Here is a 56,552-nt window from a genome sequence, read left to right as displayed (position 1 = left end):
AGCCGTCTTTCCTGGCCGCCGCGCTGGCGCAGCAGCTTGCATCGGGCCCGCTGCGCTGGCGCCTGGTGCTGACGCTCGCGGCGCCGGGCGACCCGACCGACGACGCCACGCAAGCCTGGCCTGCCGACCGCCGCCAGATCGACGCGGGCACGCTGGTGATCGAACGCGCCAGCGCGCAGGACGACGGCGACTGCCGCGACATCAACTTCGATCCCACGATTCTGCCCGCGGGCCTTGCGCCGTCCGGCGATCCGCTGCTGGCGGCGCGGTCGGCCGCGTACGCGTTGTCGTACCAGCGCCGCACGCGCGAGGTCGCGCTCGATGCGCATCGCCAGCAGGCCCCGCAATGACAGGAGATCCCGGCATGAAGACTTCGCAGACGTCCCGCGCGCATACATCGCATCTGCCGCCCGCGCACGGCAGCTTCAGCGCGCTGCAAAAGCTGCTCCATTGGTCGATGGCGGCGATGATCCTGGCGATGCTGTTTGTTGGCGTCGGCATGGTGGCCACCGTATCGCGCGCGCATGACGTGTTGATCGACCTGCATCGGCCGCTCGGTGCCGCCTTGCTGCTGCTGGTGATCGTGCGTCTCGTGGTGCGTCTGCGGCGCGGCGCCCCGGCGTTGCCGGCCAGCATGCCGCCGCCGCAGCGCGCCATCGCCGCGCTGTCGCATTTGGTGTTGTATGCGCTGATGCTGGCCATGCCGCTGATCGGATGGGCGATGTTGTCAGCGGGCGGCTATCCGGTGACGATGATCGGCGCATTTCATCTGCCGCCGATCCTGCCCGTCGATGTGCGCCTGTTCGCGTTGCTGCGCGCGCTGCACACTTGGCTGGCGTTCGCCTTGTTCGCGGTGGTGCTGATGCACCTGGCCGCAGCGCTGTTGCATGCGCTGATTCTGCGCGATGGCGTGTTCGCCGCGATGGCGCCGCGCGTGCGCCATCGCAACTGATCGGAGCGGCGCTTCGCCGCTCAGGCCGGTACGGGCTCGCTGCCGAATGCGGCGAGTTCGGCGGCCAGGCTGCGCGCGGCCAGTTCCACCAGTGCACGGCCTTTTTCCGGTGTTGCCTGGCCCGGATCGGAACCCATCCGGCCGTCGGGATAGCGCGCGCGGAAATCGAGCGCTTCGCGGATCGGGCCCGACGGCGCAATGCGCGGCGCGTAGTCGGCATACTTGATCGCGTCGGAAAACGCCCATTGCGTGATGGCAATTTCCGATGGCGTGGCATGTGCGCCGTGTCCGGTCGGGAACTGCTCGCGCGCCAGTTCGCCCACGCCTTCGAGGTCCCACCAGTTGCACAGCTTCATCGCAAAGCCGGCGCGTCGGCCGGCAAAGCTCGCTTCGGCGTAGATCTCCGAAAACGCGGCTTCGATCGACGCGATATTGCCGCCGTGGCCGTTCAGGAACAGGATTTTTTCAAAGCCGTGCCGCGCCAGCGAGCGCGTCCAGTCGACGATTGCCGCGATAAACGTGGAAGGGCGCAGCGAAATCGTGCCGGCAAAGCCCAGGTGATGCTGCGCCATGCCGATGTTGAAGGTTGGCGCGACCAGGATATCGGCCTGCTTTTCTGCTTCGCGGCAGATGATTTCCGGGCACAGCCAGTCCGTGCCGAGCAGTCCCGTCGGTCCATGCTGTTCGTTGGAGCCGATCGGGATGACGATGGTCTGGTTGCGCTTCAGAAACTGTTCGACTTCGGACCAGGTGGAGAGATGCAGCAGCATGAAAGGCTCCTTTTTGCGGGGGAGTGAATCGTTATTGCCGGTCGGCGCGCGGCCTTGAACGGGCGCGCTTCAGCGCCGCGTCGGCATCTTGTTTGCCAGCAGGATCAGCGCGGCCACCAGCGGCATGACCGCCATGATCAGTACGCCGGGATGGAGGCTGCCGGTGGCGGTCTTGGCCCAGCCGATGATGGCCGGCCCCCAGAATCCGCCCGACAGGCCGATGGTGTTGATCAGCGCAATGCCGCCAGCCGCGGCGGGGCCCTTGAGGTATTCGGAAGGCATGGCCCAGAACACGGTGTAGGTCATCCACAGTGACGCGGTGCCCAGTGTCAGCAGCGCGAGCGTGACGGCGAGATGGCCGTCGGCCAGCGTGGAGCCGGCCAGCAGCGCGGCCGCGGCCAGCGCGGGGATCGCGGCGTGATAGCGGCGTTCGCGCTTGCGGTCGGAGCGGCGTCCCATGTAGACCATGCCGATGGCGCCGCCGACATAGGGCAGGGCGGTGTACCAGCCAAGCTGCACGGTGTCGGCCACGCCCTGCGCCTTGATCAGCGTCGGCAGCCAGAAGCTCAGCGCGTAGATGGCCGCGATCACGCAGAAATAGGCGAACGCCAGCACGTAGATGCGCGGGTCGCGCGCCACGGCGCCGAACGAATGCTTGTGCGCGACGGGCACGGCCAGATCCTGTTCGAGTCGGCGCTTTTCGTCGGCGCTCAGCCAGTCGGCGTCGGCGGGCCGGTCCGGCACCAGCTTGAGCGCCAGCACGCCCAGCAGCAGGCAGGGCAGCCCTTCGATCAGGAACATCCATTGCCAGCCGGCCAGGCCGCCGTGACCGGCCAGCGAAGTCATCAGCCACGCGGATGCCGGGCCGCCGACGATGCCCCCGATCGGCCCCGCCAGGAACACGATCGCAATCGCCCGCGCCATGCGCTGCGGTCCGTACCAGCACGACAGGTAATAGATCATGCCGGGCGCGAAACCGGCCTCGAACACGCCCAGCAGGAAGCGCATCGCGTAGAACGTCGGCACGTCGCGCACGAACAGCATGCTGGCCGATGTGATGCCCCACAGCACGAGAATGCGGCTGAATGTCTTGCGCGCCCCGACGCGCGGCAGCATCAGATTGCTCGGAATTTCGAACAACACGTAGCCGATGAAGAAGATGCCCGCGCCCACGCCGTAGGCGGCATCGGAGAACCCGAGATCGCCCTGCATCTGCAGTTTCGCGAAGCCGATATTGACGCGGTCCAGATACGCAAACAGGTAACAGACCAGCAGGAACGGCAGCAGCCGCAGGTTGATCTTCCGATACAGCGCGGCCGTATCGTCGATCGCGACGGGGTTCGACATCACTAACATTTGCCAGTCTCCAGAGCGTTTTGTAATCGATGGGGATGAGCTTGATAGTGGCAGCGCGAACCATTTACACCAACAGCAACAAAGTCCACACTTCGTTCTTTCCAGGGCAACGCAGGCGCGGGTTTTCAGTGGAAAAGTGACTTTTGGTCGATAAAAAGGCGTTTCGATGCGAGAAATCAATCAGCAACGGCTGCGGTATTTCCGGGAAGTGCTGGCGCACGGCACGATCCGCGGCGCGGCGGAAAGCCTCAACACGTCGCCGTCGGTGATCACCCGGCAGATTCGTCTGCTAGAGGACGAACTCGGCACCACACTGTTCGAGCGGCAGGCGCGCGGTGTGCGCCCCACCGAGGCCGCCGTGCATCTGCTGGAGTTCTGGCGTGGCTACCGCTCGCACCAGGAAAAGCTCGAAGACCAGCTCCACGCGTTGAAGGGCCTGCAGCAGGGGCTCGTGCAGATCGCGCTCAGCGAAGGCTATGTCGACGCGCTGATCAACGAAGTCATCGCGCCGTTCTGCGCGCAATATCCGATGGTCGATATCCGCATGGAAACGCTGCCGGTTGACGATGTGCTTAACGAAGTGGCCGAAAGCCGCGCGCACATCGGGCTGGCGTACAACCCGCCACTGCATCCGCGCATCGAATATCGCGCCAGCGCGGCGCAGCCAATCGTGCTGCTGACGCGCCACGATCATCCGTTGGCGCTGCGCGGCACCGCAGTCAGCGTTCACGACCTGATGACCTATCCGCTGGCGCTGATGCCGGAGTCCTACGGCATCGGACACGCCGCCAAAATGCTGGAATTTGCCGAAAACGTCCGCATCCGGCCCACGCTCGTCACCAATTCGCTTGCGGCGCTCAAACAGTTTGTGGCGTACGACAATTTCGTCACCCTGATCGGGCAATTCGCGGCCTATCGAGAGGTGGCCGCCGGCACGCTCGCGACGGTGCCGATCGACCATCCACTGTTTCGCGGCACGCAGGCGCGGCTGCTGGTCAAGGCCGGCCGCCCGCTGCCGGCCGCGGCGCTGGAAGTGCTGGCCTTTATCCGGCAGCGGATGGCGATGTTTGCCCAGGCCGCCTGAATCACGTAGCCGCCGTCGATGGTGCGGCGGTACTTCCTACGTGAGCGGCTCGAACGATCTCGCTGCCCGGGGTCACGCCGCGCCATTCGCGCTGTCCGTGCCTGCCGTTGCGGCGTCGGCTGACCGCGTTGCGGACCATCGCGCAATCCAGGCGTAGAGCAGCGGGATGACCAGCGTGCCGAGGACGGTAGCGCCGAGCATGCCGCCCAGCACGCCGGTGCCGACCGCGCGTTGTGCACCCGCGCCCGGGCCGGTGCTGATGGCCAGTGGCACCACGCCGAGAATGAAAGCCAGCGATGTCATCACCACGGGGCGCAGACGTTGCCTGGCGGCCTGCGTGGCCGCTTGCACGCGGTCGAGGCCATCGCGGCGCAGCTGCTCGGCATATTCGACGACGAGGATCGCGTTCTTGGCGGCGAGTCCCATGATGACCACCACGCCGACCTTGAAGTACACGTCGTTGGGCAGGCCGCGCAGCCACACTGCCGCAGCGGCGCCGATCAATCCCGCCGGCACGATGGCCAGCACGGCCAGCGGCAGCGTCCAGCTTTCATAGAGCGCAACCAGGCACAGGAAGATGAACAGCAGCGACAGCGCGAACAGCCACGGCGCCTGCGATCCGCTCTGTTGCTGCTCGAAGGCCCGGCCGTTCCAGCGCACTTCGTAATCGGGCCCGAGCTCGCGCACCAGCGCCTCGAGCCGCGCCATGGCCGTGCCGGTGCTGACGCCCGGCGCGGTGTCGGCGTTGATGCGAACCGATGTCAGGCCGTTGTAGCGTTCCAGCGTCGACTCGCCGTTGCCCCATTCCAGCGTGGCGAAGGCGCCCAGCGACACCATCTTGCCCTGGGCGTTGCGCACGTGAACGCGCGACAGATGCTCGGGCTGCATGCGGAAGCGCGCATCGGCTTGCAGGATCACGCGGCGTACGCGGCCTTCGCGCGCGAGTTCGTCGATATAGCGCGATCCGATCGTGGCCGACAGCGCATGGTGGATCGCTTCCGCATCGACGCCGAAGCTCTCGGCCTTGCGATAGTCGATCGCCAGATCCAGTGCCGGCGTTGGCAGGCCGGCGGGCGCGCGGACCTCGGCGAACAACGGATCGGCCTTGGCACGCTCGATCAGCTTGTCGCGCGCGGCGTAGAGCGCCTGGCGCCCGCCTTCCTGCCGCGTGACCAGTCGCATGTCCAGCCCGCTGGTGCTGCCCAGTTCCGGTAACGCCGTGCCGTTGTAGGGATAGAGCTGCGCATCGCCGCGGCCCGGCCAGTGTTCGAGACCCTTGGTCAGCCGCGCCAGCACGATGTCCGCCGAGGCGGCGCGCCCGCGCTGCTGCCAGTCTGTCAGCGAAAGAAATACGCTGGCGCGTTGCTCGCCCGAACCGCCGTTGTTCCAGCCAAGCAGCGAAAACGTCGTCCTGATCGGAAACTTCTCGTGCTGCAGCCACTGTTCGAGGCGCGCGATGGTGTCGCGCGTCTGCGCTTGCGTGCTGCCCGGGGGCAACTCGACGTCGATCACCAGCTCGCCGGTGTCCTCCTCGGGCAGAAAGCCGCCCGGCAATTGCCACAGCATCAGCGCGCACGCCGCCGTGATCGCCAGATAGACGGCCAGCCAGCGCAGGCGTCGGCGCTGCAGGCGCTGGATCCAGCCCGCGTAGCGCGCGGTGAACGCGGCGAAACGCGCCTCGAACCAGGCCAGCGGCCCGCGCGCCGGGGCTGCGCCATGGCGCAACAGGCTCGCGCACATGGCCGGCGCCAGCGACAGCGCGAAGAACAGCGAAAAGGCAATCGAGATGGCGAGCGTCATCGCGAAATGGCGATAGATCACGCCCACCGCGCTGTCCATGAATGTCATCGGCACGAACACGGCGCACAGCACCAGCGTGACGGCCAGCAGCGCGCCGGACACCTCGCGCATCGAGCGCGCCGCGGCGGTGAAGGCGTCGACGTGTTCCTCGCGCATGATCCGCTCGACGTTTTCCACCACCACGATGGCGTCGTCGACGAGGATGCCGATGGCCAGGACCACGCCGAACAACGTGATGACGTTCATCGACAGCCCGAACGCATACAGGCACGCCACGGTGCCCAGCAGCGAAACCGGCACCACGATGCACGGGATCAGCGTCGCCCGCAGGTTGCCCAGGAACAGGTACAGGATCAGGAACACCAGCACCGTGGCTTCGCCGAGCGTAAGCAGCACGCGTGTGATCGAGTTCTGCACGAAGTGGGCCGAGTCATAGGAAATCTCGTAGGCCACGCCGGCGGGAAAGCCGCGCGCGGCCTCGTCCAGCGCCGCGCGCACCGTGCGCGAGGTGGCCAGCACGTTGGCGCCATCGGCCAGCTTCAGCCCCATCGACGCCGCCTCGCGGCCATCGACCGTGGAGCTGTAGCGGAAGTCGGCCGCAGCCATTTCGACACGGGCCACGTCGCGCAGCAGCACGGCCGAGCCATCGGCCCCCGCGCGCAGCACGATGCGTTCGAACGCGTCGGCGTTGGCCAGCGGGGCCGGTGGACGCACGATGGCCTGAAACGATTGCCCGGTCCGGGCGGGCGCGCCGCCGAGCTGGCCCGGCGTGACGCTGCCGTTGCGGGCGCGGATGGCGGCCTCGACGTCGGCCGTGGTCAGGCCGTAGGCGTGGAGCTGATCCGGATCGAACCAGACGCGCAGCGCGTATTCGGCGCTGTAGGGTTCCACCTTGCCGATGCCGGGCAGGCGCCGCAGCATCGGCAGCACGCTGCCGGCCGAGTAGTCGGCCAGGGCGGTCTCGGACATCGATCCATCCGACACCAGCGACACATACATGAACGGGCTGGCGCTGGCCTGATCGACATAGACGCCACTGCGGCGCACCACTTCGGGCAGCAGCGGCTCGGCCTGCGCCACGCGGTTGCGCACATTGACCTGCGCCAGTTGCGGATCGGTGCCCTGGCGAAAACCGATGGTGACCGTGGCCGTGCCGGCTTCGCTATTCGAATCGATATAAAGCAGGCCCGGAATGCCGTGCATCTGCTGCTCCAGCACCGCGGTCACGCGGTCTTCCACGGTGCCGGCGGTCGCGCCCGGGTAGTCCGCGTAAAGGATCACCATCGGCGGTGCCACCGCCGGGTATTGCGCCACAGGAATCCGTTGTAGCGCGACCAGGCCGGCGACCATGGTCAGGATGGCCAGCACCCACGCAAAGGCGGGGCGGCGGAGGAAAAATTGCGCCATGTGTTGACGATTGACGATTGACTGCTGGCGCCGGCGGGTCGCGCCGCATGCGGCGGCGCACCGAGGCTCGGCGCGGATGGATAGGCGGTTCTATTAACTGCCGCCGTGGGAGGGCGGCGGGCCGGTGTGGCCCTGTGCGACGCTAGGGGCGCGGTCGGCGGGCCCGATGGCTCGTCGGGCGGGCGCTGCGCGCGCTTGTGGGTATGTCGCCCCGGCCGCGCTGGATGGGCGGTGGGCGAGTGTGGCGGATTATAAACATTGCACGTCATTGGTGCAAAGCCGATGCATGTGTGAGCGGCCGGCATCGACATCGCTGCGCCGCCCGATGCGTGCATGACGTTTTCGGTTTGCGCAATCGCGCACTGGCGAACTATCGTTGTTGAGGTGCAGACCTCGGCGCAGGACATCGATCAGGCCGCCCCCAAGGAGACGTCATGAGCAAGAAGTCAAATATCACGACCTGGATCCTGATAGCCATGATCCTCGGTGCGGGGGTGGGTTACGCCTGCAACACCGCTTTTCCCGATCCGAAGGTGGCCAAGGAAATCGCCGGCTATATCTCGATCATCACCGACGTGTTCCTGCGGCTGATCAAGATGATCATTGCGCCACTGGTGTTCTCGACGCTGGTGATGGGCATCGCGCACATGGGCGATGCCAGCACGGTCGGGCGCGTGGGGGTCAAGGCGCTGGGGTGGTTCATCACGGCGTCGCTGGTGTCGCTGACGCTGGGCCTGATCATGGCCACGCTGCTGCATCCGGGCGTGAATATCGGCTTGCCGCTGCCCGACGTCGGCGCCGCCACCAATCTGAAAACCAACGCCTTCACGCTCAAGGATTTTGTCGCGCACCTGGTGCCCAAATCGGTGGCCGAGGCGATGGCCAACAACGAGATCCTGCAGATCGTGGTGTTCTCGATCTTCTTTGGCACGGCGCTTTCCACGCTGGGAGAACGCGGCGCGCGCATGGCCGGCGTCATCGAGGATCTGGCGCAGATCATGCTGAAAATCACCGGCGCAGTGATGTGGATGGCGCCAGTGGCCGTATTTGCGGCGATCGCCTCGACGGTGACCACGCAGGGACTTGGCATCCTGATCACGTTTGCCAAATTCATGGGCAGTTTCTATCTCGCGCTGTTCGTGCTGTGGGGCTTGCTGACGCTGGCCGGCTTCGTCTTCCTGGGCCGGCGTGTATTCGATCTGGTCCGGCTGATCCGCGAACCGTTCCTGCTGTCGTTCTCGACCGCCAGCTCCGAGGCGGCGTATCCGAAGATGCTCGATTCGCTGGACCGCTTCGGCGTGAATCGCAAGATTTCGAGCTTCGTGCTGCCGCTCGGCTATTCGTTCAATCTGGACGGGTCGATGATGTACTGCACGTTTGCCGTGCTGTTTATCGCGCAGGCGTATGACATCCATCTGCCGCTGGCCACGCAGATCACCATGCTCCTGCTGCTGATGCTGACCTCGAAGGGCATGGCGGGCGTGCCGCGCGCATCGCTGGTGGTCATCGCCGCCACGCTGAACCAGTTCGGCATCCCCGAGGCGGGGCTGCTGCTGATCATGGGGGTGGATCAGTTCCTGGACATGGGGCGCTCGGCTACCAACGCGGTGGGCAATTCGATTGCGGCGGCCGTGGTGGCCAAGTGGGAAGGGCAGTTGACCACCGGGCCCGTACCGGAAACCGAGCCCGATATCCCCGGGCCCGGACCTGACGCCGCCAAGGCGTGAAGCCATGCGCGCCGCCATTTCGAAAATCCTCGCGGCATGGTTGATCGCCGCGGTGTGGGCGCCGCTGGCCATGGCGCAGGATGCCGGCGCGCTTCACGGCACGTTGCGCAAAGCCAAGGATTCGGGCGTGCTGATCATCGGCTATCGGGAATCGTCGTTGCCGTTTTCCTACCTGAACCAGGCCCAGCGTCCGATCGGCTATTCGATCGATATCTGCAAGGCCATCGTCGAGACCGCGGGCGCGGAAATCGGGCGTGACCTGACTATTCAGTGGGTGCCCGTGACCTCGGAGAATCGTTTCGATGCGATGACGTCGGGAAAGATCGATCTGGAGTGCGGATCCACCACGCGCAATGCCGATCGCATGCGCACCGTGGCGTTTTCGCCGGTGATCTTTATCGCCGGCACCAAGCTGATGGTGCCGCATGGATCGCGCATCAAGACATTCCGCGACCTGAAAGGCAAGACCGTTGTGGCAACCGCCGGCACGACCAACGCCGACGCCATCGAAAAGCTCTCGACCCGCTTCAGCCTCGACATCAAGCTGATCCGCGCGCGCGATCACGCCGATGCATTCGAGATCCTGCGTCGCGGCGGCGCCGATGCCTATGCGGGCGACGATGTGCTGCTGTACGGATTTCTGGCGCGCTACGCCGCCGCCAAAAGCTTCGACATCACCCGCGATTTCCTGTCCTATGACCCGTACGGCGTGATGCTGCGCAAGGATGATCCGCAGTTTGCCGCCGTGGTGGACCAGGCGGTGCGCGGCCTGATGACTTCGGGCGAAATAGAGCGGCTGTACAAGCAGTGGTTTCTGGACAGGCTGCCGACCGGCGAGCGCATCGGCATCCCGATGAGTCCGCAGCTGGAAGACATCATCAATGCCACCCCCGAGCAGCCCGATTGAGGCGCCGCCAGGGGCCGGCGCGCGCAGGTGTGTCATGCGCCACACGCATCAATTCATCGAATATCGCCTAAAAATGAAAGTACAGTTTCAAGATTGTGCACTGCGATAGTGCAAACTGTACTCTTCTTCGTCTTGCCGTTCTGTACGCCCACAACATCACTTGGGCGACCTAGTCTGCAACCATCGCATCGAGTGGCCGGACACCACAAAAACGGGCCGGACGCTCGGGCTCCCGTTCAGAAAGTCGCCCCCGATGAGTACTCCGACGCCCGAAAAGGGCCATGTTGCCCCCTATACGCACGCCGCCGCCGGTTGGGGTGCGCTCAAGCAGGTCGCCATCAATCTGGTCAAGGAAAAGGTTGCCGGCGGCAAGTACAAGACGCTGTTCAAGCAGAACCAGCCGGACGGTTTTGACTGTCCGGGGTGCGCGTGGCCCGATCGCCAGCACGCGTCGACCTTCGAATTCTGCGAAAACGGCGTCAAGGCGGTGGCCGCCGAGGCGACCAGCAAGCGCGTGACCAACGCGTTTTTCGCGCAATACACGGTCGCCGAGCTGATGCGGCAATCGGACTACGAACTGGAACAGCACGGCCGGCTTACGCATCCGATGAAGTACGACGCCGCCACCGACAAGTACGTGCCGGTGGACTGGGACGAAGCGTTCCGCCTGATCGCCGATCACCTGCGTCGTCTGGACGATCCCAACGCCGCCACGTTCTATACCTCGGGCCGCGCCAGCAACGAAGCCGCGTTCCTGTTCCAGTTGTTTGTGCGGATGTATGGCACCAACAATTTCCCCGACTGCTCCAACATGTGCCACGAGGCCACCAGCCGTGGCCTGCCGGTGACGGTCGGCGTGGGCAAGGCGACAGTGCTGCTCGACGATTTCCAGCTGGCCGACACGATCATGGTGTGGGGCCAGAACCCCGCTACCAACCATCCGCGCATGCTCAACGAATTGCGCGACGCGTCGCGGCGAGGTGCGACCATCGTATCGATCAATCCGCTCAAGGAGCGGGGACTGGAGCGTTTCGTCAGCCCGCAGCACGTCACCGAGATGCTCGGCGGCGGCGGCACCCGGATCGCGTCGATGTTCGTGCGTCCGAAGCTGGCGGGCGACTTCGCGCTGCTCAAGGGCATCGGCAAGCGCGTGATCGAACTGGACGACGCGGCCGTCGCCAGCGGCGGCAAGCGCGTGATCGACGTCGATTTCATCGCGGCCCACACTGCGGATTTCGACGCTTTCGCCGCTGACCTGCGCGCCGAAAGCTGGCCCGACATCGTGGCCGAATCAGGCGTGTCGCGCGACGAGATCGATGCGCTGGCGAACGTCTATGTCAATAGCGAGCGCACCATCATGTGCTGGGGCATGGGTCTGACGCAGCATAAGGAGTCCGTGCGCACCATCCAGCTGTTGTCCAACGTGATGATGATGCGCGGCAATATCGGCCGGCCCGGCGCCGGGCTGATGCCGGTGCGCGGCCATTCGAACGTGCAGGGCGACCGCACGATGGGCATCGAGGAGCAGCCGGACGAGGCATTTCTCAAGCGGCTGGGCGAGGTGTTCGATTTCGAGCCGCCGCGCGAGCACGGCCAGGATGTGGTGGGCGCGATCAATGCGATGCTGGCCGGCAAGGTCAAGGTGTTTGTCGGGCTGGGCGGCAATTTCTCGATCGCCACGCCCGACACCCCGCGCACGTGGCAGGCGCTGCGCCAGTGCGATCTGACCGTCAATATCGCCACCAAGCTCAATCGCAGTCATCTGGTGATCGGCAAGGATGCGCTGCTGCTGCCCACGCTGGGCCGCACCGAGATCGACGAGCAGGACGGCGTGGCGCAAGGCGTGACGGTCGAGGACTCGGTGTGCATGGTGCATATTTCGTACGGCATGAACAAGCCGGCCTCGCCGCACCTGTTGTCCGAAACGATGATCGTGGCGCGCATGGCCGAGGCCACGCTGGGCACGGCGAAGGTGGACTGGCGCTGGTACGCGCAGGACTATTCGCGCATTCGCGATGCCATCGGCAAGGTGATCCCTGGCTTCGAGGGCTATAACGAGCGCGTGGCCGTGCCGGGCGGATTCCACCTGACGCCGGCGTCGCGCAATCGCGTCTGGCGTACGGCCAGCGGCAAGGCGCAGTTCCTGGTGCTGCCGATCGACAAGGACACGCCGATCAAGCGCGCCCGCGACAAGTATGGCGACGACTTGCTGGTCATGATGACCACACGTTCGCACGACCAATACAACACCACGATCTACGGTCTCGACGATCGCTATCGTGGCGTGTTCGGGTTGCGTCGCGTGGTCTTTATCAACCGCGCCGATCGCGAACGGCTTGGGTTTGCCGACGGCGAGCGCGTTGACATCACCAGCGTCTGGGAGGATGGTGTGACGCGCCGCGTGCAGGACTTCCTGCTGGTCGACTACGACATCCCCGCCGGTTGCCTCGGGGCGTACTATCCGGAAACCAATCCGCTGGTGCCGCTGGAAAGCATCGGCGACCGCTCCGGAACGCCGACGTCGAAGTCGATCCCGGTGCTGCTGCAGCGCGCCGCCTGAGCGGCCATCGCCAACGGCCGCGCGCGCCAGCCGCGCGGCAGCATCGCCTTTGCCTTCGCCTTCGCCTCCGGAACGGTAGGGTCGAATACACTTCGGCTGTTCAAACCGTATTAGCATCGCATCCGCTGGTGGCGCAGGCTGACGCCTGGGTTGCCGGTGCGTTCCGGACAACCCTGAAAGCGAACCTTGGTGACCCTGTACGAAAAGCTTGCCGCCGATATCGAAGCGCTGGTGCAGCAGGGCGTGCTGCTGCCGGGCGAAAAAATTCCCTCGGTACGGCAGGCCGCGCAGCATCATCGGCTCAGTATCACCACGGTCATTCGGGCCTATCTGCTGCTGGAATCGCGCGGCATTCTGGAAAGCCGGCCGCAATCGGGCTATTTCGTGCGCGCACGGCCCGGCGAGCCGGCCATCGAACTGCAGCCCTCGCGCCCGGCCGCCCGGCCGTCGGCGGTCGATGTCAGCGCGCTGGTGCTCTCCACGCTGCGGTCGATCCGGGCCGACGACGCGGTGCCGCTCGGGTCGCCGTATCCGGATCCCAAACTTTATCCGTGGCAGCGCATCATCCAGTACGCCAATGCCATCGGCAAGCGCTTCGACACATGGAGCGTGCTCGACGATCTGCCGCCCGGATCGCCGCAACTGATACGGCAGATCACGCGGCGGTATCTGGAAAACGGCTGCACCGTGGATCCGCACGAGGTGATCGTCACGATCGGCGCCACGGAAGCGATCAACCTGTGTCTGCAGGCGGTGGCCCGCCCCGGCGACACGATTGCCGTCGAATCGCCGACCTACTACGCGATGCTGCATGCCATCGAACGTCTGGGCATGCGCGCGGTCGAGGTGGCCACCGATCCCGTTGAAGGCATCGACGTGCAGGCGTTGGCGCGGCTGCTCGATGAACGCCGTGTCGCCGCCTGCATGGTGATGCCGAATTTCCAGAATCCACTTGGTTTCCAGATGTCGGACGCGCGCAAGCAGGCGCTGGTGGAACTGCTGACGGCGCGCGATATCCCGGTGATCGAGAACGATGTGTATGGCGAACTGTATTACGGCGATGCGCACCCCACGTCGCTCAAAACCTACGATACGGCGGGTATCGTCCTGCATTGCTCGTCGTTCTCGAAGACGCTGACCAACGCATACCGTATCGGCTGGGCGTTGCCGGGGCGCTACAAGGAGCAGGTGGAGCGGCTCAAGTTCCTGAACACGTTGACCACTTCGACGCTGCCGCAACTGGCCATCGCCGAGTTCCTGCGCAAGGACGGCTACGACTACCATTTGCGGCGCGTGCGCAAGACCTATGCGCAGCAGGCGAGCATCATGGCGGCGGCGGTGCGGCGGTTTTTTCCTGCCGGCACGCGCGTGTCGCGCCCGGCCGGTGGGTATGTGCTGTGGGTGGAACTACCGGAAGAAGTCGACGCGATGGTGCTCTATCACGCGGCATTGGAACGGCGCATCACCGTGGCACCGGGGCACATATTCTCGCCGGTGCCCACCTATACCAATTGCATCCGCCTCAATTACAGCGGCGCGTGGTCGGCCGAAATGGAATCGGCGGTCATCACGCTGGGCAAGCTTGTGGCGACCTTGCAGCAACGGGACGAGACATGACCGATATGACCGACGACGATGCGGCGCAAGCGGAAAACGAAGCCCTCGATCCGGTTCTGGCGGCGATCTTGCGCGTGCTTTGGGAGCATGCGCGACAGCATCGCGCGTCGACACCGGAATCCGATGCCGAACCTGGCCGGCGCCGCGCCCCGACGGCAGATCCGTCAGCCGAAGACGGCAAGGCCCCCGACAACGGCCTATCGCTGGCGCGTATCAGCAAGCGCGCCGGCGTTCAGATGAGCGTGCTGCGACGTGTGCTGACACAGCTGGCCGACGCCGATCTGGTAAGGGTAGCAATGGAAGAGGACGGGCGCGGCGCGGCGCGTTTGACCGAAGAGGGTGCCGCGATATGCGAGCAATTGTTCGACGCGCCCGACCCTGGCGAGGCGCGGGGTCAGGCGCCGGTTCGCCATTAGGCTGGCATCGCCGAAGGTGAGCGCCGACTGGCTGGCCGGCGCCGCGCCGGGCGTGGCGCGGTGTCGCCAAGTGCGGAGCGGTGGTGCGGGATCGGCGCGTCGCTCGCGTCCTGCGCGTCAAACCACCTTTCCGGGATTCATTAGTCCCTGCGGGTCCAGGGCCGTCTTGATGGCGCGCATCATGGCCAGTTCGACTTCGCTCTTGTAGCGCCGGTTTTCCTCTCGCTTGAGTTGCCCCAATCCGTGTTCGGCCGAGATCGATCCATTGTGGGCGTGCACGCTGTTGTGGACGATCAGGTTGATGGCGTCCTGATGCGACAGGAATTGCTCGTGATCGACGCCAACCGGCGGCGACACGTTGTAGTGCAGGTTGCCATCGCCAAGATGGCCGAACGTGACCATGCGCGCGCCGGGATAAGCATCTTGCAGCAGCGCGTCGGTGGTCTCGATGAAATCGGCCACGCGCGAAATCGGCACGGCGATATCGTGCTTGATGTTCTTGCCTTCCTCGACCTGCGCCAGCGGGATATGTTCGCGCAGATTCCAGAAGTCGCGCGACTGCTGCACGGATTCCGCCACGACCGCATCAGTGACGACTCCCGCCTCGAAGGCGGCCTCCATCATTTTCTCGAAGATCGCGCGGGCGTGCTGCTCGCTTTCGCTGTCGGACAGTTCCAGTAATACCAATTGCGGATGCTGCGCCGTGAACGGATAGCGCAATTGCGGGAAATGCTTTGTCACCAGGCCGATGCACATCGCTGACATCAGTTCGAAACCGGTCAACATGGCGCTGGCGTGCGATTGCGCGATGGCCAGCAGAGCCAGCGCGGCGCGCGGGCTTTCCACGGCGGCCAGCGCCGTCACGCGTGCGCGCGGCGCCGGGTACAGCTTCATCACGGCGGCGGTGATGACGCCAAGCGTGCCTTCCGCGCCGATAAACAGGTCGCGCAGGTCGTAGCCGGTGTTGTCCTTGCGCAGGCCGCGCAGGCCGTTCCAGATTTCGCCCCTGGCGTTGACCACTTCCAGCCCCAGGCAAAGCTCGCGGGTGTTGCCATAGCGCAGCACCGCCGTGCCGCCCGCGTTGGTGGAAAGATTGCCGCCAATCGTGCAACTGCCCTCGGCAGCGAGCGAAAGCGGAAACAACCTGCCATGCTCGGCGGCCGCTTCCTGCAACTGCTGCAGGATCACGCCGGCTTCGACGGTGATCGTGTTGTTGAGCGGATCGACCTGGCGGATACGGTTCATGCGCTGCAGCGACAGGACCACCGCGCCGCGCGCCGCCACATTGCCAGCCGGCGGCGTGGCACCGCCGCATAGCCCCGTGTTGCCGCCCTGGGGCACCACGGCCAGCTTGTGCACATGGCAGGCCTGCATGACGGCGGCGACTTCCTCGGTACTGCCCGGGCGCAGCACCGCCAGCGCGTCGCCGGTGTAGCGGCCGCGCCAGTCGGTCAGGTAGGGCGCCTTGTCGGCGGCGTCGGTCAGCACGTTGTTCGCGCCGACGGCGGCGCGGCAAAGATCGAGAAAGGAATCGAGGTGCGCAGCGGTCATGACGGTCAGGATGGTTGGGCCGGGCGGGCGGCGGCCTTGGCGCGGCGCTTGTAGGGCCGCAGGTAAAGGATCGTGCTGAGGAAGAACAGCAGCGTCAGTGCCACCTCGCCCCAGGCCAACCAGACGGACGGCCCGCGGTCACTGGTGGCGCGCACGATGCCTTCCGTGAAATAGAGCAGGATCAGCATCGACGACCACTGCATCGTGTAACGGTTGCGCGTCCATACGCCGCGCAGCACGGGCAGCAGCAGCACGCACTTCAGGATCAGCCAAGAGCCGCCTGGGCGCAGCGGCGCAAGAAACCATTCCCACGCGATGCACAGCGCAATCAGCGCGATGACGCTGGCCATGGCCAGGCGCCAGAGTGCGGGCTGATGCAGGTCGCGGTCCGTGGCGGCGATCATCGCGCGCTCAGTTTCAGGGCGGTCTGGGCCAGTCGGCGGCCCATTGCCATGGCCAGCGACGCTTCGTGGTCGGTGACCGGACCGTGATTGTCGACGTGCGCATGGTGGCTTGGGCCGTATGGCGTGCCGCCGGCGGTGGTGGTCATCAGCCCGGCTTCGGAGTAGGGCAGGCCGACGATCAGCATGCCGTGATGCAGCAGCGGCAGCATCATCGACAGCAGCGTGGTTTCCTGACCGCCATGAAGGCTGCCGGTCGACGTGAACACGCAGGCCGGCTTGCCGGACAGCGCGCCGGAGAGCCACTGGGCGACCGTGCCATCGAGGAAATACTTCATCGGCGCGGCCATGTTGCCGAACCGCGTGGGACTGCCCAACGCCAGGCCCGCGCATTCTTCGAGGTCGCGCAGTTCGGCGTACGGAGCGCCTTCGGGCGGGATGTCCGGCGCGGTGGCTTCGCAGACCGTGGAAACCGGCGGCACGGTGCGCAGCCGCGCTTGCGCGCCCGGAACGCTTTCAATACCGGTGCCGATCAGTTCGGCCAGCTTGCGGGTGCTGCCGTGGCGGCTGTAGTAGAGGACGAGGATGTCGATCATGGATGCGAGAAGCGCGGCGGGCAGGCGAAACACCGATACGGAACGGAACGCCGCGGCGGCACGGGCGCGGCGCCGCCTGGAAGGCGAGACGGCGCTGCAAATCAATCCGCGTATTATAGTTGTGGCCCTGCCCGAAGTGCTCCATCGAAGACGCCAGTCGGGCATTTTCAGAATTGTCGTATCCAGGAGCCCGCCCCAGCATGCCTTTCGCCCCCGCCGTCCGCATCGCCCGCCTGCGCCGGGAATGGAATCTGCAGAAGGTGCGCGCGCTGGCTCGCTATGCGCTGCGCCGCGCCGGGCAAGACCGCCTGCCGCAGGTGTCCGCCAGCCTGACATTCACGACCGTGCTGGCCGTGGTGCCGGTGCTGACCGTGGCGTTCGCGCTGCTGGCCGCGTTCCCGGTATTCCGCGATTTCCGCGGGCAGATCGAGACGTTCCTGTTTCAGAACCTGATCCCGGGCGGCAATATCAGCGACTCGGTGTCGCGCTACATCGGCCAGTTTGCCAAAAGCGCGCGCGGGCTAACCGCGCTGGGTCTGGGCGGCCTGATGGTGACCTCGGTGCTGACGATGCTGACCGTGGAGGACGCGCTCAATGCGATCTGGCGCGTCAAGCGGCGCCGGCCGCTGGCACAGCGGATCCTGGTGTTCTGGGCGGTGCTGACGCTGGGTCCCGTGCTGATCGGTGCAAGCCTGTCGATCAGTTCCTATCTGTTGTCGGTCTCGCTCGGCTACGTCGGCAATCTGCCGTTCGGCGTGAGCCTGCTGGTGGCGGCAGTGCCGGTGGCGCTGTCGGCGCTGGCCTTTGCGTTCCTCTATATGGCGGTGCCGTATGCCTACGTGGACTGGCGCGACGCGATCGTCGCCGGCATCGTGGCGGCCGTGGCATTCGAGGTGGCCAAGCGCGCCTTCGGCTATTTCATCACCCATATCCCCACCTACACGGCGGTCTACGGGACCTTTGCCGTGTTGCCGTTGTTCTTGTTGTGGATGTATGTCAGCTGGCTCGTGACTTTGCTGGGCGCGACGATCGCGGCCAATTTGCCGGTGATTCGCGAAGGGCACTGGCGCCGCCGTACGTTCGCCGGCAGCGAATTCTTCGACGCGCTGGGCGTGCTGTACCTGCTTTACCGCGCGCGCGATGAAGTGCCGCGCAGCGTCGGCGAACTCGACATGGGGCGCAAGCTGCGTGTGGAAGCCGATTACCTGGCCGGGCTGCTTGGCAAGCTCAAGGCCATGCATCTGGTTGGCAAGCTGCAGCAGGATCGCGGCCAGGCGCATTGGGCGCTGCTTTGCGACCCGTCCCAGGTCACGCTGCGCATGCTGCACGATCGTCTGGTGCTGAATCTGGCGCGGTTGCCGCGCACAGCGCTGGCGCAGCAGATGCAGGGCGTGGAGGTGCTGCGCGGGATTCTGGACAACCCGCAGCTCGCTCAGACGCTCGAGGCGGTGTTCCGCCAGCAGACCGCCGGCCCGGCCGCCAACGAGGAAGGCGACGAGCGCGCCGTAATCGAAGCAATGCCGGCAGGCCGGCACGGACAGGCCTGAGTCCGCCCTTACCGCGGCTGCGCGCGCAGGCGGCGCGGCGTCAGAATTTGATGCGGCCGCGCAGTATGTCCGCGTACATCACCCAGTCGCCCATCAGGCTGTAGAACGGGTGCCGGAACGTGGCCGGACGGTTTTTCTCGAAGCCGAAATGTCCGACCCATGCGAATGCGTAGCCGGACAGCAACGCGGCCAGCAGCCACCAGCCGTTGCCGGTGACAGCCAGCGCAACCAGGCACAGCAGCGCCACCGTCGAGCCCGCAAAGTGCAGGCGCCGGCAGGTGAGGTTGCGGTGCTCGTTCAGATAGAACGGGTAAAAGTCGGCAAAACTGGCGAATTCCTTGGCTGGGGCCTGGGCCATGGCGGTCTCCTGATGGTCTTGTCCGGCCGTTCTGTGGGGCGTCCGGTGGCGCGTTCTTTGGGCCGTGCTGTCGTAGCGTTCCGAAGGCAAGTGTAGTGCGCCGCGCGCTACCCCGCAGCGACGACTTTTCTTGCAAAGGCCGCCAGCAGGTCGAGCACCTCGTCGGGCTTTTCTCCCATCATGGCGTGCCCGCTGGGCACTGCGCTCACGCTGGCCTTGGACATCCTGGCGGCCAACGCGTGGGCGGCCTTCGGCGAAGTCATCATGTCCTTGGTGCCCACCACGAACAAGGCCGGGCAAGCGACGGCGGCGGCCGCTTCGTCGCCATGCGCGTAGCCGTTGCACGCGGAAAAATCGTTGTGGAACACATGCGCACCGGGGTTGCGCGCCGACACGCGTTCCATCAGCCGCTGGCTGCCGCCATGCATCCACGCGCCCGGTCCCGGGGACGACGGCTTGCTGGCCAAGCTCGATATCGACCATTGGTTGACCATCGCGATGGCATCGCTCTCGCGATTGAGCGCAGCGTCGAGCAGCGCGTCGGAAACCTTCATCGGATAGGCGGTGGCCAGCAGCGCGATGGCGCGCACCGCGGCGGCGTGCCTGGCCGCGCATTCGAGCGCGATCAGCGATCCCATGCTGTGGCCGAACACCAGCGCGGGCGCCGTGACGCCGGCCGCGGCGACCAGCGCCATGACCCAGTCGGCCATCGCTTCGACCGACGTCAGCGGCGCGCCGATGCTGCGGTTGTGGCCGGGCAGGTCCACCGCCAGGACGGAAAAGCCGTGATTGGCGAACCAGCGCGTTTGCAACGCCCAGACGCTATGGTCGTTCTGCGCGCCGTGAACGAACACCACGCAGGGCAGGGTGGGGTCGAAACGTTTGCCGCCGGTATATGCGTAGGCCTTCTGGCCCGAAATGGTCAGTTCCATTGCTGTCGCTCCGTCACGCCTTGGCGCCCATCGCCTTCTCGGCGGCTTTCAGGCCGCGCTTGAGGTCGTCGATCAGGTCGTCCGGGTCTTCGAGCCCGATCGACAGGCGGATCGTGCCTTCGCCGATTCCGGCAGCCTTGAGCGCCGCCGCGTCCATGCGGAAGTGCGTGGTCGACGCGGGATGGATGACCAGCGAGCGCGCGTCGCCAACGTTGGCCAGATGCGAAAACAGCGCCAGGCTTTCGATGAAGCGCTGCCCGGCCTTGCGGTCGGTCTTCAGGTTGAAGCTGAATACCGCGCCGCAGCCGCGCGGCAGCAATCGTTTGGCCAGCGCATGGTCGGGATGCGATTCGAGTTCGGGGTAGGCCACCGATTCGACCATCGGATGCGCGGCGAGAAACTGCACCACGCGCCGCGTGTTGTCGACATGGCGGCCCATGCGCAGCGGCAGCGTCTCGATGCCTTGCAGCAGTTGCCATGCCGCCATCGGATTCAGGCACGCGCCGAAGTCGCGCAGGCCTTCGCGCCGTGCGCGCAGCAGAAATGGCGCCACCGTGCTTTCCTCGGTGAACACCATGTTGTGAAAACCTTCGTAGGGCTCGGACAATTCCGGAAAGCGCCCCGATTTTTCGAAATCAAACGTGCCGCCTTCGGCGAGCACGCCGCCGATGGTGGTGCCGTGTCCGCCCAGGAACTTGGTGGCCGAGTGGTAGAGCAGCCCGGCGCCGTGATCGAACGGACGCAGCAGATAGGGCGTGGTGAACGTGGAATCGACCAGCAACGGGATGCCATGGTCCTGGCCGATCTGGGCCACGGTTTCGATATCGAGCACGTCCAGGCCAGGATTGCCGAGCGATTCGCCGAACAGCAGCTTCGTTTGCGGACGAATGGCGGCGCGCCAGGCGTCGATGTCGCGCGGATTGACAAACGTCGTCTCAATGCCGAAGCGGCGCAGCGTGTAGTGCAGCAGGTTGTGCGACCCGCCGTACAGCGCCGTGGACGCCACGATATGCGAGCCGGCGCCCATCAGCGTGGCCACCGCCAGATGCAGCGCGGCCTGGCCCGAGGCCGTGCCGATCGCTCCAGCGCCGTTTTCCAGCGCCGCGACGCGTTCTTCGAATACGGCCACCGTCGGGTTGCTGATGCGCGAATAGACGTGACCGGCGCGTTCCATGTTGAACAGTGACGCGGCGTGCTCGCTATCGCGGAACACGAACGAGGTGGTCAGGTGGATCGGCGTGGCGCGAGCCCCGGTGGCGGGATCGGGCGCGGCGCCGGCGTGCAGGGCCAGCGTGTCGAAGCGGCTGCCGGACGAAGTGGACATGGCGGGATCGGCTCGTATGGTCGAGCTGTGGTGGTTGTCTCGTGTCCGGCATCCTAGCACCATGCGGCACTTGCGCGCCCTCGGGGTTTGTCCGCCGGGGCGGGGCGCCATATTGTCGTCCCGGCGCCGCGGATCGGCCTGTAAGGCAGGCGGCGAGCCGTGCTCGCTTTACTTGAGATGGCGGTTTGGGCTAGCATCGTCCATCGGGTTTTGCCCCATCCATCAAATCAGCCTGGCGCCCAGGCATTTGCCGGTATCGGCAAGCGCAACACAAGGCAGCGGAGACACCACCATGAAAGTCAGCGACATCCTGCAGATCAAGGGCAACACGCTCTACACCGTCACCCCGGATACGCCGCTGCAGCAGGCCATTCAAACCATGGCCGAGCACGATATTGGGTCGCTGGTGGTGATGGAATACGGCGATCTGGTGGGCATGCTGACCTTCCGCGAGGTCATCGAGACGCTAGCGGCCAACCAGGGCACGCTGGGCACCTACAGCATCCGCAAGATCATGGACGATGCGCCGCTGACCTGCACGCCGGAGACCGATGTCAACGAAGTGCGCCGCATGATGCTGGAGCGCCACACCCGCTACCTGCCGGTGCTCGACAGCCGCACCCTGATGGGCGTGATCTCGTTCTATGACGTCGCCAAGGCCGTGGTCGAAGAGCAAAGTTTCGAGAACCGCATGCTCAAGGCCTATATCCGCGACTGGCCGGAAGAAAAGGAAGAGCGCGCTGGCTGACCGCGCCGCGTCCGGCAAATCCGCGATTCTTCTTTTGAGAATTGTCCTGTAGCGGCCAATGTCGGCTGCTGGCATGATGGCGACGACTGATGCCCTGGCGGGTCACCGGGGTCCACCAACGTTTGCCTTTCATGAGCCAAGATAGTCAGTTTCGCCTGCTGGGAGTGCGCCGCTTCGCCCCGTTTTTCTGGACGCAGTTCCTCGGGGCGATGAACGACAACGTCTTCAAGGTTGCCTTCACGTCGCTGGTGACCTACCACGCCACACTGTTCGACGGCGTCGATCCACACAGCGCGGCATTCCTGATCTCGGCCATCTTCATTGCACCGTTCGTGCTGTTCTCGGCCACCAGCGGGCAGATTGCCGACAAGATCGAAAAATCCAGGCTGATCCGGCTGGTCAAGTCGCTCGAGATCGGCATCATGCTGCTGGGCCTGGCCGGCTTCTATCTGCATTCGGCGCCGCTGCTGTACGTGGGCACGTTCCTGATGGGGCTGCATTCCACGCTGTTCGGTCCGGTCAAGTTTGCCTATCTGCCGCAGCATCTGGACCAGACGGAACTGGTCGGCGGCAACGGCCTGGTGGAAATGGGCACGTTCGTGGCCATCCTGGTCGGCACGCTGCTTGGCGGCGAGCTGGCGGGCCTGGCGCGCGCCGACGGCACGCTGGTCGGGCCGTTCTATGTCGGCATGGCGTGCGTGGCATTGGCGGTTGCGGGCCGCGCGGTGTCGCAAGCGGTGCCGCTGTCGCCGGCGCCCCAACCCGACCTGCGCATCAACTGGAATCCGTTTACCGAGACCTGGCGCAATCTTGCGCTGGCGCGCGAGCGGCGCGTCGTGTTCCTGAGCCTGCTCGGCATTTCCTGGCTATGGTTTCTCGGCGCCACGTTCCTTACGTCGTTTTTCAGTTTCGCCAAAGACGTGCTGGGCGGCGATCAGAACGTGGTGACGCTGCTACTTGCGGTGTTTTCCATCGGCATCGGCATCGGGTCCTTGTTGTGCGAAAGGCTGTCCGGCCGCCATGTCGAAATCGGGCTCGTGCCGTTTGGCTCGATCGGCATGACGGTGTTTGCCGTTGACCTGTATTTCGCCACCCACGGTCACACCACCGGCGCGGCACTGAGCGGCGTCAGCGGTTTCCTGGCGCAATCGGGCCACTGGCGCGTACTGTTCGACCTGTTCGGGGTGGCAATGTTCGGCGGGTTCTACAGCGTGCCACTCTACGCGCTGATCCAGAGCCGCTGCGCGCCCACGCACCGGGCGCGCATCATCGCCGCGAACAATATCCTCAACAGCTTCTTCATGATCGGCGCGTCGCTGCTAGGCGTGGCGATGACCCAGGCGGGTTATTCGATCCCGCAGCTGTTTCTGGTGGTAGGGCTGCTCAATGCCGTGGTCGCCATCTATATCTACACGTTAGTGCCCGAGTTCCTGCTGCGCTTTATCGCCTGGCTGCTGGTGCATACGATCTACCGCCTGCGCCGCGTCAACGCCGAGCGCATTCCGGAAGAGGGCGCCGCCGTGCTGGTTTGCAACCACGTGAGCTTTGCCGATGCCGTGGTGCTGATGGCGGCCAGCCCGCGGCCTGTGCGGTTCGTCATGGACCACAACATCTTCAAGGTGCCGCTGTTGTCGTGGTTCTTCCGGCAGGCCAAGGCCATCCCGATTGCACCCGCGCGCGAAGATCCGGCGATGCTGGAGCGCGCGTACGATGCCGTGGCGGCTGCGCTCCAGGACGGCGAGTTGGTCTGTATCTTCCCCGAGGGCAAGATCACGGCGACCGGCGATGTCAATCCGTTCAAGAGCGGTGTGCAGCAGATCATCATGCGCACGCCGGTGCCGGTGGTGCCGATGGCGTTGCGCGGCCTGTGGGGCAGCTTCTTCTCGCGCAAGGGCGCGCCGGCCATGAGCCGTCCGTTCCGCCGCGGCGTGTTGAGCAAGCTGGAACTGGTGGTGGGCGAACCCGTGCCGCCGGAAACCGCAACGCCGGAAGGCTTGCAGCAAATGGTGCTTGCCCTGCGTGGCGATTGGAAATAGCGATGATTACGCTCTATACCTTTGGCCCGGCATTCGGTCTGCCCGACGCCAGCCCGTTCGTCATCAAGGCGGAATTGCTGCTGAAGCTGGCCGGCCTGCCGTATCAGACCAGGCGCGGCAATGTGCGCCGCGCGCCAAAGAGCAAGTTGCCCTATCTCGACGACATGGGGCGGCTGATTGCCGATTCCACGCTGATCCGCTGGCATATCGAGAAGACCTATCACATCGATTTCGATGAGGGGCTGACGCCCGCACAGCGCGGCACGGCGTGGGCGGTGGAAAAGCTGCTCGAAGACAACCTCTACTGGGCGGTGGCGCGTGTGCGCTGGCTCGAAGGCGACAACTTCGAGCGCGGTCCGGCGCAATTCTTCGGTTTCGTGCCGGCGCCGCTGCGCGGAATGGTGAAGACGCTGGTTCGTCGCAAGGTGCGTCAGATGCTGTGGGCGCAAGGCTTGGGACGGCATACCCACGAGGACATGGCGGCCATTGCGATACAGGGTGTGAGATCGGTCACGGACATCCTCGGCGACAAGCCCTATCTGATGGGCGATCGGCCATGCGGCGCTGACGCCACGCTATTCGCCTTCGCGGCGAGCCTGCAGTCGCCGGTATTCGAAACGCCCATCCGTGCCGAGGCCGAATCGCATGCGAACCTGCAAGCCTATCTGGCGCGCATGAAGGCGCGGTTCTATCCCGATTTTGCAGGGAGCGGCGTCTTTGCCGCCGATTTCGGCGCGATCAAGGGCAGCGACGAAGTGGGGGCGTCGGTGGTCAGTCGATAATCCTCTTGCGCGGGCGCGGGCGCGGGCGCGGGCGCGGGCGCGGGCGCGGTCGCGGGCGAGGGTGCCGTGGGATGCAGCGGGTGTGGCGCGGCTGTGCGGCGCAGGCACGATGCGCCGGCCGACGCTGCAGGCCGGGTTCCGTCGGAACGTCTCTGCAACGCGCTAATGGCCTTACAATGTAGGCCGTCCCCAATTTCTGTGCGGTTTCGATCATGTCTGGCAATACTCTCGGCCTGCTTTTCACAGTGACTACGTTCGGGGAGTCCCACGGCCCCGCCATTGGTGCGGTGGTGGACGGATGTCCTCCGGGCATGTCGCTGACCGAAGCCGATATCCAGATCGATCTGGACCGTCGCAAGCCGGGAACGTCGCGCCATGTGACCCAGCGTCAGGAAGCGGATCAGGTGGAGATCCTTTCGGGCGTATTCGAAGGCAAGACCACCGGTACGCCGATCTGCCTGCTGATTCGCAATACCGACCAGCGCAGCAAGGACTACGGCAATATCGTCGAAACCTTCCGGCCCGGGCATGCCGATTACACGTACTGGCATAAGTACGGCATTCGCGACTATCGCGGCGGCGGCCGGTCGTCCGCGCGTCTGACCGCGCCCGTGGTGGCCGCGGCCGCCATCGCGCGCAAGTGGCTGCGCGAACAGTTCGGTACGGAAATCCGTGGCTACATGTCGCAGCTTGGCGAGATCGCCGTGCCGTTCACCGACTGGAAGCATGTACCCGAAAATCCGTTCTTCGCGGCAAACGCGGAGATCGTGCCCGAACTCGAAACCTATATGGACGCGCTGCGCAAGGATGGCGATTCCGTCGGCGCGCGCATCGAAGTGGTTGCCAGCGGCGTGCCGGTCGGCCTGGGCGAGCCGCTGTTCGACAAGCTCGATGCGGACATCGCGCACGCTATGATGGGCATCAACGCGGTCAAGGGTGTCGAGATTGGCGCGGGCTTCGACAGCGTGTCGCAACGCGGCACGGTGCATGGCGACGAACTGACGCCGGAGGGCTTTCGCACCAACAATTCCGGCGGCGTGCTGGGCGGTATCTCGACCGGTCAGGACATCTCGGTGTCGCTGGCGATCAAGCCGACGTCGAGCATCCGCACCGCGCGCGAGTCGATCGACAAGGCGGGCAATCCGGCAAGCGTCGAAACCTTCGGCCGCCATGATCCGTGCGTAGGCATCCGCGCCACGCCGATTGCCGAAGCGATGCTCGCATTGGTATTGATGGACCACGCGCTGCGCCATCGGGCCCAGTGCGGCGACGTGCGCGTCGATACGCCCCGTATTCCGGCACAGGCAAAATCCTGAGCGCCGCCTCGTCTCGCCCCGGGTCGATCGATCCGGGGACCTATCTCCGTTTCGGACTGTTCTATCTCGGCTATTACGGCTACGTCGGCGTGATATCGCCCTACGTCAGCCTGTTTTTTGCCGATCGCGGCTTCTCGCCGGTGCAGATCGGCGTATTGATGGCCTGCTTTCAGCTAAGCCGCATCGTCGGTCCCTATCTGTGGGGTTGGCTTTCGGACGTCACGCATACGCGCGTGAAACTGTTGCGGCTGGCTGCGATTGCATCGCTGCTGGCGTTCCTGACCGTGCCCGGCGTGCACGGCTATGGCGCGATGATGGCGATGATGATCGGACTCAACCTGATCACCAGCGCGATGTCTCCGCTAGGCGACGCATTGACGATCTCCACGCTGCGACGCCATGGTGCGTTCGATCACCGTTACGGGCGCGTGCGCATGTTCGGCTCGGTCGGATTTATCGCGTCTGTGCTGCTTGGCGGCGCGCTGTTCGAATATGCCGGCATGTCCGCGTTTCCGTGGCTGGCCAGCGGCATGCTGGCGTTGTTTGCACTGGTGGTGTTTGGCTTGCGCGATGCACCCGACGAAGGGCCGCGCGTGCGGCCGCCGCCGGCGTTGCCCCTGTTGCGACGGCCCGACGTGGCGTGGTTTCTGGCTTCCGCGTTCCTGATGATGTTTGCGCACGCGGCGCTGTATGTCTTCTATTCGCTGTACCTGGAGCAATTGGGCTACAGCAAACTCGCCATCGGCGTGATGTGGACGATCGGCGTGGTTGCCGAAATCGTCTTCTTTTTCTATCAGGGCAAGCTGTTTGGTGCGCTGGCATTGCGCACGATACTCGCCGGCACTTTCGTGCTGGCCGCGCTGCGCTTCGGCTTGACCGGCTATTTTGCCCAGTACGTCTGGTTGATGGCCGTCGTCCAGATCCTGCACGCGGCCACCTTCGCGGCGCACCATAGCGCCAGCCTCAAGCGGCTGCAGCGCTGGTTCGCGGGGCCGCTGCAGGGCCGGGGCCAGGCGCTTTATACGGGGATTTCCTACGGCGTCGGTGGCACCCTGGGCGGGCTGGCGATGGGGTGGACCTGGAAGACGCTGGCGCCGATGCACACATTCGGTCTGGCCGCGCTTGCCGCGGTGATCGGGGCAGGATGCGCCGCGATGAGCTTCCGCGGCGAGCGCCGGGACGCGCAGGGCGCGTAATCGCGGCGCGTCGATTCCCGCGCATTGATCCCGAAACGTTGATTTCGAAGCGTTAATCCCGGCGCGTAAGCGCAGCATCGAATCCTGGCATGTGAACTGGTGCGCAGTGAGCTTGGCCCCGAGCGTTGCACCGGACGCTGCGCTGCGCAGCCTGATCCGCGCAGTGCTCCCCGTCAGGCCAGGAGTGTCGTCACGCGCTCCGCAATCGCCAGCGACGACGTCAATCCCGGCGATTCGATCCCGAACAGGTTGACCAAGCCCGGCACGCCATGTGTTTGCGGTCCATCGATGCGGAAATCGGCCGCCGTCTCTGTCGGGCCGCTGATTTTCGGCCGGATTCCTGCGTAACCGGGCTGCAACGCGCCATCGGCCAGTCCCGGCCAGTACCGTCGCACCTCGTCATAGAAGCTATCCGCGTCGTGTGGCGGCACGCTGTATTCGATTTCGTCGATCCACCGCACGTTCGGTCCGAAGCGAGCCTGGCCGCCCAGGTCCAGTGTCAGATGGACGCCGAGCCCGGCCGCTTCGGGCACGGGATAGATCAGGCGCGAGAACGGCGCGCGGCCCGCGAGCGTGAAATAGCAGCCCTTGGCGTAGTACTGCGGCGGAATGTGTTCGGGCGGGATCCCGGCGATACGCCGGGCAAGTTCCGGCGCGGTAAGGCCGGCCGAATTGACCACCGTGCGCGCCATCAGCGTGGTGGCGCCTTCGTCGCCGCCCACTTCCAGGCGGATGCCCTCGGGCGTGACCGCGCCCGACAGCACCGGCGACTGGACGGCCAGCATGGCGCCGGCCTGCTCGGCATCGCCAAGCAGCGCGGTCATCAGGCCGTGGCTGTCGATGATGCCGGTCGATGGCGACAGCAGCGCCGCGTGGCATTCGAGTTGCGGCTCGAGCGCCCGCGCCTCGTCGCGCGTCAGCCATTGCATGTCGTGCACGCCGTTGGCTTCCGCCTTGGCGCGGATGCCGGCCAGCGTGGCCATCTGCGCTTCGCTGGTGGCGACGATCAGCTTGCCGCAGCGCTGGTGCGTGACATGATGGCTGGCGCAGTAGTCGTACAGCATTGCCTTGCCGCGTACGCACAGTTCGGCTTTCAGCGAACCGGCCGGATAGTAGATGCCGGCGTGGATCACCTCGCTGTTGCGCGCGCTGGTGATCGTGCCGAAGGCGTTTTCGGCTTCGAGAATAATCACCTCGCGGCCTTGCTGAGCGAGCGCACGCGCCACGGCCAGCCCCACCACGCCAGCGCCGATCACGACGCAATCCACTTTTTCCATCTGTCTCTCCTGTTTTCTTTCCGCCGGTCTGTACCGGGACTTATGCAAGGCCCATCCGTGTTGCCGCCGCGCTCAGGTGCGCGCTGGCCGCCGCGCGTGCGGCAACGGGATCGCCGCTGGCGATGGCTTCGACCAGCGCCATGTGTTCTGCATCCGCCGCGCGCGGGGTGCCCTCGCGGGCGTGCAATTGCGCACTGTTTTCCCACGCATGCTGGCGGGCCGCGAGCAACTGCTGGCCAACGAAATCGGTCAGGCCGGTAAAGCAGGGGTTGTGCGCCGCTTGGGCAATCGCGTGATGAAAGGCGATATCGGCTGCCGCCGCCGTCGCGAAGTCGTCGGCGTGGCGCAGCATCGCGGCCAGCGCCTGTCGAATCCGCGCGAGATCGGCGTCGGTGCGTCGCAACGCGGCCATTTCAGCGCAAGCCGTTTCCACGAGGCGACGCAGCTCGAATAACTGGGCCAGCGTCGGGCCGCCATCGGGCGCACTGGCCACGCGCCAGACCTGTCCGCCCGGCGTCTCCGACACATAAGCGCCCGAGCCCTTGCGTGTCACGAGTACGCCATCGGCTTTCAGTAAGGCAATCGCTTCCCGGACGATGGGACGACTGACGTCGAATGCCTCGGCCAGCGCGGCCTCCGCGGGCAGGCGCGCGCCGACGGTATAACGGCCCGCACCGATGTCGTCGCGCAGCGATTGGGCGATGCGGGTCGCGAGCGAGGCCGGGCGGGGCAACGGATCCATGAGTATTGATATATGTCAGGCTGTCTGACAGATTTTGCGGATAAGTGGCGATTCTGCGTTGCTGTTCAATCCCAGTCAAGTATTGCATTGTCAGAGGGTGCGCAATGATCCACTTCGTGTTGGCTCCTGCGTACGCCAGCGGCGCCTTCCTCGAAGGTGGGGTCAAGGTTTTGTCACATTTTGTCGATAGCCCTCGCATTGAGCTCAGTGCCGGTGCGACAGCCCCGGCGGCTGCCATTCATCCCGATTTCCCGTGCGGGGCCGTCATCGCACCGCACGTGTTTCATGGAGAGTCAATCGCGCCATGATTCCGCTTTCTCCCCAAGACCTGCCCGTGGGGCAGCCGCTGCCATGGTCGCTACTCGACGGACAGGGCAATCTGATGTTGGGCAGCGGCAGCATCATCCCGGACGCGCGCGATCTGGCGCTGGTGTTCCGGCACGGCACGGTTTGCCGGCCCGATGAAATGCCCGAGGCGGGCAACGAGGCCGATGCGCAGGGCGGGTCGCGCCTCAGCAATGGGCCGCTGGGCCTGCAGGTCGGCACGCTGCTGCACGTGAAAACCCCCGGCGACAGTTCGCGCGCGGCCGCCAGCCGGCTGATCGGATTTATCGAGCAGGGGCTGTTCGTGACGTGGCCAACGCTGGGCGGGCGGGAGTTGTCTGTGACCGCCGGCGAGTCGCTGCTGCTGCGCGGGTTTTCGGGGCACGCGATCCACAGCTTTACATCGACGATCACCGCGGTGTGCCGCAGCCCGTTCCGGTATCTGGTGCTCTCCGCGCCGGCGCAGACCGAGCAGATGCCGGTGCGTCGCGCCACGCGCGTGGCCACCCGGCTGGCCGCATATCTGCTCGACAACATCGACGAAGCAAGCCCGACCGCGAGCGATGCCACCACCGAGGCGCAGGTGGGCGAGGGGCTGGCGCGGCTCGGTCTGCTTTCCGATCTCAGCACGGGCGGCGCGCTCGTGCAGACCTCGTCGCCGGCGCCTGCGGTCGGGCAGAAGGTGCGATTGCGATTTCATCTGCGCACGGCCTCGCTCGATGCGGAGGTCACCGTTGACGCAACCGTGCGCAGCGCGCCCGCGCAGGACGATGATGATTTTCCAGCGTTCGGCGTCGCGTTCGACGCGCTCGGCGAGCGCGAGCTGACGCTGCTGCAGTGCTTCATCTACGAGCAATTGCTGGCAACGACCTGCATGCCGGTTTGATGCGATGCGCATCGCATGTTTGAAACGGATTCTGCGTCCGCGTTAGTGCGTTGCCTCTAGCAACGCGCCTTGCCTTGCCGGCGGTTGGCATCTTTAGTTGTGCAGACAAAGACAAGACCAACCGTCGAAGAGGAGACATCGATGACGCCGACTCCCTGGCGCCGTGCCGCCGCATGGCTTTGCGCAGTGGTTGCAATAATTTTTTCGATGCTGCCGCCGCCCGTGCAGGCCGCCAGCGACTACGCAAGAACGCGCTATCCGATCGTGCTGGTACACGGCCTGACCGGGGCCGAGAAGATGGGCGGCGTGCTCGATTACTGGTACGGCATTCCCGAACTGCTGCGCGCCAATGGTGCGACGGTTTATGTGGCCACGGTGCCGGCCTTCAACAGTGACGAAGCGCGCGCACTGCAGCTGGCCGATTATGTGCGCAGCGTGAAGCTGGCTACCGGAGCGGACAAGGTCAATCTGATCGGCCATAGCCAGGGCGGACCGACGTCGCGCGTGCTGGCCGCCATGTCGCCACAGGATGTGGCGTCGGTCACCACCATCGGCAGTCCGCATCGCGGCAGCGAATTCGCCGACCTCGTGCTCGATGTGATCAACGGCGTCAACCAGGTGCCGGTGGTCGGGTCCGTGCTCGTTGGCTTGATCGCCGATGTGGCCAATGCGGTCGGCTGGTTCCAGGGCATCAGCAATGGCGTGGACAACGGCGCAGCCATCGATCAGGACGCACTGGCTTCGCTGAAGATTCTGACCACGCGCGCGGCGGCCGCGCAGAATGCGCGGTTGGACGCGACGTTGAAGCCGGGCACACCGTCGGCGCTGGGCGCCAATTGTGCGACGGCGGGTGCGGCAATGGAGCAGCGCCAGGCGCGCGATGCGTCGGGCAATCTGGTGACCTATACACAGGCCGCGTATTCCTGGACGGGGCGAGGCGGCGCGATCGACCTGTTCCGATCCAATCTGCTCGATCCCACCACCGCGCTGATGGCCGCGACGGGCGGCCTGATGAGTCTGAAAGGTTCCGGGCCGAACGATGGGCTGGTTTCGGTATGCAGTAGTCAGTGGGGCAGGGTGCTGGCCACCAATTACTACTGGAATCACCTCGACGAGGTCAACCAGATTGCCGGCTTGTTCCAGGACGTCGATCCGCGCACGGTGATCCTGCAGCACGCCAACCGGCTGCGCAATGATCGGCTCTGAGCCGCGCCGCTTGCCGGTCTGGTCGTGGATCTGGCTGCCTGGGGTAGTGCTGGGCGCTGCGGCGTGGTTTGCATTGAGGCCGCCGGAGGCGCTTGACAGTGGACCGTCCGCTATCCCGCCACACGCGCCGGGGATCGCCGACATGGCCGCAGCGCCGCCCGCGCCAGCGACGCGATTGCCCACGTTGCCCGACGTCGACGTGCCGCCCGGGCCGGAACTCGATGCGCACGGCAATCTCCGGCTGACACGCGCCTTGCGCAGTTACTACGACTATTTTGATGCGATCGGAGCGGACATCGCCATCGACCGCGCGGTGCGCGACGATATCGCGGCGCGCGTGCCGGAACCGGCGGCGTCACAGGGGTTTGCGTTGTGGCAGCGCTATCGTCAATATCTCGCCGCCGCGCGGTCGCTGGCCGCAGGGCGCACGCAGTTGTCGGCATCGGTGCAGCAGGCGTCGCTCGAACAAATTGAACGCCTGCGCACGCAATTGGCTGAGCGTCGCGCAATGCGACAGCAATATCTCGCCGATGTCGCAACGCTCTGGTTTGCCGACGACGATGCGTATGACGATGCGATGCTTGATCGCCTGGCGGTGGCGGCGCAGCCTGATCTCGATGCCAACGAACGCCAGCGCCGCTTGAATGCCGCCGAGGCCAGACTGCCGGCGGCGATGCGCGAGGCGCGCGCGTCGGGCGAGCAGCCGCTGCGGATTTCGGAAACCGTCGCCAGCATGCGGGCGCAAGGCCGCAGCACGCAGGACATCGCCGCGGCGTTGGCGCAGGACTTTGGCAGCGATGTGGCGCAGCGCTACGCGTTGCAGGCGCAGGCCGAGCAAGGCTGGAACGACCGGTATGCGGATTACGCGCGCCAGCGTCGGCAAATCGAACAGTCGACGGGACTGACCGAGGCAGATCGTCAGCAGCAGGCGGCGCAATTGCGTGCGCAAATGTTTGCCGATTCGAGCGAGGCGCTGCGCGCGTATGTCACCGATGTGGCGGCGACAGCAGGCCGGGCCGAGGCGAATTCCCGATAGCACGACACCATGACTGCATGACGCAGGCGTCGCCAGTGGCGCGTCAGGTCGTAGAAGCAGAAACGCCGGCAGTCGTGGCGACATGCCGGCGTTTCTGTTGGCACTTCTGTGGGCACTTCTCTTGCGTTCACGTCGCCGCGCGGACCGGAAGTCCGGCCGACTGCGGCGGCGCTTACATGCCTACGTAATTCGGGCCGCCGCCACCTTCCGGCGTAACCCACACGATGTTCTGCGTCGGATCCTTGATGTCGCAGGTCTTGCAGTGCACGCAGTTCTGCGCATTGATCTGCAGGCGTTCCTTGCCTTCATCGTTCTGCACGAATTCGTACACGCCAGCAGGGCAGTAGCGCGACTCGGGGCCGGCGTACTTTTCCCAGTTGATGTTGACGGGCACGCTGGCGTCCTTGAGCGTCAGGTGCGCAGGCTGGTTTTCTTCGTGGTTGGTGTTGCTGATGAACACCGACGACAGGCGATCAAACGTCAGCTTGCCGTCCGGCTTCGGATATTCGATCTTCTGGCACTCGGCGGCCGGCTTCAGGTAGACGTGGTCCGGCTTGGTGCGATGGATCGTCCACGGCGGATTGCGGATGCCGAGCTTGGGCAGCAGCCATTGCTCGATGCCGGTCATCAGCGTGGCCGTGGTGCGGCCCTTCTTGAACCACTGCTTGAAGTTCTTGGCCTGGAGCAGTTCCTTGTGCAGCCAGCTTTGTTCGAATGCGGCCGGGTAGGCGGTCAGCTCGTCATGCTGACGTCCCGCCTGCAGCGCGTCGAAGGCGGCTTCGGCGGCCATCATGCCGGTCTTTATCGCCGCGTGGCTGCCCTTGATGCGCGATGCGTTCAGGTAACCGGCGTCGCAGCCGACCAGCGCGCCGCCCGGGAACACCGTCTTGGGCAGCGACAGCAGGCCGCCGGCCGTGATGGCGCGTGCGCCGTAGCCGATGCGCTTGCCGCCTTCGAAGTACTGGCGGATTTGAGGGTGCGTCTTGAAGCGCTGGAATTCCTCGAACGGCGACAGCCACGGGTTGGTGTAGTCCAGGCCGACCACGAAGCCCACGGCCACCTTGTTGTCCTCCATGTGATAGAGGAACGAACCGCCGTAGGTGGCCGGATCGAGCGGCCAGCCGGCCGTGTGCACGACCAGGCCAGGCTTGTGCTTGGACGGGTCGATTTCCCACAGTTCCTTCAGCCCGATGCCGTAGCTTTGCGGATCCTTGCCTGCGTCGAGCTTGAACTTTGCGATGAGCTGCTTGCCAAGGTGACCGCGCGCGCCTTCGGCGAAAATCGTGTACTTGGCATGCAGTTCCATGCCGAGCTGGAAGTTCTCGGTGGGCTCGCCTTCCTTGTTGATGCCCATGTTGCCGGTGGCCACGCCCTTGACCGAGCCGTCGTCGTTGTAGAGCACCTCGGCCGCCGGGAAGCCCGGGAAGATTTCCACGCCCAGCGCTTCGGCCTGCTGGCCGAGCCAGCGCACGAAGTTCGACAGGCTGACGATGTAGTTACCTTCGTTGTGGAAGCACTCGGGCAGCAGCGGGGCGCCCTTGGCACCGGATTCGTCGAGGAACAGGAATTTGTCTTCGGTGACCGGCTGATTCAGCGGTGCGCCAAGCTCTTTCCAGTTCGGGATCAGCTCGTTCAGCGCGATCGGGTCCATGATGGCGCCCGACAGGATATGCGCGCCGGGCTCGGAGCCCTTTTCCAGCACGCAGACATTGACGTCGCCGCCCTTTTCCGAAGCCAGCTGCTTCAGGCGGATGGCCGTGGCCAGGCCGGCGGGACCGCCGCCGACGATGACGACGTCATATTCCATGGCTTCGCGCGGGCCGAACTGCTCGACGAGCTGTTGCTGATCCATTGTCTCTAACCCTCAGTGTCTTCTGGGCGGCAATACTGCCGCATGGTTGCAGCCCGTGGTGCGGGCTTGCGGTTTGTGGGATGCGGTGATTTTGCTCTGTGGAACCGGCACCGGGGCGGGGGGAGGCGGGCCCGGATGGGGCGCACGCGCGGCACGGGTCTGGTACCGTGCGGCATGCTCTGCGATCGGGCTATCGGCGGGTAACCGGCCTGACCTAGGCGTTTTTCCTCTTTCCCTTTGGGGGCCAAGTTCTTAGAATCTTCGGCATTGTCCGGGACTCGACACCCTCAGGCAAGTCATTTTTTGGAACGACCGTTCTTTTTTTGCTAAGCTGCGGCCGCGCCGCCTTACAGGCTGCTGTAAGGTGCCCGGCGCGCCATCCGGCCGCGCCGGATGCCCAAATACCGAGGTAAATATGGGTTTGTCGATCAATCTGGAAGGTAAGGTCGCGCTGGTGACCGGTGCGTCGAGCGGGCTGGGTACGCGTTTTGCCAATGTGCTGGCGTCCGCCGGTGCCAAGGTGATACTGGCTTCGCGCCGCGTCGAGCGGCTCAAGGAACTGCGCGCCTCGATCGAGGCCGATGGCGGCAGCGCCCATGTGGTGCGCCTCGACGTCACCGATCCGGACAGCATCCGCGCCGCGGTGGCGCACGCCGAAACCGAGGCCGGCGCCATCGATATCCTGGTGAACAATTCGGGCGTTTCCACCACGCAGAAGCTCACCGACGTCACCGCCGACGATTTCGATTTCGTGTTCGATACCAACACGCGCGGCGCGTTCTTCGTGGCGCAGGAAGTCGCCAAGCGGATGATCGCGCGGGCCAAGGGTGCGGAAAAGCAGGGCAACCCGCTGCCACAGGCGCGCATCGTCAATATTGCGTCGGTGGCCGGTCTCAAGGTACTGTCTCAGATTGGTGTCTACTGCATGAGCAAGGCCGCCGTGGTTCACATGACCAAGGCCATGGCGCTGGAGTGGGCGCGTCACGGCATCAACGTCAACGCGATCTGCCCCGGCTACATCGACACCGAAATCAACCACCACCATTGGGATACCGATGCCGGGCAGAAGCTGATCCAGATGCTGCCCCGCAAGCGCCTGGGCCGACCCGAAGACCTCGACGGCCTCTTGCTGCTGCTGGCGTCCGACGCATCGCGCTTCATCAACGGCGCGGTGGTCACCGCCGACGATGGCATGGTCTGACCGCCGACCTTTCCGGGGGAGGGGGCTGGCCAAGAAGTAGAACAACGTAAAAAGAGACTTCTCGGAACCGGACCGGAGGCCGGGCGCAGAAATGGATCAAAACAACAAGGCACGGCGCGAAGCCGTGCCGCAGCACGTCGTCGACTCGACAATCATTGCCGAGGCGGCCGACGAAGCGCGCGACAGCGAATTCCGCATTTCACCGCGCATTGAGGACTGGATCGGCGTGATCGTCATGGTGTTGCTGGTCGGCATCACGTTCGCCAATGTGGTGGTCCGCTATTTCACCGACGAATCGTTTGCCTGGACCGAGGAATTCTCGGTGTTCCTGATGATCGTGCTGGCGCTGGTGGCCGGCAGCGCCGCGGTGGCGCGCGATCGCAACATTCGCATCGAATTCTTCTTTGAACGTGGCAGCGCCGCGCGGCAAAAGCGGCTGGCCATCGTGTCGGCCCTGGCCGTGGCGGCGATGTTCCTGGCGCTGGCCGTGCTGGGCGTGCGCATTGCCTGGGACGAATACACGTTTGGCGAGACCTCGCCAGGCATCGGGGTGCCAAGCTGGTGGTACTCGGTGTGGCTGCCGGTGTTTTCCGTGGCGATCGCGCTGCGCGCGCTGGCGCTGGCGCTGCGCAACGCCCGCGCGCTCAGGGCCCTGAAGCAGGGCGGGGAGCGTGCGCAATGACGATCGTCGCCATTATCCTGTTCGTGGTCTTTATCGGCCTGATGCTGCTTGGCGTGCCGATCGGCGTGTCGCTGGGGCTGGGCGGATTGGTCGCCATCGGGCTGTCCAATCTCGATACGCAGATGTTCGGTCTGCTGGCCGTGCCGCAGAATTTTTATGCCGGCCTGGCCAAGTATCCGTTGCTGGCCATCCCGATGTTCGTGCTGGTGGGTTCGATCTTCGACCGTTCCGGCGTGGCGCAGCGGCTGGTGACGTTTGCGATCGCCATCGTCGGACGCGGCCCGGGCATGCTGCCGCTGGTAGCGATCCTGGTGGCGATGTTCCTCGGCGGCATTTCCGGATCGGGGCCCGCCAATGCGGCGGCCGTGGGCGGCGTGATGATCGCGGCGATGTCGCGCGCCGGCTATCCGGGCGCCTACAGCGCGGCGGTGGTTGGCGCGGCGGCGGCCACGGACATTCTGATCCCGCCGTCGGTCGCGTTCATCATCTACAGCGTGCTGGTGCCGGGCGCGTCGGTGCCGGCGCTGTTTGCGGCGGGCATGATCCCGGGCATCCTCGCCGGCGTGGCGCTGATCGTGCCGGCGGTGTGGCTCGCGCGCAAGCACAACATGGGACACATCGAAGCCGCGCTGCCGCGCCCGCCGTTCTGGCGCAGCCTGCGTGAGGCGGCCTGGGGGCTGGTGGCGCCGTTCCTGATCCTCGGCGGCATGCGCGCGGGCTGGTTCACGCCAACCGAAGCGGCCGTGGTGGCGGTGGTCTACGGCCTGTTCGTCGGCATGGTGATCTACCGCAGCATCGGCATGCGCGACCTGTTCACGATCTTCCAGGAAGCGGCCGAGACATCGGCCGTCATCCTGCTGGTGGTGGCGCTGGCCGGTATCTTTGCCTATGCGCTGTCCACGCTCGGCGTGATCGATCCGCTGGCCAATGCGATCGCCCATTCGGGCCTTGGCGAATACGGCGTGCTGGCGCTGATCGTGCTGCTGCTGATGACCGTCGGCATGTTCCTCGACGGCATTTCGATTTTCCTGATCTTCGTGCCGCTGCTGCTGCCGATTGCCACGGCGTTCCACTGGAATCCGGTGTGGTTTGGCGTGGTGTTGACGCTGAAGGTGGCGCTAGGCCAGTTCACGCCGCCGCTGGCCGTGAACCTGATGGTTTCCTGCCGCATTGCCCGCGTACGCATGGAGGAAACCGTGCCTTGGGTGATCTGGATGTTGCTGGCGATGTTCATCGCCATGCTGATGGTGCTGGCTTACCCGCCGCTGGCCACCTGGCTGCCCGATTACCTGGGCTACTGATTTGAATTGAACAACAAGATGAAACGAGGAGATTCCCGCATGAAACGCCGTGCCCTGCTGTTGTCCGTTGCCGCCACGATTGCCGCCGCCGCATTTGCCGCGCCGGCCGCCATGGCCCAGACCTACAAGTCCGAATACAAGATGTCGCTGGTGCTGGGGCCGGCGTTTCCGTGGGGCAAGGGCGGCGAAATCTGGGCCGATCTGGTGCGGCAGCGTACCAATGGGCGCATCAACATCAAGCTCTATCCGGGCACATCGCTGGTGGCCGGCGACCAGACGCGCGAGTTTTCCGCGATTCGCCAGGGCGTGATCGACATGGCTGTCGGCTCGACCATCAACTGGTCGCCGCAGGTGAAGGAACTGAATCTGTTCTCCCTGCCTTTCCTGATGCCCGACTACAAGGCGCTCGACGCGCTGACGCAGGGCGAAGTCGGCAAGTCGATCTTTGCGACGCTGGAAAAGGCGGGCGTGGTGCCGCTGGCCTGGGGCGAAAACGGCTTCCGCGAGGTGTCGAATTCCAAGCATGAAATCCGCAAGCCGGAAGACCTGAAGGGGCTGAAGCTGCGCGTGGTGGGGTCGCCGCTATATATCGAAACCTTCAACGCGCTGGGCGCCAACCCGACGCAGATGAGCTGGGCCGATGCGCAACCAGCAATGGCCTCGGGCGCCGTCGATGGCCAGGAGAATCCGCAGAGCGTGTTCGCGGCCGCCAAGCTCTACACGGTGGGCCAGAAATACGTGACGACCTGGGGCTATGTGGCCGACCCGCTGATTTTCGTGGTCAACAAGCAGATCTGGGAAAGCTGGACGCCGGCTGATCGCGAGATCGTCAAGCAGGCGGCCATCGACGCGGGCAAGCAGGAAATCGCGCTCGCCCGCAAGGGCCTGGTCGAGGCGGGCGCGCCGGCCTGGAAGGACATGGAGCAGCATGGCGTCAAGGTGACGACGCTGACGCCGGCCGAGCACGACGCATTCCGCAAGGCCACTGCCAAGGTCTACGACAAGTGGAAGAAGCAGGTCGGCGGAGATCTGGTGACCAAGGCCGAAGCGTCGATCGCCAAGCGCTGATGAAGCACGTATTCACCTGCGTGATGCCGATACGGTGGGGTGACATGGACGCCATGGGCCATGTCAACAACACCGTCTATTTCCGCTATCTGGAGCAGGCGCGGATCGAGTGGTTCGAGTCGATCGGGCGCAGTGGCCGCGATGCTAACGGCCATGGGCCCGTGCTGATCAACGCCCACATGACGTTCCTGAAGCAACTGCGCTACCCCGGCAACATCGAATGCCGCGTGTACGCAGGCCAGCTCGGCCGATCCAGCTTCGAAACCCGCATCGAGGTGATCCGCACCGATCTGCCCGATGTGGTGTGGGCCGAGGGCGGCGCGAAGGTGGTGTGGTGCGACTACGCGCAGGAAAAATCGGTCCCGGTGCCGGACGAGATCCGACGGCTGATCGAGGCGTAACCGAGCGGGGCCTCGTGCGGCCCCGGTCTTCTTCCGCGGCGGTTGCGTGGGCGGCCATCACCATCCGTCTGGCGACTGTCGCGGTTTGTCGTGCGCCTGTCGTCGGCGTCGCGCCAGGCGGGCGAGCCGCGCTCAGTGGTTCACCAGCCGCTGCACCAGATCGACGGCGGTATGGGCGCCGTATTTCTTCATCAGCCGCGCACGGTAGATATCCACTGTGCGCGGGCTGATCGACAACAGCTTGCCGATCTGCTTGCTGGTCTTTCCCTCTACCAGCTGCGCCGCGATATCGCGCTCGCGCGCGGTCAGTTCGGCAGTGACGGGCCGTTTCTGGGACAGGTCCTCGAAGGTCCAGATTCCGGCGCCCAACGGGTCCTTGCGATCGAGCGAGCGCCCCGTGACATGGCACCAGAACAGCTCGCCGCTGGCGCGCTTCATGATCCGTTCGTCGGAATACAGCCCCTTGGTGTTCATCACCGGCACGATGCGCGCGCCGGTACGTTCGAACTCGTCGGCCGTCGGGTATAGCACCTGGAACGATTCGCCCACCAGCGCTTCGCGCGACGTGCCGAAGATCCGGCAGACTTCGTCGTTGCAATCCTCGATCACGCGGGCGCGGGACAGCACCAGGCCAACGGGGGCCAGATGAAAGGCGGTCTGGTAGTCGATGGACGGCATTATCCCTTATGTACTTTTACGTAATGGCGTTGCGGGGGCGCGTTGACGTATGCTGTCGGTCGGCAACAGGCGGCGCTGACCGCCGATTGTACCGTTACAATTTCCGCGCGTGGCCCTGGGTCATACGCGGGTCAAAACGTCGCCGGACAACCCGCACGGTATTGGGTGAGTCCGCATGAGACTACCGAGGAAGGAGCAACTATGAACAAGGTCTTCGCCAGCGCCGCCGAGGCGCTCGCGGGCGTGGTGCATGACGGCCAGACGATCGCCGTGGGCGGTTTCGGGTTGTGCGGCATTCCCGAGGCATTGATTGCGGCGCTGCGCGACAGCGGCGCCAAGCAGCTTACCTGCATCTCGAACAACGCCGGCGTGGACGGCTTCGGGCTGGGCCTGCTGCTCGCCACGCGGCAGATCAAGAAGATGATTTCCTCGTACGTCGGCGAAAACAAGGAGTTCGAGCGCCAGTACCTGGCCGGCGAACTCGAGCTCGAATTCACGCCGCAAGGCACGCTGGCCGAAAAGCTGCGCGCCGGCGGATCGGGCATTCCCGCGTTCTTCACCAAGACCGGCGTGGGCACCATCGTCGCCGAGGGCAAGGACGTACGCGAATTCGACGGCCAGCAGTATGTGATGGAGCGGTCGCTGGTTTCCGACGTGGCGCTGGTCAAGGCGAAGAAGGCGGACAAGGCCGGCAACCTCGTGTTCCGCCGCACCGCGCGCAACTTCAATCCGGTGTGCGCGATGTCCGGCAAGATCACCGTGGCCGAGGTGGAAGAGATCGTCGAAATCGGCGAAATCGATCCGGACGACGTGCATCTGCCCGGCATCTTCGTGCACCGCATCGTGCTGAACGCCAGCCCCGAAAAACGCATCGAACAGCGCACCGTGCGTGCCAAGTAAGGAGACAGATCATGGCATGGACACGTGATGAAATGGCCGCGCGCGCCGCGGCGGAACTGCAGGACGGCTTCTATGTGAACCTGGGCATCGGCCTGCCTACCCTGGTGGCCAACCACGTGCCGCAGGGCATGGAAGTGTGGCTGCAGTCGGAGAACGGACTGCTCGGTATCGGGCCATTTCCGACCGAAGATGAAGTGGACGCGGACATGATCAACGCCGGCAAGCAGACGGTCACGACGCTGCCGGGTTCGTCGATCTTCTCGTCGGCGGACTCGTTCGCGATGATTCGCGGCGGCAAGATCAATCTGGCCATTCTGGGCGCGATGCAGGTCAGCGAGCGCGGCGATCTGGCCAACTGGATGATTCCGGGCAAGATGGTCAAGGGCATGGGCGGCGCGATGGATCTGGTGGCGGGCGTCGGCCGCGTGGTGGTGTTGATGGAACACACCGCCAAGAAGAAGGATGGCAGCGAGGACATCAAGATCCTCAAGGAATGCAATCTGCCGCTGACGGGCGTGGGCGTGGTGAACCGCATCATTACCGATCTGGCCGTGATCGACGTGACGCCGGAAGGGCTGAAGCTCGTCGAGACCGCGCCGGGCGTGAGCCGCGAGGAAGTGCAGGCCAAGACCGGTGCTGCGTTGATCTGAGCGGCCGCGCAGGACAGCGTCGCAAAAAAGCCCCTGTCGGTGATTGCCGGCAGGGGCTTGTTGCTTGCGGCCCGGACCATGCGCCCGGCGCGTGACGCAAGGCGCGAGGCATTCGGAGGAGTGCGCCGTCAGGTCTTGGCTTTGTTGTAGCTCGAAAACACCGAAGCTGCGCCGTCCGGCTTCACGATCAGTACATCGAACGGGTCCTTGCGTGGGCCATATTCCATGCCCGGCGAACCCGCCGGCATGCCGGGCACCGCCAGCCCGGCAGCCTTGGGCTTTGCGGCGATCAGCTTCTTGATGTCCGCGGCGGGTACGTGCCCCTCGATGCCGTAGCCATGGATGACGCCGGTGTGGCACGAGCCAAAACGTTCCGGGATACCGAATTTCGTGCGGTACGGCGCGGTGTCCTCGACATCGTGCGTGGTCACCTTAAAACCGTTGTCACGCAGATGCTTGACCCAGTCTTCGCAACATCCGCAGGTAGGAGTCTTGTAGACATCGATGGCCAGCGGCCTCGGCGCCTGCGCCAGGCTCGCCAGCGGCGACATCATCAATGCACCGCTGCCCAGCGCAAAGAGGGCAGCGCGGCGCGATGGACGACGCGTCATCATCGGGCTCCTTATTGCGCGACCCAGCCGCCATCCATGTTCCAGATCGCGCCGCGCACCTGCTTGGCGGCGTCGCTCGACAGGAACACGGCCAGCGCGCCGAGTTCTTCCGGCGTGACGAACTCTCCCGAAGGCTGCTTTTCGAGCACGAGCTCGCGTTTGGCCTGTTCGACCGGAATGCCTTCCTTCTGCGCGCGCGCTTCGACCTGTTTCTGCACCAGCGGTGTGAGCACCCAGCCCGGGCAGATGGCGTTGGCGGTCACGCCGGTCTGCGCCGTTTCCAGCGCAGTGACCTTGGTGAAGCCGACGATGCCGTGCTTGGCGGCGACATAGGCCGATTTTTCCGCCGATGCGACCAGGCCGTGCGTCGATGCCACGTTGATGATGCGGCCCCAGTTTTTCGTCTTCATCGACGGCAACGCGAGGCGCGTGGTGTGGAAGGCCGAGGTCAGGTTGATGGCGATGATCGCGTCCCAGCGATCCACCGGGAACTCCTCGATCTTGGCCACGAACTGGATGCCAGCGTTATTGACCAGGATATCCACGCCGCCGAAGTCTTTTTCCGCGTAGCGCATCATGTCTTCGATTTCGGCCGCCTTGCTCATATCGGCGCCGTGATAGCCAACCTGGATGCCACTGCCGGCCCGCGCGATTTCCGCCTTTGCGCCGTCTGCGTCACCGAAGCCGTTGACAATAATGTTCGCGCCTTGCGCGGCCAGGGCCTGCGCGATGCCGAGTCCGATTCCACTGGTCGAGCCCGTGACCAATGCCGTCTTGCCGTTGAGCATGTAAGCCTCCGTCGGGAGTGTCAGGATGTGCTGTGGCATTGTACTCGCTGGGCGTACAATCCGGCTTTGGTCGATCGCCTGCGCATGCCGCTTTGCAGGCTTTTCCGAAGTCCCGCTTCGAATTACTGACACGCCGCAGGGAATGCGGCGGAAATCGCAGGGAGTACAGATGTCTTCCAGTCCGCGTCTTGGTTTCGTACAGTGCATCAGTCCCGCGGGCCTGCATCGCATGGCTTATCACGAATGGGGGGATCCGGCGAATTCGCGCGTGCTGGTCTGCGTGCACGGGCTGACGCGCACCGGGCGCGATTTCGATGCGCTGGCGCGAGCGATGTCGGACGAGTATCGCGTGGTCTGCCCCGATGTGGTCGGGCGCGGCCGTTCGGACTGGCTGGCCGATCCGCATTTCTACACGGTGCCGCAGTACGTGTCCGATATGGTCACGCTGATTGCACGGCTCAACGTGGAACGGGTCGACTGGTTCGGCACGTCGATGGGCGGCCTGATCGGCATGGGCCTGGCCGGGCTGCCGAATTCGCCGGTGCGCAAGCTGCTGCTCAATGATGTCGGCCCGCGCATCGCGGCCCAGGCGATGGAGCGCATCGGCGCGTACCTGGGTCTGCCCGTGCGGTTCAAGACCTTCGAAGAGGGCCTTGCTTATCTGCAGACGATCAGTGCGTCGTTCGGCCGTCATACGCCCGAGCAATGGCGCGAACTGAACAGCGCAATCCTCAAGCCTGTACAGGGCGCCGAATCGCTGGAGTGGGGGTTGCACTACGATCCGGCGCTGGCCGTGCCGTTCAAGGAAACGCCTCCGGAGGCGGTGCTGGCGGGCGAAGCGATGTTGTGGAAGATGTTCGAGGCCGCCACGGGCCCCACGCTGATCGTGCGTGGCGCGCAATCGGATCTGCTGCTGCGCGAGACCGTCGCCGAAATGGTGGCACGCGGCAAGCAGGTCTCGACGGTGGAAATCGCCGACGTCGGGCATGCGCCGACGTTTGTCGATCCGGCGCAGATCGCGATCGCACGTAATTTTTTTCTTGGCACCTAAGCAATTTTCAGTTGAAGACAGCGATATGAGCACCAACACCCTGAAGCGCGCCCATGTGGGCAAGCGTCTGTCCGAATATGCCGTGCATAACGGCGTGGTCTATCTGGCCGGACAGGTGCCCGAAGTCGATCCCAAGGCCGATCTGCGCGGCCAGACGCGCGAAGTGCTGGGGCATATCGATCGCCTGCTGGCAGAGGCTGGCAGCGACAAGACGCGCATCCTGATGTGTCAGATCTTTCTGACCGACGTGACCCGCATCGGCGAGATGAACGAAGTGTGGGATGCATGGGTGCCGCAGGGCAATACGCCGCCGCGTGCGACCGTGGAGGCAAAACTGGCCAATCCCGATTATCTGATCGAAGTGGTGGTCACCGCCGCCCTGAACTGATGCCGGATGCTGTGAAATGGTGACGTCGACTGAGCTGACCGGTCAGACGGCCGGCGTTCCGGACGCCGGCCTGGTCGAACGGGCCCTGGCTTTCGTGCGCGAGGTGGCCGACGGCGCCACGCCCACGCTGCTGCCGACCGGCGAAAGCGTGCTGTCGCATGCCGAAGGGATGCTGCGCATTCTCGATGGCCTGCGTGTGGACGATGCGGCCCGTGCGGCCGCCTGCCTGTTCGCGGCCGAAGCATTCGTACCGGGCGTCGAAGACCAGATCGCATCGCGCTTTGGCGACGAAGTCACGCGGCTGGTGAAGGGCGTACGCCAGCTGCTGCGGATCGGCGCGATCGCCGTGACGCAGGCGGACGTATCCGAGGCGTCCAAGTCGCAGGTGGCTGCACGGCAGGAGCAGGTCGAGGCGCTGCGCAAGATGCTGCTGGCATTTGCGCAGGACATCCGCGTGGTGCTGGTGCGGTTGGCGTCGCGGCTGCAGACGCTGCGCTGGCTGGCGCAGACCAAGAACCCGCCGCTGCCAGGCGTGGCGCGCGAGACGCTGGATATCTACGCACCGCTGGCAAATCGTCTCGGTATCTGGCAGATGAAATGGGAACTCGAGGATCTCGCGTTCCGTTTCGAGCAGCCCGACACGTATAAGCGCATCGCAAAACTGCTCGACGAAAAGCGCATCGAGCGTGAAGGTTTCATCGCCCAGGCCATCGAACGCCTGCAGTCGGAACTGGCCGCGGCGGGCATTCGCGCCGAGGTGTCGGGACGGCCCAAGCACATCTACAGCATCTGGAAGAAGATGCGCGGCAAGGAGCTCGATTTTGCCGATCTGTACGATGTGCGAGCGTTCCGCGTGATCGTCGACGATATCAAGGATTGCTATACGGTCCTTGGCATCGTGCACCACATCTGGCAACCCATCCCGCGTGAGTTCGACGACTACATTTCGCGGCCCAAGGCCAATGGTTACAAGTCGCTGCATACGGTGGTGATCGGCGACGACGGCCGGGCGTTCGAGGTGCAGATCCGCACGCACGAAATGCATCACTTCGCCGAATACGGCGTGGCCGCCCACTGGCGCTACAAGGAAGCCGGCGGCAAGGGCTACAGCGGACAGTTTGCCGCCGACAATGCCTACGACGAGAAGATCGCATGGCTGCGCCAACTGCTGGCGTGGAAGGACGATGCCGATCACTCCGTCGCGCACGAGGACTCGCCGTGGGAGCAGCTCAAGCACGCGGCGATCGATGATCACATCTATGTGTTGACGCCGCAGGCGCGCGTGGTCGCGTTGCCGCAGGGCGCCACGCCGGTGGATTTCGCCTATTACCTGCACAGCGATCTGGGGCACCGCTGCCGTGGCGCGCGCGTGGACGGCGCGATGGTGCCGCTGAACACGCCGCTGAAGAACGGCCAGACCGTGGAAATCGTGGCCGTCAAGCAGGGCGGCCCGTCGCGTGACTGGCTCAATGCCGAACTTGGCTATCTGGCCAGTAGTCGTGCGCGCGCGAAGGTGCGGGCGTGGTTCAACGCGCTGGATTCGCAGGAAACCATCGCGCAAGGCCGTGCGCTGATCGAAAAGACACTGCAGCGCGAGGGCAAGACCGCGGTCAATCTCGACGACCTGGCGACGCGCCTGAATTTCAAGTCGACCGACGATCTCTACGCGGCGGTGGCCAAGGAAGAGTTCAGCCTGCGACATGTGGAGCACGCGCTGCGCCACCCAGAGGGCGAGGCGCAGCCTCAGTTCAGCGAAGAGGATGCGGTCACCAAAAAGAGCCGTGCCACCAGCGTGGCGCGCGGCGCCAAGAGCGGCGTGCTGGTGGTTGGCGTGGATTCGCTGATGACGCAGATGTCGCGGTGCTGCAAGCCGGCGCCACCCGACGATATCGTCGGCTTCGTCACGCGCGGCCGGGGTGTGTCGATCCATCGCCGCAACTGCAGCACCTTTCTCCAACTGTCCGGGCGCGCCCCAGAACGGGTGATCCAGACCGAATGGGGCAAGCGCAGCGATGCCGTCTATCCCGTCGACATCCAGGTCGAGGCGATCGACCGGCAGGGTTTGCTGCGCGATATTTCCGAAGTGCTTTCGCGCGAGAAGATCAACGTGACCGGCGTGAAGACGCTTTCCAGCAAGGGTGTGGCGCGCATGCAGTTCACGGCGGAAGTTGCCGAGGCCACCCAGTTGCAGCGCGCGCTGTCGATCATCGAGGATGTGCAGGGGGTGTTGCACGCCCGGCGAAAATAAGTTTATAATCTGCGCTTCGCTAGGCTCGTAGCTCAGCTGGTTAGAGCACCACCTTGACATGGTGGGGGTCGTTGGTTCGAGTCCAATCGAGCCTACCAACGAACAGGAAGTACCCTGCATCTGTCGGCAGTCGAAGGCCGCGGCATTCAGTTTCAGGCAGCAGATCCGATCAACCTTATCAGGGCACGGAAAAGCATCATGAACATGACAACTCGAACTACTACCGCTGGTTAGCGACAGTAGTCGAGGTGCGCCTTCGACCCGCAGAATAAAGCGGGGATTCAAAGAAAAACGCGGCCTTGGCCGCGTTTTTTTTCGTCTGTCGTCTACCAGCCTCCTGATAAGCTGCCGCGTTGCCCGCGACTGCGCGGGGCGGCAAGAAAGATTCGTAGCTGTTTCGTCCGGTGCATGCGTTGTCGCATCTGACGGATCGGCGCCACAAAAGTTGCTATGCTGCCGCGCCCAGGCCCCCAAGAAGCCGGCGTGGCGGAATCCAGAAGAGGTTCAAGATGATCGCAATCACGTTGCCTGACGGTTCCCGTCGTGAGTTTCCCGGTCCCGTCACGGTGGCCGAAGTGGCGCAAAGCATCGGCTCGGGGCTGGCCAAGGCCGCGCTCGCCGGCAAGGTCGATGGCCGCCTCGTCGACACGAGCCATACGATCGACCACGATGCGTCGCTGGCAATCGTCACGGACAAGGATGCCGACGGCGTCGATGTGATTCGCCACTCGACGGCGCACTTGCTGGCCTACGCCGTGAAGGAGTTGTATCCGGACGCGCAGGTGACGATCGGGCCGGTGATCGACAACGGTTTCTATTACGACTTTTCCTATAAGCGTCCCTTCACGCCCGAGGATCTGGCTGCTATCGAGAAGAAGATGATGGAGCTGGCGCGCAAGGACGAGAAAGTCACGCGCGAAGTCTGGAATCGCGACGAAGCGGTGGCGTTGTTCGAATCGATGGGCGAGAAATACAAGGCGGAGATCATCGCGTCCATTCCCGCCGATCAGGAAATTGGCCTGTATCGCGAGGGCAAATTCGTCGATCTGTGCCGTGGTCCGCACGTGCCGTCGACGGGCAAGCTCAAGGTCTTCAAGCTGATGAAGGTGGCGGGCGCGTACTGGCGCGGCGATTCGAACAACGAGATGCTCCAGCGCATCTACGGTACGGCGTGGGCCCGCAAGGAAGACCAGGACGCGTACCTGACGATGCTCGAGGAGGCCGAGAAGCGCGACCACCGTCGCCTGGGCAAGACGCTGGACCTGTTCCACCTGCAGGAGGAAGCGCCGGGCATGGTGTTCTGGCACCCGAAGGGCTGGAGCGTCTGGCAGGCCGTTGAGCAGTACATGCGTGGCCGCCTCACGGACGCCGGTTATCAGGAAGTGCGCACGCCCCAGGTGATGGATCGTTCCCTTTGGGAAAAATCCGGCCATTGGGACAATTACAAAGAGAACATGTTCGTCACGGAATCGGAGAAGCGCGACTACGCGATCAAGCCGATGAACTGCCCGGGCCATGTTCAGATCTTCAATCACGGCCTGCGCTCTTATCGCGACCTGCCGTTGCGCCTGGCCGAATTCGGCGCGTGCCATCGTAACGAGCCGTCGGGTGCGTTGCATGGCCTGATGCGCGTGCGCGGTTTCGTGCAGGACGACGCCCATATCTTCTGCACGGAAGAGCAGATCGTGGAAGAGGCGAAGGCTTTTAATGAACTGGCGTTTTCGGTCTATGAAGACTTTGGCTTCAAGGACGTCAAGGTGAAGCTGTCGTTGCGCCCGGAAAAGCGCGCCGGCTCGGATGCGATCTGGGACCACGCCGAAGAGGGTCTGCGCTTGGCGCTGCGCGCCTGCGGCGTGGAGTGGGAAGAGCTTCCTGGCGAGGGCGCGTTCTACGGTCCGAAGGTCGAATATCACATCAAGGATGCGATTGGCCGGTCGTGGCAATGCGGCACGCTCCAGCTCGATCTGGTGCTGCCGGAGCGTCTGGGTGCCGAATACGTCTCCGAGGACAATTCGCGCAAGCGTCCGGTCATGCTGCACCGTGCGATCCTCGGTTCGTTCGAGCGCTTCCTGGGTATCCTGCTCGAAAACCACGCCGGTGCGCTGCCCGCGTGGCTTGCGCCGGAACAGGTAGTGGTCATGAACATCGCCGACTCGCAGGCGGAATATGCCGAAAGCGTCGTGCAACTCTTGCAAAAACAAGGGTTTAGGGCCAAGGCGGATTTGCGTAACGAGAAAATTACGTATAAAATCCGCGAGCACTCGCTTCAGAAGATCCCTTACCTGCTGGTGGTAGGCGACAAGGAGCGGGACGCCAATCAAGTGGCCGTGCGTGCCCGTGGCAATGTGGATCTGGGTGTCATGCCCGTCTCCGCGTTTGTGGATCGTCTGCAAAACGACGTCTCCAGCAAAGCCTGAGGGTGGAAAGCACGGCTTGTTTTTTTGTCTTCTTGAGGTAACGGAACATCGCTACAGACAAAGGTCACCGTATCAACCGAGAAATCAGCGCGCCTGAGCTGCGCCTGGTAGGGGTTGATAACGAACAGCTCGGCATCGTCAAGTTCATGGACGCACTGCGCATGGCCGAGGACAAGGACTTGGATCTCGTGGAGATTGCGCCCAACGCAGTTCCACCCGTGGCCCGCATCATGGACTACGGCAAGTTCAAGTACGAGGAAGCCAAGCGCGCCCACGAGGCCAAGCTCAAGCAGAAGATCATCCAGGTCAAGGAAGTGAAATTCCGTCCTGGCACGGATGATGGAGACTACAACGTCAAGCTGCGCAACCTGAGGCGTTTCCTGGAGGATGGGGACAAGACCAAGATCACGCTGCGTTTCCGCGGTCGTGAAATGGCCCACCAGGAAATCGGCGCGCGCATGCTCGAGCGTCTGAAGGCTGACCTGGAGGAACTGGGTCAGGTCGAGCAGATGCCGAAGATGGAAGGTCGCCAGATGGTGATGGTGCTGGCCCCCAAGAAGAAGAAGTAATTCTTGTGCGAAGCGACGGCCGGGATGCCACGTGCATCCCGGCGTTGTTTTGCGCAGAACCCGTGCGTGACCGGCAGGCATCGCCTGCTGAGCTGCGTACAAAAACAAGTGGATGCGGGTCTTGCAAGCGATGGCGTGAGCCGTCCACCTGCATGCATGTCATAGAGCTGGAGTTTTTCATGCCTAAGATGAAGACCAAGAAAAGCGCTTCCAAGCGCTTTACGGCGCGCCCGAACGGTTCGTTCAAGCGTGGCCAGGCCTTCAAGCGTCACATCCTGACCAAGAAGACCACCAAGAACAAGCGTCAACTGCGCGGCACCCAGGACGTCCATGAGACGAACCTGAAGTCTGTCCGTGCGATGATGCCTTACGCATAACCCCAAACGATAACGAAAGGAGTTTTACATGCCTCGAGTCAAGCGTGGGGTCACTGCACGGGCCCGTCACAAGAAAGTCATCGACGCTGCCAAGGGTTACCGCGGCCGTCGCAATAATGTCTACCGTATCGCCAAGCAGGCGGTCATGCGTGCTGGTCAGTACGCGTACCGCGATCGTCGCAACAAGAAGCGCGTGTTCCGCGCACTCTGGATTGCACGTATCAATGCCGCGACGCGTGAGCATGGCATGACGTACAGCGTGTTCATGAACGGCCTGAAGAAGGCTTCGATCGAACTGGACCGCAAGGTGTTGTCGGACATGGCCATCCATGACAAGCCTGCCTTTGCCGCCATCGTCAACCAGGTGAAAGCCACCGTTGCCTGATGCCGGTTTCGGAAGCGCCGGATGGCGTTTCCGGGCAAGCACCGACCGTAAGGTCTGATGAAACGGGGCTCCTTACCGAGCCCCGTTTTCATTTCGAATGCCGCGTCGACAAGATGGCATGAGACACGTAAGACGAGTCTCAAGCGAAATCCGACGCAGCATCCGAAATGCCTCACTGCACGTAACATTGCGCGCGTAGTGCCATCCCTTCCACGTACTGTCCACGTATTGCCGTCATGTCCCAGGATCTGGATCAAATCGTCGCCGACGCACAGGCCGCCTTCGCTGCCGCCAACGACAACGCCACGCTGGAAAACGAAAAAGCACGCTTCCTCGGTAAGACGGGCGCGCTGACCGAACTGCTGAAGGGGCTGGGCAAGCTGGACCCCGAAGCGCGCAAGACCGAAGGCGCCCGCATCAACCAGGTCAAGCAGCAGGTCGAGGCCGCACTGCAGGCGCGTCGCCAGGCGCTGGCCGATGCGCTGATGAATGCGCGCCTGGCTGCCGAAGCCATCGACGTCACGCTGCCCGGCCGCGCCGTGTCGCGCGGCAGCACCCACCCGGTGATGCGCACGTGGGAACGTGTCGAGCAGATCTTCGGTTCAATCGGTTTCGACGTGGCCGATGGTCCGGAAATCGAGACCGACTGGATGAACTTCACCGCCTTGAACAACCCGGACAATCACCCGGCGCGTTCGATGCAGGACACGTTCTATGTGGATGGTCGCGACAGCGAGGGCAAGTTGTTGCTGCTACGTACGCACACCAGCCCGATGCAGGTCCGCTACGCACGCATGCATGTGCAGAAGTACGCAGGCAAGCCGATGCCGCCGATCAAGGTCATCTGCCCGGGCCGCACCTATCGCGTCGACAGCGACGCCACCCATTCGCCGATGTTCAATCAGGTGGAAGGCCTGTGGATCGGCGAGGACGTGAGCTTTGCCGATCTGAAGGGCGTCTATACCGATTTCCTGCGCAAGTTTTTCGAGCGCGACGACATCCAGGTGCGCTTCCGCCCGTCGTACTTCCCGTTCACGGAGCCGTCGGCCGAAATCGACATGGCGTTCGGTAACGGCAAATGGCTGGAAATCTCCGGCTCCGGCCAGGTGCACCCGAACGTCCTGCGCAACATGGGGCTCGATCCCGAGCGCTACATCGGCTTCGCGTTCGGCTCCGGCCTGGAGCGCCTGACGATGCTGCGCTATGGCATCAATGACCTGCGGCTGTTCTTCGAAGGCGATGTGCGCTTTCTGCGCCAGTTCGCCTGATTGCCGCTGATGGCCTGACGCCCAGCACAGAACGCATATCGTCACAGACATTACAGAATACCTACCGGATCAGAAGCGCCATGCAATTCTCGGAATCCTGGCTTCGCACGTTCGCCAATCCTGCAAAGATCTCCACCGACGTGCTGTCGCACACCCTGACTATGGCGGGGCTGGAAGTGGAGGAGGTGGGCCCGGTTGCGCCGCCGTTCAACAAGATCGTCGTGGCCAGCGTGCTTGCGACCGAACGCCATCCCAATGCCGATCGCCTTAACGTGTGCCAGGTCGATGCGGGCACCGGTGAGACGCTGCAGATCGTTTGCGGCGCGCCCAATGTCAAGCCTGGCATCAAGGTGCCGTGCGCGCTGGTGGGCGCCGTGCTGCCGCCGGCCGAAGCCGATGGCAAGCCCTTCGAGATCAAGGTGGGCAAGCTGCGCGGTGTCGACAGCTACGGCATGCTGTGCTCGGCGCGTGAACTGAAGCTCTCGGAAGATCATGGCGGACTGATGATCCTGCCGGAAGATGCGCCGGTGGGGCAGGACATCCGCCAGTATCTCGATCTCGACGATCAGGTCTTCACGATCAAGCTGACGCCCAACAAGGCGGACTGCCTGTCGATCCACGGTGTGGCGCGCGAAGTATCGGCCCTCACCGGCGCCGACCTTGTACTGCCCGACATGACGCCCGTGGCGGTGACGCTGCAGGACAAGCTGCCGGTCAGGATTTCAGCCCCCGACCTGTGCGGCCGTTTCTCGGGCCGCATTATCCGCGGCGTCAACGCGCGTGCCGCCACGCCGGCGTGGATGGTCCAGCGCCTCGAGCGCTCGGGGCAGCGCAGCGTGTCGGCCCTGGTCGATATCTCGAACTACGTCATGCTCGAACTTGGCCGTCCGTCGCACGTGTTCGACCTGGACAAGATCCATGGCGGGCTGGACGTGCGCTGGGGCCGCAAGGGCGAACAGCTCAAGCTGCTGAACGGCAACACGGTGGAAGTCGACGAGCAGGTCGGCGTGATCTCCGACGACAAGGAAATCGAGAGCCTGGCCGGCATCATGGGCGGCGATAGCACCGCGGTGTCGCTCGACACGACCAATATCTATCTGGAAGCGGCGTTCTGGTGGCCGAATGCGATCCAGGGCCGCGCGCGTCGTTACAACTTTTCGACCGACGCGGCGCACCGCTTCGAGCGTGGCGTGGATTACGCCACCACGGTGGAGCATATCGAGCGCATTAGCGCGCTGATCCTGCAAATCTGCGGCGGCCAGGCTGGCCCGGTCGACGATCAGATCGTCAATCTGCCGCAGCGTCAGCCGGTCAAGCTGCGCGTGGCGCGTGCCGAACGCGTGCTGGGCATCGAACTCTCGTCGGCGGAAATCACCGATGTGTTCCAGCGACTGCAACTGCCATTCACGCGCACGGTTGGCGCCGATGGCGAGGTGTTCGAGGTGACGCCGCCCAGCTACCGTTTCGATCTCGAGATCGAGGAAGACCTGATCGAGGAAGTCGCGCGGATTTATGGTTTCGAGCGGATTCCCGCGCGCCCGCCGGTGGCGGAAAGCGAAATGCGTCCGACCAACGAAGGGCGCCGTTCGCAGCATGTCGTGCGGCACGCGCTGGCGGCCCGCGACTTCAACGAGGTGATCAATTTCGCGTTCGTCGAGGAGAAGTGGGAACGTGACTTCGCCGCCAACGACAACCCGATCCGCCTGCTTAATCCTATCGCCAGCCAACTGGCGGTGATGCGTTCGACGCTGCTTGGTGGGCTGGTCGACAAGGTGCGCTACAACCTCAACCGCAAAGCGTCGCGTGTACGCCTGTTCGAGGTGGGTCGTGTATTCCATCGCGACGCGAATGTTGCCGATGGCGGTCTGACCGTGGCCGGCTATCACCAGCCGATGATGGCAGCGGGGATTGCCTATGGTCCGGCCTTCGAAGAGCAATGGGGCGTGGCCACTCGCCAGGTCGACTTCTTCGACATCAAGGGCGACGTGGAATCGCTGTTTCATCCGCGCACGCCGCGCTTCGAGCCGGTTGCGCATCCCGCGTTGCACCCGGGCCGTGCGGCTCGCGTGATTGTCGACGGCAAGCCGGTCGGCGTGGTCGGCGAATTGCATCCGCGCTGGCTGCAGGAGTACGAACTGACCAACGCACCGGTGGTGTTCGAACTGGAGCTCGATGCGCTGCGTGACGTCGGTCTGCCGGCATACTCGGAAATCTCGAAATTCCCTGCCGCCGTGCGCGATCTGGCGGTGGTGGTCAAGCAGCAGGTGCGCGTGCAGGACATGCTGGACGCCATGCGCGCCGCGCTCGATAACGCCGGCCTGGGCCATTTCGTCCAGAGCCTGGCATTGTTCGACGAGTTCCGTCCGAAGGCCGCTTCGGCCGCCATCGGCGTGGATGAGAAAAGCCTTGCGTTCCGCCTGACCTTGCAAGATACTGGGGCGACCCTCCAGGACGAGACAGTCGACAGTGCGGTACGCTGCATGATCGATGCGCTGACGGCAGGCTTCGAAGCCCGGCTGCGCGGTTAAGCAGAACGCCAGCCATTGGAGCGCCCGAGCACAGCTCCCGGGCGGATCGCCACACAGAGTTAACAGAGCGATCAAGGATGAACGATCGAGACGCGATTTCCATGAATGCTGCAGATTTGGGCGAGGTGAGCGACCGGCACACTGCCTCCCTCGACGATGCATCGCCGGAAGCCCGCGCAACCGAGGTGCCGACCCTGACCAAGGCCGAACTCGCAGAGATGCTGTTCGACCAGGTTGGCCTGAACAAGCGCGAATCGAAAGATATGGTCGAAGCGTTTTTCGACGTGATTCGCGAAGCGTTGGAGCAGGGCGATAGCGTCAAGCTGTCGGGCTTCGGCAATTTCCAGTTGCGCGACAAAGCCCAACGTCCTGGCCGCAATCCTAAAACGGGTGAGATCATTCCGATCACGGCGCGCCGGGTGGTGACGTTCCATGCCAGCCAGAAACTCAAGAGCCTGGTCGAGGAGCGCGCCGATCAGGCGCATCCGGGCTGACGCATCGGCCAATATTTGAAGCGCCATGTTCGCGCGTCAGATTGCAGTCCGCCGTAGCGTCGCCCATACACCCCCCTCCTTTTCGCTCGACAAGCGGATTGCCCGCGGCGTTTGCTATAGGTATCCTGCAATGCTGCGCGCCGGACGCGCCAACCGAGTCTCGCCCTACGGCCTGACATCAGTCTCTTGATCGCATGACGGAAAAATCCAGCGAGCGCGTCGCGCTGCCGCCGATTCCCGCAAAACGCTACTTCACCATCGGTGAGGTCAGCGACCTTTGCGCCGTCAAGCCACACGTGTTGCGCTACTGGGAGCAGGAGTTCACGCAGCTCAAGCCAGTCAAGCGCCGTGGAAATCGCCGCTATTATCAGCACCATGAAGTGCTGTTGATTCGGCGAATCCGCGAACTGCTGTACGAACAGGGCTTCACGATCAACGGCGCGCGTAATCGTCTCGACGAAGGACGTCACCATGGCGCCGCCATGCCGTTGGAAAAGGATGACGCGCAAGTTGCGTCCGGCAACGCTGCACAAGTACTGTCGGTGGACCTAAACACGCTGCGCCGCGACCTCGTAGAGGTGCAACATCTGCTGGCACAACTCAAAGAGATTGCGCGACACGAATAAATTGCCTGCAACCCCTAGCCATCGGCAATGGCTCTGATATAATCTCGTTCTTCTTCGGGGCGTAGCGCAGCCTGGTAGCGTACCTGCATGGGGTGCAGGTGGTCGGAGGTTCAAATCCTCTCGCCCCGACCAGATATAGCCCGCACAATCACTAGGTTGTGCGGGCTTCGTCTTTTCTGATTCCCGCTTTTCTAATCCCGGATGTTGGAGAGTGTCCAATATCACGCGGCAGGCGGCGTCAATTTCACCACCGAGAGAGCAGCACGTCGTGCTGCTTACTGTATCCCTCGGTCGTCGACCTATCGGCATACGCGCCGGCCATCCGCAGCGCTTCGACGTCAAAGCCCGCGTCTGACATTCGTCAGTGCTTTCGTGCGAATGCCTTTCCTCACATAGTCAATCTCGCCCAGCTTCGAGTGGTCCAGCGCGTCGCTGTCTCTTGGCACACCGCGGCGTTCTTTGCCTTCCGTTGGCGGTTCACGCAGCCCTTGATCAAGCGCGACAGGCCGCCTTCCAGCTCGTCGATCTCCACCCACGGTCCGGGCATTGGGTAGTAGTCGGCAAGATGGAGTTGAAGTCGTTCTTGCAGATCGACCCTTGGAAATTTTCCAAAATATCTCGATTAGCATATTTCAGAATTAAAAATTTCTTATATCGGAGTGTAGTGTATTTTTGTTTGTGATTTAAATAAAAAATAAATATCTGTAAATCATAAAAATATTATTTCAGATTTTATTCAGTTTCTGTTGTTTGCGCGACGCATTGGCTGTTCTCGCTTGTCGGATAGCGGCGTAAGGTTTTGACGCACGAGAATGTCGGCCTCGCGTCGCAAGCGACGGCCTGTTCGGAGAACGCGATCACGGCTGGTAAGGAGCAAGCAACAGTGACGGATGTGACGGACGAACTGAAATCATGGGGCGACGGGCTGCCGAGGTCCGTGACTGGACTGCAGCCCTATCACTTGAAGGTGCCCGGTGCCAGCAGTGCTGCTGCCCTGTCCGTGGTGTCATTCGAAGCCACGGAGCGCCTGGGCGAACCCTACAGCGTCAAGATCCGATTGACCCATCCGATGGACCTGGACCGGATGGAGTACGTGGGCCGCGATGCCACGTTCTCGATCGACCCGGGCGACGGCTCGGAGCCTCGGCAATTCTCCGGCTGCATCTTCCGCTTTTCAAAAACCCGTCAGACCCGCGACTTCTGCGCCTATGAAAT

At 64.2% G+C, this 56,552-nt stretch carries 51 protein-coding genes and 2 tRNA genes (1 of these 53 running past the window's edge); 38 read left to right on the top strand and 15 right to left on the bottom strand.

The window, feature by feature from the left end:
• Both AC1RKI_RS10665 and AC1RKI_RS10660 read left to right on the top strand, forming a co-directional pair.
• Positions 1-350 carry the final stretch of a catalase family peroxidase gene (locus AC1RKI_RS10665; RefSeq protein WP_227459708.1) on the top strand. It extends 724 nt beyond the left edge of the window, so only the last 350 of its 1,074 coding nucleotides appear in the window; the start codon falls outside the window, past its left edge; its stop codon occupies positions 348-350.
• A gap of 14 nt (positions 351-364) precedes the next feature.
• The gene (locus tag AC1RKI_RS10660) at positions 365-952 is read left to right on the top strand and encodes a cytochrome b (RefSeq protein ID WP_492795262.1); all 588 of its coding nucleotides are present in this window, start codon (positions 365-367) and stop codon (positions 950-952) included.
• 20 nt (positions 953-972) lie between these two features.
• On the opposite strand, the gene AC1RKI_RS10655 is transcribed toward AC1RKI_RS10660, so the two are convergent.
• Together AC1RKI_RS10655 and AC1RKI_RS10650 are read right to left on the bottom strand one after the other, a co-directional pair.
• Positions 973-1,722, bottom strand: coding sequence for a creatininase family protein (locus AC1RKI_RS10655; protein WP_061959515.1), 750 nt, complete (start codon positions 1,720-1,722; stop codon positions 973-975).
• 69 nt (positions 1,723-1,791) lie between these two features.
• Positions 1,792-3,078, bottom strand: coding sequence for an MFS transporter (locus tag AC1RKI_RS10650; RefSeq protein WP_061959516.1), 1,287 nt, complete (start codon positions 3,076-3,078; stop codon positions 1,792-1,794).
• Positions 3,079-3,244: 166 nt separating this feature from the next.
• Here AC1RKI_RS10650 and AC1RKI_RS10645 point away from each other — a divergent pair, with 166 nt between their 5' ends.
• Positions 3,245-4,162 (top strand): LysR family transcriptional regulator, encoded by a 918-nt coding sequence (locus AC1RKI_RS10645; RefSeq protein ID WP_150981624.1) that lies wholly within the window; start codon positions 3,245-3,247, stop codon positions 4,160-4,162.
• Positions 4,163-4,234: 72 nt separating this feature from the next.
• Here AC1RKI_RS10645 and AC1RKI_RS10640 read toward each other — a convergent pair whose 3' ends face one another.
• On the bottom strand, positions 4,235-7,369 hold the full coding sequence (locus AC1RKI_RS10640) for an efflux RND transporter permease subunit (RefSeq protein WP_492795259.1): 3,135 nt from the start codon (positions 7,367-7,369) through the stop codon (positions 4,235-4,237).
• A 434-nt stretch (positions 7,370-7,803) separates the two neighbouring features.
• Here AC1RKI_RS10640 and AC1RKI_RS10635 point away from each other — a divergent pair, with 434 nt between their 5' ends.
• The 5 genes from AC1RKI_RS10635 to AC1RKI_RS10615 all read left to right on the top strand — a co-directional run bounded on the left by AC1RKI_RS10635 (position 7,804) and on the right by AC1RKI_RS10615 (position 14,596).
• Complete coding sequence (locus AC1RKI_RS10635) at positions 7,804-9,096, top strand: dicarboxylate/amino acid:cation symporter (RefSeq protein ID WP_222156430.1); 1,293 nt, start codon at positions 7,804-7,806, stop codon at positions 9,094-9,096.
• A gap of 4 nt (positions 9,097-9,100) precedes the next feature.
• A complete protein-coding gene (locus tag AC1RKI_RS10630) occupies positions 9,101-10,003 on the top strand; it encodes an amino acid ABC transporter substrate-binding protein (RefSeq protein WP_150981621.1) in 903 nt (300 codons plus the stop codon).
• A 253-nt stretch (positions 10,004-10,256) separates the two neighbouring features.
• A complete protein-coding gene (locus tag AC1RKI_RS10625) occupies positions 10,257-12,563 on the top strand; it encodes an FdhF/YdeP family oxidoreductase (protein ID WP_492795258.1) in 2,307 nt (768 codons plus the stop codon).
• Between the two features lie 189 nt (positions 12,564-12,752).
• Complete coding sequence (locus AC1RKI_RS10620; protein WP_492795257.1) at positions 12,753-14,180, top strand: aminotransferase-like domain-containing protein; 1,428 nt, start codon at positions 12,753-12,755, stop codon at positions 14,178-14,180.
• The gene (locus AC1RKI_RS10615; RefSeq protein ID WP_492795256.1) at positions 14,177-14,596 is read left to right on the top strand and encodes a hypothetical protein; all 420 of its coding nucleotides are present in this window, start codon (positions 14,177-14,179) and stop codon (positions 14,594-14,596) included. Before AC1RKI_RS10620 ends, AC1RKI_RS10615 begins: the two co-directional genes overlap by 4 nt.
• A gap of 117 nt (positions 14,597-14,713) precedes the next feature.
• On the opposite strand, the gene AC1RKI_RS10610 is transcribed toward AC1RKI_RS10615, so the two are convergent.
• The 3 genes from AC1RKI_RS10610 to wrbA are packed head-to-tail and all read right to left on the bottom strand — an operon-like array spanning position 14,714 to position 17,144.
• Entirely contained in the window at positions 14,714-16,147 is a 1,434-nt protein-coding gene (locus AC1RKI_RS10610) for an FAD-binding oxidoreductase (RefSeq protein WP_244787159.1), read from the bottom strand.
• A 5-nt stretch (positions 16,148-16,152) separates the two neighbouring features.
• Entirely contained in the window at positions 16,153-16,551 is a 399-nt protein-coding gene (locus tag AC1RKI_RS10605) for a DUF2069 domain-containing protein (protein WP_150981617.1), read from the bottom strand.
• Positions 16,548-17,144 (bottom strand): NAD(P)H:quinone oxidoreductase, encoded by a 597-nt coding sequence (gene wrbA, locus AC1RKI_RS10600; RefSeq protein WP_061959524.1) that lies wholly within the window; start codon positions 17,142-17,144, stop codon positions 16,548-16,550. The genes AC1RKI_RS10605 and wrbA overlap by 4 nt, the downstream gene beginning before the upstream one ends.
• A 200-nt stretch (positions 17,145-17,344) precedes the next feature.
• On the opposite strand from wrbA, the gene AC1RKI_RS10595 reads away from it, so the two are divergent.
• Entirely contained in the window at positions 17,345-18,691 is a 1,347-nt protein-coding gene (locus AC1RKI_RS10595) for a YihY family inner membrane protein (RefSeq protein ID WP_492795255.1), read from the top strand.
• A 40-nt stretch (positions 18,692-18,731) separates the two neighbouring features.
• Here the strand turns inward: AC1RKI_RS10595 and AC1RKI_RS10590 are convergent, their stop codons facing one another.
• From AC1RKI_RS10590 to AC1RKI_RS10580, 3 genes are all read right to left on the bottom strand, one after another.
• A complete protein-coding gene (locus AC1RKI_RS10590) occupies positions 18,732-19,049 on the bottom strand; it encodes an Mpo1-like protein (protein WP_061959526.1) in 318 nt (105 codons plus the stop codon).
• Positions 19,050-19,156: 107 nt separating this feature from the next.
• On the bottom strand, positions 19,157-19,981 hold the full coding sequence (locus AC1RKI_RS10585) for an alpha/beta fold hydrolase (protein WP_492795254.1): 825 nt from the start codon (positions 19,979-19,981) through the stop codon (positions 19,157-19,159).
• Between the two features lie 13 nt (positions 19,982-19,994).
• The gene (locus tag AC1RKI_RS10580) at positions 19,995-21,305 is read right to left on the bottom strand and encodes an O-acetylhomoserine aminocarboxypropyltransferase (protein WP_492795253.1); all 1,311 of its coding nucleotides are present in this window, start codon (positions 21,303-21,305) and stop codon (positions 19,995-19,997) included.
• 292 nt (positions 21,306-21,597) lie between these two features.
• Here AC1RKI_RS10580 and AC1RKI_RS10575 point away from each other — a divergent pair, with 292 nt between their 5' ends.
• From AC1RKI_RS10575 to AC1RKI_RS10555, 5 genes are all read left to right on the top strand, one after another.
• Complete coding sequence (locus AC1RKI_RS10575) at positions 21,598-22,053, top strand: CBS domain-containing protein (RefSeq protein WP_061959763.1); 456 nt, start codon at positions 21,598-21,600, stop codon at positions 22,051-22,053.
• A 131-nt stretch (positions 22,054-22,184) separates the two neighbouring features.
• On the top strand, positions 22,185-24,089 hold the full coding sequence (locus AC1RKI_RS10570) for an MFS transporter (protein ID WP_150981612.1): 1,905 nt from the start codon (positions 22,185-22,187) through the stop codon (positions 24,087-24,089).
• A 2-nt stretch (positions 24,090-24,091) separates the two neighbouring features.
• A complete protein-coding gene (locus tag AC1RKI_RS10565) occupies positions 24,092-24,871 on the top strand; it encodes a glutathione S-transferase family protein (RefSeq protein ID WP_492795251.1) in 780 nt (259 codons plus the stop codon).
• Positions 24,872-25,083: 212 nt separating this feature from the next.
• On the top strand, positions 25,084-26,187 hold the full coding sequence (gene aroC, locus AC1RKI_RS10560; RefSeq protein WP_061959766.1) for a chorismate synthase: 1,104 nt from the start codon (positions 25,084-25,086) through the stop codon (positions 26,185-26,187).
• The gene (locus AC1RKI_RS10555) at positions 26,181-27,383 is read left to right on the top strand and encodes an MFS transporter (protein ID WP_490714602.1); all 1,203 of its coding nucleotides are present in this window, start codon (positions 26,181-26,183) and stop codon (positions 27,381-27,383) included. Before aroC ends, AC1RKI_RS10555 begins: the two co-directional genes overlap by 7 nt.
• Before the next feature lie 173 nt (positions 27,384-27,556).
• Here the strand turns inward: AC1RKI_RS10555 and AC1RKI_RS10550 are convergent, their stop codons facing one another.
• Positions 27,557-28,660, bottom strand: coding sequence for an NAD(P)/FAD-dependent oxidoreductase (locus AC1RKI_RS10550; protein WP_061959767.1), 1,104 nt, complete (start codon positions 28,658-28,660; stop codon positions 27,557-27,559).
• 40 nt (positions 28,661-28,700) lie between these two features.
• Complete coding sequence (locus AC1RKI_RS10545; RefSeq protein ID WP_227459697.1) at positions 28,701-29,402, bottom strand: FadR/GntR family transcriptional regulator; 702 nt, start codon at positions 29,400-29,402, stop codon at positions 28,701-28,703.
• A gap of 304 nt (positions 29,403-29,706) precedes the next feature.
• On the opposite strand from AC1RKI_RS10545, the gene AC1RKI_RS10540 reads away from it, so the two are divergent.
• The 3 genes from AC1RKI_RS10540 to AC1RKI_RS10530 all read left to right on the top strand — a co-directional run bounded on the left by AC1RKI_RS10540 (position 29,707) and on the right by AC1RKI_RS10530 (position 32,854).
• Positions 29,707-30,612, top strand: a complete 906-nt coding sequence (locus tag AC1RKI_RS10540) for a flagellar brake protein (RefSeq protein WP_492795248.1) — start codon at positions 29,707-29,709, stop codon at positions 30,610-30,612.
• Positions 30,613-30,753: 141 nt separating this feature from the next.
• Positions 30,754-31,818 carry an esterase/lipase family protein gene (locus AC1RKI_RS10535; protein ID WP_084004268.1) on the top strand — a complete coding sequence of 355 codons (1,065 nt, stop codon included), beginning with the start codon at positions 30,754-30,756 and terminating at the stop codon, positions 31,816-31,818.
• A gap of 142 nt (positions 31,819-31,960) precedes the next feature.
• Complete coding sequence (locus tag AC1RKI_RS10530) at positions 31,961-32,854, top strand: lipase secretion chaperone (RefSeq protein WP_492795246.1); 894 nt, start codon at positions 31,961-31,963, stop codon at positions 32,852-32,854.
• A gap of 172 nt (positions 32,855-33,026) precedes the next feature.
• Here the strand turns inward: AC1RKI_RS10530 and AC1RKI_RS10525 are convergent, their stop codons facing one another.
• The gene (locus tag AC1RKI_RS10525) at positions 33,027-34,706 is read right to left on the bottom strand and encodes an electron transfer flavoprotein-ubiquinone oxidoreductase (protein WP_492795244.1); all 1,680 of its coding nucleotides are present in this window, start codon (positions 34,704-34,706) and stop codon (positions 33,027-33,029) included.
• Positions 34,707-35,121: 415 nt separating this feature from the next.
• Here AC1RKI_RS10525 and AC1RKI_RS10520 point away from each other — a divergent pair, with 415 nt between their 5' ends.
• The 5 genes from AC1RKI_RS10520 (at position 35,122) to AC1RKI_RS10500 (ending at position 39,359) form a co-directional block, all read left to right on the top strand.
• Positions 35,122-35,907: an SDR family oxidoreductase gene (locus tag AC1RKI_RS10520; protein ID WP_061959772.1), complete on the top strand. Its 786-nt coding sequence runs from the start codon at positions 35,122-35,124 to the stop codon at positions 35,905-35,907.
• Between the two features lie 91 nt (positions 35,908-35,998).
• On the top strand, positions 35,999-36,589 hold the full coding sequence (locus AC1RKI_RS10515; RefSeq protein WP_492795242.1) for a TRAP transporter small permease: 591 nt from the start codon (positions 35,999-36,001) through the stop codon (positions 36,587-36,589).
• On the top strand, positions 36,586-37,890 hold the full coding sequence (locus AC1RKI_RS10510; RefSeq protein ID WP_200899102.1) for a TRAP transporter large permease: 1,305 nt from the start codon (positions 36,586-36,588) through the stop codon (positions 37,888-37,890). The genes AC1RKI_RS10515 and AC1RKI_RS10510 overlap by 4 nt, the downstream gene beginning before the upstream one ends.
• 39 nt (positions 37,891-37,929) lie before the next feature.
• Complete coding sequence (locus AC1RKI_RS10505) at positions 37,930-38,958, top strand: DctP family TRAP transporter solute-binding subunit (RefSeq protein WP_492795240.1); 1,029 nt, start codon at positions 37,930-37,932, stop codon at positions 38,956-38,958.
• Positions 38,958-39,359, top strand: coding sequence for an acyl-CoA thioesterase (locus AC1RKI_RS10500; protein ID WP_492795238.1), 402 nt, complete (start codon positions 38,958-38,960; stop codon positions 39,357-39,359). The genes AC1RKI_RS10505 and AC1RKI_RS10500 overlap by 1 nt, the downstream gene beginning before the upstream one ends.
• A 132-nt stretch (positions 39,360-39,491) precedes the next feature.
• Here AC1RKI_RS10500 and AC1RKI_RS10495 read toward each other — a convergent pair whose 3' ends face one another.
• Positions 39,492-40,037 (bottom strand): PAS and helix-turn-helix domain-containing protein, encoded by a 546-nt coding sequence (locus AC1RKI_RS10495; protein ID WP_061959776.1) that lies wholly within the window; start codon positions 40,035-40,037, stop codon positions 39,492-39,494.
• A gap of 201 nt (positions 40,038-40,238) precedes the next feature.
• Between AC1RKI_RS10495 and AC1RKI_RS10490 the strand changes: the two genes are divergently transcribed.
• Both AC1RKI_RS10490 and AC1RKI_RS10485 read left to right on the top strand, forming a co-directional pair.
• Positions 40,239-40,937, top strand: coding sequence for a CoA transferase subunit A (locus AC1RKI_RS10490; protein WP_061959777.1), 699 nt, complete (start codon positions 40,239-40,241; stop codon positions 40,935-40,937).
• Positions 40,938-40,948: 11 nt separating this feature from the next.
• Positions 40,949-41,587 carry a CoA transferase subunit B gene (locus tag AC1RKI_RS10485; protein WP_150981603.1) on the top strand — a complete coding sequence of 213 codons (639 nt, stop codon included), beginning with the start codon at positions 40,949-40,951 and terminating at the stop codon, positions 41,585-41,587.
• A 128-nt stretch (positions 41,588-41,715) separates the two neighbouring features.
• On the opposite strand, the gene AC1RKI_RS10480 is transcribed toward AC1RKI_RS10485, so the two are convergent.
• On the bottom strand, positions 41,716-42,198 hold the full coding sequence (locus AC1RKI_RS10480; RefSeq protein ID WP_492795235.1) for a DUF411 domain-containing protein: 483 nt from the start codon (positions 42,196-42,198) through the stop codon (positions 41,716-41,718).
• Between the two features lie 11 nt (positions 42,199-42,209).
• A complete protein-coding gene (locus AC1RKI_RS10475) occupies positions 42,210-42,986 on the bottom strand; it encodes a 3-hydroxybutyrate dehydrogenase (protein ID WP_227459691.1) in 777 nt (258 codons plus the stop codon).
• 169 nt (positions 42,987-43,155) lie between these two features.
• On the opposite strand from AC1RKI_RS10475, the gene phaZc reads away from it, so the two are divergent.
• The 14 genes from phaZc to AC1RKI_RS10405 form a co-directional block, all read left to right on the top strand.
• Complete coding sequence (gene phaZc / locus AC1RKI_RS10470) at positions 43,156-44,037, top strand: 3-hydroxybutyrate-oligomer hydrolase PhaZc (RefSeq protein WP_150981602.1); 882 nt, start codon at positions 43,156-43,158, stop codon at positions 44,035-44,037.
• Positions 44,038-44,062: 25 nt separating this feature from the next.
• On the top strand, positions 44,063-44,425 hold the full coding sequence (locus AC1RKI_RS10465) for a RidA family protein (RefSeq protein ID WP_061960094.1): 363 nt from the start codon (positions 44,063-44,065) through the stop codon (positions 44,423-44,425).
• Between the two features lie 16 nt (positions 44,426-44,441).
• Positions 44,442-46,673, top strand: a complete 2,232-nt coding sequence (locus tag AC1RKI_RS10460; protein ID WP_061960095.1) for a RelA/SpoT family protein — start codon at positions 44,442-44,444, stop codon at positions 46,671-46,673.
• Positions 46,674-46,694: 21 nt separating this feature from the next.
• Positions 46,695-46,771: transfer RNA gene (locus AC1RKI_RS10455), tRNA-Val, on the top strand.
• A gap of 411 nt (positions 46,772-47,182) precedes the next feature.
• Positions 47,183-49,090 carry a threonine--tRNA ligase gene (gene thrS / locus AC1RKI_RS10450; protein WP_492795232.1) on the top strand — a complete coding sequence of 636 codons (1,908 nt, stop codon included), beginning with the start codon at positions 47,183-47,185 and terminating at the stop codon, positions 49,088-49,090.
• A 47-nt stretch (positions 49,091-49,137) separates the two neighbouring features.
• Entirely contained in the window at positions 49,138-49,659 is a 522-nt protein-coding gene (gene infC / locus AC1RKI_RS10445) for a translation initiation factor IF-3 (protein WP_084004318.1), read from the top strand.
• A gap of 179 nt (positions 49,660-49,838) precedes the next feature.
• A complete protein-coding gene (rpmI, locus tag AC1RKI_RS10440) occupies positions 49,839-50,036 on the top strand; it encodes a 50S ribosomal protein L35 (protein WP_006575466.1) in 198 nt (65 codons plus the stop codon).
• Between the two features lie 28 nt (positions 50,037-50,064).
• A complete protein-coding gene (rplT, locus tag AC1RKI_RS10435; protein WP_008650487.1) occupies positions 50,065-50,421 on the top strand; it encodes a 50S ribosomal protein L20 in 357 nt (118 codons plus the stop codon).
• A gap of 236 nt (positions 50,422-50,657) precedes the next feature.
• The gene (pheS, locus tag AC1RKI_RS10430; RefSeq protein WP_061960098.1) at positions 50,658-51,689 is read left to right on the top strand and encodes a phenylalanine--tRNA ligase subunit alpha; all 1,032 of its coding nucleotides are present in this window, start codon (positions 50,658-50,660) and stop codon (positions 51,687-51,689) included.
• A gap of 80 nt (positions 51,690-51,769) precedes the next feature.
• Positions 51,770-54,217, top strand: coding sequence for a phenylalanine--tRNA ligase subunit beta (gene pheT / locus AC1RKI_RS10425; RefSeq protein WP_492795227.1), 2,448 nt, complete (start codon positions 51,770-51,772; stop codon positions 54,215-54,217).
• Between the two features lie 77 nt (positions 54,218-54,294).
• Positions 54,295-54,711, top strand: coding sequence for an integration host factor subunit alpha (locus AC1RKI_RS10420; protein ID WP_061959708.1), 417 nt, complete (start codon positions 54,295-54,297; stop codon positions 54,709-54,711).
• Positions 54,712-54,905: 194 nt separating this feature from the next.
• Positions 54,906-55,337, top strand: a complete 432-nt coding sequence (locus AC1RKI_RS10415; RefSeq protein ID WP_150981599.1) for a MerR family transcriptional regulator — start codon at positions 54,906-54,908, stop codon at positions 55,335-55,337.
• Between the two features lie 55 nt (positions 55,338-55,392).
• Positions 55,393-55,469 (top strand) — tRNA-Pro (locus AC1RKI_RS10410).
• 751 nt (positions 55,470-56,220) lie between these two features.
• A partial coding sequence (locus AC1RKI_RS10405; protein ID WP_492795551.1) for a contractile injection system protein, VgrG/Pvc8 family occupies positions 56,221-56,552 on the top strand: 332 nt, incomplete at its 3' end.

Source organism: Cupriavidus sp. GW822-FHT06G04, assembly GCF_058799075.1.
Note: the sequence above shows the minus strand (reverse complement) of the source record. Positions and strands in the feature narration are given on the sequence as shown.

Excerpts from the sequence above, each read along its gene's own strand:
- AC1RKI_RS10660 (WP_492795262.1), top strand. The coding sequence starts at position 365 with ATGAAGACTTCGCAGACGTCCCGCGCGCATACATCGCATCTGCCGCCC.
- AC1RKI_RS10655 (WP_061959515.1), bottom strand. The coding sequence starts at position 1,722 with ATGCTGCTGCATCTCTCCACCTGGTCCGAAGTCGAACAGTTTCTGAAG.
- AC1RKI_RS10650 (WP_061959516.1), bottom strand. The coding sequence starts at position 3,078 with ATGTTAGTGATGTCGAACCCCGTCGCGATCGACGATACGGCCGCGCTG.
- AC1RKI_RS10645 (WP_150981624.1), top strand. The coding sequence starts at position 3,245 with ATGCGAGAAATCAATCAGCAACGGCTGCGGTATTTCCGGGAAGTGCTG.
- AC1RKI_RS10640 (WP_492795259.1), bottom strand. The coding sequence starts at position 7,369 with ATGGCGCAATTTTTCCTCCGCCGCCCCGCCTTTGCGTGGGTGCTGGCC.
- AC1RKI_RS10635 (WP_222156430.1), top strand. The coding sequence starts at position 7,804 with ATGAGCAAGAAGTCAAATATCACGACCTGGATCCTGATAGCCATGATC.
- AC1RKI_RS10630 (WP_150981621.1), top strand. The coding sequence starts at position 9,101 with ATGCGCGCCGCCATTTCGAAAATCCTCGCGGCATGGTTGATCGCCGCG.
- AC1RKI_RS10625 (WP_492795258.1), top strand. The coding sequence starts at position 10,257 with ATGAGTACTCCGACGCCCGAAAAGGGCCATGTTGCCCCCTATACGCAC.
- AC1RKI_RS10615 (WP_492795256.1), top strand. The coding sequence starts at position 14,177 with ATGACCGATATGACCGACGACGATGCGGCGCAAGCGGAAAACGAAGCC.
- AC1RKI_RS10610 (WP_244787159.1), bottom strand. The coding sequence starts at position 16,147 with ATGACCGCTGCGCACCTCGATTCCTTTCTCGATCTTTGCCGCGCCGCC.
- AC1RKI_RS10605 (WP_150981617.1), bottom strand. The coding sequence starts at position 16,551 with ATGATCGCCGCCACGGACCGCGACCTGCATCAGCCCGCACTCTGGCGC.
- wrbA (WP_061959524.1), bottom strand. The coding sequence starts at position 17,144 with ATGATCGACATCCTCGTCCTCTACTACAGCCGCCACGGCAGCACCCGC.
- AC1RKI_RS10595 (WP_492795255.1), top strand. The coding sequence starts at position 17,345 with ATGCCTTTCGCCCCCGCCGTCCGCATCGCCCGCCTGCGCCGGGAATGG.
- AC1RKI_RS10590 (WP_061959526.1), bottom strand. The coding sequence starts at position 19,049 with ATGGCCCAGGCCCCAGCCAAGGAATTCGCCAGTTTTGCCGACTTTTAC.
- AC1RKI_RS10585 (WP_492795254.1), bottom strand. The coding sequence starts at position 19,981 with ATGGAACTGACCATTTCGGGCCAGAAGGCCTACGCATATACCGGCGGC.
- AC1RKI_RS10580 (WP_492795253.1), bottom strand. The coding sequence starts at position 21,305 with ATGTCCACTTCGTCCGGCAGCCGCTTCGACACGCTGGCCCTGCACGCC.
- AC1RKI_RS10575 (WP_061959763.1), top strand. The coding sequence starts at position 21,598 with ATGAAAGTCAGCGACATCCTGCAGATCAAGGGCAACACGCTCTACACC.
- AC1RKI_RS10570 (WP_150981612.1), top strand. The coding sequence starts at position 22,185 with ATGAGCCAAGATAGTCAGTTTCGCCTGCTGGGAGTGCGCCGCTTCGCC.
- AC1RKI_RS10565 (WP_492795251.1), top strand. The coding sequence starts at position 24,092 with ATGATTACGCTCTATACCTTTGGCCCGGCATTCGGTCTGCCCGACGCC.
- aroC (WP_061959766.1), top strand. The coding sequence starts at position 25,084 with ATGTCTGGCAATACTCTCGGCCTGCTTTTCACAGTGACTACGTTCGGG.
- AC1RKI_RS10550 (WP_061959767.1), bottom strand. The coding sequence starts at position 28,660 with ATGGAAAAAGTGGATTGCGTCGTGATCGGCGCTGGCGTGGTGGGGCTG.
- AC1RKI_RS10545 (WP_227459697.1), bottom strand. The coding sequence starts at position 29,402 with ATGGATCCGTTGCCCCGCCCGGCCTCGCTCGCGACCCGCATCGCCCAA.
- AC1RKI_RS10540 (WP_492795248.1), top strand. The coding sequence starts at position 29,707 with ATGATTCCGCTTTCTCCCCAAGACCTGCCCGTGGGGCAGCCGCTGCCA.
- AC1RKI_RS10535 (WP_084004268.1), top strand. The coding sequence starts at position 30,754 with ATGACGCCGACTCCCTGGCGCCGTGCCGCCGCATGGCTTTGCGCAGTG.
- AC1RKI_RS10530 (WP_492795246.1), top strand. The coding sequence starts at position 31,961 with ATGGCCGCAGCGCCGCCCGCGCCAGCGACGCGATTGCCCACGTTGCCC.
- AC1RKI_RS10525 (WP_492795244.1), bottom strand. The coding sequence starts at position 34,706 with ATGGATCAGCAACAGCTCGTCGAGCAGTTCGGCCCGCGCGAAGCCATG.
- AC1RKI_RS10520 (WP_061959772.1), top strand. The coding sequence starts at position 35,122 with ATGGGTTTGTCGATCAATCTGGAAGGTAAGGTCGCGCTGGTGACCGGT.
- AC1RKI_RS10515 (WP_492795242.1), top strand. The coding sequence starts at position 35,999 with ATGGATCAAAACAACAAGGCACGGCGCGAAGCCGTGCCGCAGCACGTC.
- AC1RKI_RS10510 (WP_200899102.1), top strand. The coding sequence starts at position 36,586 with ATGACGATCGTCGCCATTATCCTGTTCGTGGTCTTTATCGGCCTGATG.
- AC1RKI_RS10505 (WP_492795240.1), top strand. The coding sequence starts at position 37,930 with ATGAAACGCCGTGCCCTGCTGTTGTCCGTTGCCGCCACGATTGCCGCC.
- AC1RKI_RS10500 (WP_492795238.1), top strand. The coding sequence starts at position 38,958 with ATGAAGCACGTATTCACCTGCGTGATGCCGATACGGTGGGGTGACATG.
- AC1RKI_RS10495 (WP_061959776.1), bottom strand. The coding sequence starts at position 40,037 with ATGCCGTCCATCGACTACCAGACCGCCTTTCATCTGGCCCCCGTTGGC.
- AC1RKI_RS10490 (WP_061959777.1), top strand. The coding sequence starts at position 40,239 with ATGAACAAGGTCTTCGCCAGCGCCGCCGAGGCGCTCGCGGGCGTGGTG.
- AC1RKI_RS10485 (WP_150981603.1), top strand. The coding sequence starts at position 40,949 with ATGGCATGGACACGTGATGAAATGGCCGCGCGCGCCGCGGCGGAACTG.
- AC1RKI_RS10480 (WP_492795235.1), bottom strand. The coding sequence starts at position 42,198 with ATGACGCGTCGTCCATCGCGCCGCGCTGCCCTCTTTGCGCTGGGCAGC.
- AC1RKI_RS10475 (WP_227459691.1), bottom strand. The coding sequence starts at position 42,986 with ATGCTCAACGGCAAGACGGCATTGGTCACGGGCTCGACCAGTGGAATC.
- phaZc (WP_150981602.1), top strand. The coding sequence starts at position 43,156 with ATGTCTTCCAGTCCGCGTCTTGGTTTCGTACAGTGCATCAGTCCCGCG.
- AC1RKI_RS10465 (WP_061960094.1), top strand. The coding sequence starts at position 44,063 with ATGAGCACCAACACCCTGAAGCGCGCCCATGTGGGCAAGCGTCTGTCC.
- AC1RKI_RS10460 (WP_061960095.1), top strand. The coding sequence starts at position 44,442 with ATGGTGACGTCGACTGAGCTGACCGGTCAGACGGCCGGCGTTCCGGAC.
- thrS (WP_492795232.1), top strand. The coding sequence starts at position 47,183 with ATGATCGCAATCACGTTGCCTGACGGTTCCCGTCGTGAGTTTCCCGGT.
- rpmI (WP_006575466.1), top strand. The coding sequence starts at position 49,839 with ATGCCTAAGATGAAGACCAAGAAAAGCGCTTCCAAGCGCTTTACGGCG.
- rplT (WP_008650487.1), top strand. The coding sequence starts at position 50,065 with ATGCCTCGAGTCAAGCGTGGGGTCACTGCACGGGCCCGTCACAAGAAA.
- pheS (WP_061960098.1), top strand. The coding sequence starts at position 50,658 with ATGTCCCAGGATCTGGATCAAATCGTCGCCGACGCACAGGCCGCCTTC.
- pheT (WP_492795227.1), top strand. The coding sequence starts at position 51,770 with ATGCAATTCTCGGAATCCTGGCTTCGCACGTTCGCCAATCCTGCAAAG.
- AC1RKI_RS10420 (WP_061959708.1), top strand. The coding sequence starts at position 54,295 with ATGAACGATCGAGACGCGATTTCCATGAATGCTGCAGATTTGGGCGAG.
- AC1RKI_RS10415 (WP_150981599.1), top strand. The coding sequence starts at position 54,906 with ATGACGGAAAAATCCAGCGAGCGCGTCGCGCTGCCGCCGATTCCCGCA.